We start from the raw sequence: 57,671 nt of genomic DNA, 5'->3' as shown, positions 1-57,671 counted from the left end.
TGTAAGGAAGATTGGTGAGATACCATTTGTGCCACCAACGATTGGTGCGATGTTTACGAAAGGTACATACGGGCTCGCTGGCTTACCTGTCCACAAGGCAACATTGTTCACGCCGGACATGCGCGAAGAACCAACACCCATTGTTCCTTTTTCTGCAACCAGCATCACGCGCGCATCAGGATGTTGCTTCTGCAGCTCCTGAATTTCAGCCTGCGCCGCCTCGGAGATCATGCATTTCCCGTGTAGTTCACGGTCAGACCTGGAATGCGCCTGATTGCCCGGAGACAGCAAATCAGTGGAAACATCGCCTTCAGCCGTAATGTAAGTTACGATCTTTATTTCTTCTTCAATGTCAGGAAGTTTTGTGAAGAACTCAGCCTTTGCATAACTTTCCAGAATGTCTTGTGCCACCGCATTCCCTGCTGCATGAGCAGCTTTAAGCCGGTCAGTATCTGCTTCATATAGGAAAACCTGTGTTTTAAGAACACCAGCTGCCTGTTCTGCAATAGACGCATCATCACCGAGCGCCAGATCAAGAAGAACCTCAACTGACGGGCCACCCTTCATATGAGACAAGAGCTCAAAGGCAAAGTCTGTCGAGATTTCCTCAACAGCAGCGCCGCCTATGATAATCTCTTTCAGGAATTTGGCCTTTGCACCAGCTGCGCTGGTTGTACCTGGCAAAGTATTATAAATGAAAAACTTAAGTGACTCGGTTCGGTGCCCGTTACCTGTATCTATGATCTGAGAAATGATCTCTTCTACAAGAGCTCCATCTTCAATGGGCTTAGGATTCAATCCCTGTGTTTTTCGAGTTTCGATCTCATTTAAGTAATTTGTGTATAAACTCATGACTGTCCTGACGAAAAGTGTTAGATGAAGCTTGAAACCTGGGCCGCATAGAAAGCTGGCAAACAAGGAAAAAGCTGGGCGGAGCGCATATTATTTCAACAAACTCTTGCTTGCAAGATAGTTCGGCTTGGATAACATCAGTTATTATAGCGCCTTTACGTGCAACGGCACGTGCTTGTATTTTTAAACCTTTGATATGGAGGCCTTAACCACATGGCAACTGTTGGACAAGATACGCTAAAAACACGCCGCACCATGACTGTTGGCGCTAAAGATTACGATTATTTTAGCCTTAAAGCGGCGGCAGAAAAAATTGGCGATGTGTCGCGCCTGCCATACACCCTGAAGGTGTTGCTGGAAAACTTGCTTCGTAATGAAGACGGTATTGCAGTGAAAACCGAAGACGTACAAGCCCTTGCTGACTGGCAAAAAGAACAACGCAGCAGCCACGAAATTGCCTATAGTCCAGCGCGTGTATTGATGCAGGATTTCACCGGTGTTCCAGCAGTTGTGGACCTTGCTGCCATGCGTGATGCAATGGCTAAAATGGGCGGTGACCCTGAGCTCATTAACCCGCTTGCACAGTGTGACCTCGTGATTGACCATTCAGTAATGGTCGACAAGTTTGGTACTAAGTTTGCCTTCAAACAAAACGTTGATCTTGAGATGCAACGTAACGCTGAACGTTACGAATTCTTGAAATGGGGCCAAAATAGCCTGAATAATTTCAATGCTGTGCCCCCAGGAACCGGTATCTGTCACCAGGTAAACCTCGAGTATATCGCCAAAACCGTTTGGACTGAAGAAATCAATGGCCGCACGTTAGCACTACCAGATACATGCGTTGGCACCGACAGCCATACCACAATGATCAACGGCCTTGCTGTTCTTGGTTGGGGTGTTGGGGGCATTGAAGCTGAAGCCGCCATGCTTGGTCAGCCTGTATCCATGCTAATTCCTGAAGTTGTCGGGTTCAAATTAACCGGTAAGCTTAACGAAGGCATTACAGCCACTGACCTTGTACTGCGCGTTGTTGAGATGCTGCGTGAACTAGGTGTTGTAGGTAAGTTTGTTGAATTCTTCGGCAACGGCCTTGATGAGCTGACGCTTGCTGATCAGGCAACCATTGCCAACATGGCCCCAGAGTACGGCGCTACATGCGGTTTCTTCCCCATTTCACAGCAAACGCTTGATTATCTCTCGTTCACAGGTCGCGATGAACAAGAAGTTGCACTCGTTGAATCCTATGCAAAAGAGCAAGGTATGTGGCGCGCGCCGAACAGCCCAGACCCTGTTTACACCAAAACACTAGAACTGGACATTTCAACGGTTAAAGCTGCACTTGCTGGCCCAAGTCGTCCACAGGACCGCGTTGACCTGGACAATGCAAAGAACGCATTCATTAATGACGTGCTCGAAAATGCCGGTAAAAAAGATGACTTGAAAGAGTATGCTGTCGAAGGTGGGAATTACACACTGACCCACGGTGACATCGGCATCGCTGCGATTACAAGCTGTACAAACACATCAAACCCCGGCGTTCTGATTGCCGCAGGTCTTATTGCCAAAAAAGCAAACGAACTTGGCCTGAAAACACAGCCATGGGTCAAAACCTCGCTGGCACCTGGTAGCCAAGTAGTAACCGACTATCTGGACCGCGCTGGCCTTACAGAGCATCTTGATGCCCTTGGTTTTAACTTGGTTGGGTATGGCTGTACGACATGTATCGGCAACTCAGGCCCGCTTGCACCGCCAATTTCCAAAACCATCAATGACAATGGCCTTGTTTGCGCCAGTGTTTTGTCTGGCAACCGCAACTTTGAAGGCCGCGTAAGCCAAGACCTTAAAGCATCTTATCTTGCATCGCCGCCACTGGTTGTTGCATACGCGCTGGCTGGCTCAATGAAAATTGACATCACAAGCGAGCCCTTGGGTCAGGATACAAACGGCAACGATATTTTCTTAAAAGACCTGTGGCCATCAAATCAGGAAATTCATGACGCAATCAATATCAGCCTTAGCCGTGAGATGTTTATTGAGCGCTATGCAAATGTGTTTGAAGGCACACCTGAATGGCAGGCCGTTCCTGTAACCGAAGGCAAAACATATGCATGGAGCGCAAACAGCACCTACATACAACACCCTCCTTACTTCGAAGGGATGAGTACAGAAATCGCTGACACTGAAAACGTCACGGGCGCACGCCCACTTGCGCTGTTGGGCGACAGTATCACAACAGATCACATCTCACCTGCTGGCAACATTAAAGCTGACAGCCCTGCAGGCGAATACCTGCAAAGTAAAGGGGTCGCTCGCGCTGACTTCAATTCATACGGTTCGCGCCGTGGCAACCATGAAGTCATGATGCGCGGTACATTCGCAAATGTGCGATTGCGCAATCTGATGGCGCCCGGCACAGAAGGTGGCTGGACAACACATCAACCATCCGGTGAAGTGATGAGTATCTATGACGCTTCAATGAAGTATCAGGAAGCCGGCATTCCACTCGTTGTTGTTGGCGGCAAAGAGTACGGCACTGGTTCTTCACGCGACTGGGCAGCAAAAGGTACAATTCTGCTAGGTGTCAAAGCTGTTTTGGTTGAAAGTTTTGAGCGTATTCATCGCTCCAACCTGGTTGGCATGGGTGTGTTACCACTACAGTTCAAGGAGGGTGACAGCCGTGAAAGCCTTGGGCTTGTAGGTACAGAGATGTTTGATATCACCGGTGTCGATGGAACGATCACACCGCGTCAAGACGTAAATGTCAAAGTGACTTACGCTGATGGTACAACCAAGGAAATTACTGTTCTTTGCCGTATCGACACTGAAAACGAAGTGGATTATTTCCGCAATGGCGGCATTCTGCACTATGTGCTGCGCCGCCTTGCATCATCAGCGACATAGTTTTCACGGAACAATAGTTAAACGGCGGTCAAGTGGCCGCCTTTTAACTAAAAACAAACACAGGCGCTTTGTCCCTGAACACTTGAAATCTTGTCTTATTAATGCAGCATGTCACTTCTTGTTTGATGAATGATACAACAGGCTCACACAGAGGTGATTGGCAAGTTACAACGGTTTTTTCTAAATTTGAAACATGATGAAAAAGTTATTTAGTATTATAGTTGTTTTGGTGACAGGCTCCCTTGGTGCACAAGCTCAAGGTGATAGCCGTCTGACTGTTGTTGAATTGTTCACAAGTCAAGGCTGCTCAAGTTGCCCGCCTGCTGACGCAGTGCTGAAATCACTACGTGATCGCCCTGGCATGCTTACCCTTTCATGGCCTGTTGACTACTGGGACCGCCTTGGCTGGGAAGATACATTCGCTCACCCACACAATTCAATGCGGCAGGCAGCATACAACAAACGCTTTGGTCGCGGTGGTGTCTTTACGCCGCAAATGGTATTTGACGGCAGGTTCCAAAGTGTTGGCTCTCGCAATGAACGCGTACGGCGTGGCATTGAACTAGCCTTGCATCAGGACCGCAATGACATCCGCCCGATTATGACCATCAATGATAAAAAACTGACCGTAACACTACCAAGATCAGACATTGACGAGACAGTAACTGTTCGGGCCGTCTGGTATCTTAGTGATGCGACAGTTGAGATTGGCGAAGGTGAAAACCGCGGACGCACCTTGCATTACACAAATGTAGTTCGCGATTCAGATATGCTGGAAGACTGGAACGGTGAAGCCATCAGTTATACTTTTGATATTTCAAAAGGTATTGAATTAGGTGCAGATAATTTCGCGCTGCTTCTGCAAGAAGGTTATTATCACGGCCCTATCGTTGGTGCTGGCTCTATCGCTCTTAGCAATGCAAGCGGACGCTAATAGGTAAGCCGACCTCCTGACGTCAACACCAGATTTCTTGACTTTACTCATATAAACACGCAAAAGGCCCGCTGCGTTAACGGTGTTTCTAATATTCACGCACCGTGATGTGGCCATAGATGCCACGCCAAATTTCCGCACGATGTCGTGCAACCATGAAATTATCCGCATGCATATAGTATGCAGGTATCCGAACGGTTAGGAAACATTTGGGACGCGCCGGAAAGTCCGGCAAGCAACCCGGGTGTCACTCAAAGTGCCAAGTCACACCTCAACCGATACGGAATTGATATGTCTGATTTCTCGCTCCTCGGCTTAAGTGCCCCGATGAAACGTGCGCTAGAGCACCAAAACTTTACAAAACCAACACCCATTCAAGAAGAAACAATTCCGACACTTCTAACTGGTCGCGACCTTATCGGTGTTGCACAAACAGGCAGTGGAAAAACAGCAGCGTTTGTTATCCCACTTCTGGAAAAACTAGCCATGTTTACCGAACGCGCGAAACCACACATGCCGCGCGCAGTTATTCTTGCACCAACGCGCGAACTGGCAATCCAGACCACGGATCGCATCAAAGAACTGTCAACAGGCATGAAAGCAAGTGTCTGCACAATATACGGCGGCGCGCCGTATCGCACCCAAACATTCATTCTGCGCCGCGGTGTAGATATCCTTGTGGCAACACCTGGCCGCCTGCTGGATCATCTAAAGCAAGGCAATGTATTTCTTGATGATGTGGATTACTTTGTTCTGGACGAAGCTGACCGTATGTTGGATTTGGGGTTTGTGGATGACGTTCGTAAAATCAATGCAAAGCTGATCAAAGAACATCAGTCAGTCATGTTTTCCGCAACACTAAGTGATGCGATTAAGTCTTTGATGGGAGCACTTCTTCAAGAACCCGCGCTTGTTGAAGTTGCTCGCGAAGCAACCGTCGCAGACAATTTAGCGCATGCTGTCCTGCATGTTCCCGGGCATTTGAAGAAAGAACTGCTGCAGCACTTAATCGAAACAGAAAGCCCGGAAAAGTCGATCGTATTTGTACGCACGCGGCGCGATGCAGACGAAATCGGATTATATTTATCCAAATGCGGCTACATGGCAGAAGCCATTCACGGAGACAAACCACAAAAAATCCGGCAGCGGATCATTAACGGCTTTCGAAGCGACAAGTTTGATTTTCTGGTTGCAACGGATGTTGCCGCACGTGGTATCGACGTAAAAGACATTACACATATCTTTAACTTTGATGTGCCGGTTGAAGCTGAAAGTTATGTCCACCGCATTGGCCGCACGGCTCGCGGCGGCGCAAGCGGACAAGCTTTTACTTTTTGCGGTAAAAACGAAGGCCGTTTGTTACGTGCCATCGAAGATTTGCTCGGTTACGAAATTGATGTGATGCATGATCACCCGTTCCGGTTAATCATGAAGAAAAAAGCATCGGTAAACCCAAAGAAACGCCCAGCCGTTGCTGCGCGCAAGGCTAAATCGACCAAACCCAAAAAGGCCAAAGGCAAACGTGCCGCAATGTTCGGAGATCAACCGAAAAAAGCAGGCCCGAAGAAGGTAAGCAAGAACAAAGGCAAACGTACAACAGATACAAAGGGACCAGACGCCAGGCCCACACGTGGAAAGTCTTCGTCAAGCCGCACCGGCAAACCAACAAAAGGTGGAGCTTCTTCACGGCCAAACAAGTCAGGCAAACCAATGCGCAAAACAGGCGGCAATCAACCCCTAAAGCGACGGTAATTCAGGTTTCGGTAACATTTTGGCTGTTCACAGTCTCAACTCATCGCACATGCATTGGCACCGAGCCATTCATGATTAAACGTTTGGTCTTATGAAACACTTTATTTTTTGTATAACCCTCATCCTCAGCGCGCCTACTGTGGCTGCACAAACTACTGTTCATGAGACAGACGCCGCTTTCCTCCGATCACAGGAAATGCGCGCCGAAGCCATTAAAGCCTTTAGAGCTGGTAACCTTGACACTGCGCTTGAAGCAATGCTTCAGGCACTCAAGGAAAGACCAACAAACACGGCACTGTTGAGCAATGCCATATTTTTAGCCGCTGAAACCAATGATATAGACACGGCTCACGCGCTAACGCTGCGTTTCACAAAACTCGGCGTAAACCCCGGCGGCGCTATACAGGAAAAGCTCAAAGAAAAACTGACCACACAAAACTGGGAAACTTTGAATAAAAAATTCATAGAAAATGCTGCACGAACAGGTGTCACAACTGAAGTAGTAAGCATACCAACCCATCATAAATTGGTTGAAGGTATCGCGGCAGATGGCAGTGGTAACATGTTCTTCAGTACAGTGGTTTCAGGCGAGCTGCTGAAAGCTGATACGACGGGCAACATTTCTGTTCTTTTTGATGGCACAAAGGATGATCTTGGCAGTTTTTTTGGTATTGCCTACGACAAAACGTCTCAAGCTTTATTCGCTACGTTCGCTTCAATTGCACAAACACCCGCCCAACACAGCGAGAACAAAGACACCGGTGTTGTAAAAATTGACCCTTTATCAGGTAAACTACTAAAAAAATGGACACTTCCCGGTGGTTCGGAAGGTCAACAGGTTGCGGATATAACAATAACCAATACAGGTAGCGTTTTTGTCGCTGATGCGGCTGGTAGCAAAATTTACAACATTGAAGGTGACACACTTCAAGCAATACCCACAACGGCGCAGTTTATGAATCCGCAAGGCATTATTGCACTTAACGACACAGAAATTTTGATGGCCGACTATGGCCGTGGCTTATGGAAAGTCAATGCTAACACGGGTGCGGCAACATTGTATGGTGTGCCGGACAACGCCACACTAATAGGTATTGACGGCCTGTTTTCACATGAGGGTAAAATCATTGCCATACAGAACGGTACATCACCTCAGCGCATGATCGAAATTCAATTGAATAATGACAGTGATACAGTCTCAAGCGTCACAACACTGGCACAAAGCTTACCGGTTTTTGATGAGCCTACGCTTGGTATGAGCACTCTAAACGGCATTATGTTTGTTGCATCCAGCCAGTGGCCAAAATTCGACAAAGGCGGTGTGCTTCGTGAAGGCGCCACATTAGCTGATACAATTATCCTCCGTTTGCAATAAGTGAACTTTCACTAACTTACCGACCAATATTTATTGCCTTGCCAGTTTTCCTTGGTGAGCTTTATGCTTTGCCGTATGGGCAATCGAAAATAGCGGGGCAATACTATGGCTGAAAACAATACATATGACCTAAAATATCCAGACTTGGCGGCTTTTCATGCTCACGCAAAAACATTAAGGCAGCACTTGCGCCTTACGCCTACCCAAACGTGGGAAAGTCCAACAAAAGATGCGCTGGTTGGTACTGAATGTCATCCTGTTCTCAAGCTTGAACTGTTTCAGAAAGCCGGTTCTTTTAAAGCGCGTGGTGCACTTACTGAAGTCTCATTTATGAGCGCAGAAGACAAAGCGCGCGGTATTGTTGCCGGTACAGGCGGCAATCACGGTGTTGCGGTTGCGCTCGCGGCCAAAACATACGGCGTAGACGCAAAAGTGATTGTTCCCAAAACAATCAACCCCATGCGCCTGCAGGCTATAAAAGACCTTGGTGGTGATGTTATGCAGGTAGAAAGCATAACAGATGTGCTGGACATGATGCTTGAGGTTGCGAAAAGCGAAGGCCGCACGATCGTTCACCCATTCGAGGGTGAAAACATTACTCTCGGTACAGGCACACTCGGCGCCGAATTTATGGAGCAAGTCCCGGATCTGGATGTTGTAATCGTTCCAATTGGTGGTGGCGGTTTAGCGTCCGGTGTTGCTTGCGCTGTAAAACAGGCAAATCCGAACTGCACCGTTTACGGTGTTGAACCGGTAGGCGCCAACTCAATGGCGATAGCCTTTAAAACCGGCAAAACCGGCATTTTGGAAGGTGGCCCTAAAAGTATCGCCGACTCGCTATCTGCGCCGTATTCAGCGCCGTATAGTTACGCCGTTTGCCGCAAGTTCATTGATGACATTGTACTGATAGAAGACGATGAAATGCGCCGTGCCATGAAGATACTGTTTGAAGACCTCAAACTGGCTGTTGAACCTGCTGGCGCAGCGACTACGGCTGCCTTAATTGGCCCATTGCGTGATAAATGCGCGAATAAAAAAGTAGGCCTGATTATATGCGGTGCCAATATCGGAACCGGCACATTTTTTGATCTGATAAAGGATATTTAACAGGCCTTCATTAATCTGGTGGTGATATAAAATCATATAAATCAGGGAACAATATGCGCTCATAAGCAGCAACATACGCTGCATATCCTGAACGATAGAAAAAGGGCACCAACGTCTCAATTGTACGCTCGCTACCATCCGGAAAAGCCACCGCGATATACCGCCAACCATTACCTTTGGGTGCATCATTAACAGATACAACCGTAACCTCGATTACAGCACTCGGTGTAGTTGGCATACGGTAGTCCAGCCATCCCAGAAGCACTGTTACTGACACAACAAAAATCAACACCTTTCTCACTGCAGCGCCTTCAACTCGCCTGCAGCCCAGTCAGCTGCCTCAGCCACAACAGGGTTGGGGTCCGTGCGCAAACCTTCAACCAAAGACCGCAAACTAGGGTCATCAGAATTCCCTGCTGCCGTTAAAACATTGCGGATAAACCGATCGCGTCCAATCCGTTTAATTGGGCTACCGGAAAAAACCTGCCTGAAAGCCGCATCGTCCAAACCAAGTAAATCAGACAAGGGCGGCGCATCAAGTTCCACGCGCGCATGAAAAGCAGCTTCGCTTGCTGCTTGAGCAAACTTGTTCCACGGACATGCTGCCAGGCAGTCATCACACCCATAAATGCGGTTGCCCATTGCCTTGCGGAACTCTTGCGGTATTGGACCTTTGTTTTCGATGGTCAGATAAGAAATACAGCGCCTTGCATCAATCTGATAGGGTGCTGGAAATGCATCCGTTGGGCACGCATCTATGCAGGCGTGGCAGCTACCACACTGGTCAGTATGGGGTTCATCTAGTGGTAATTCCATATCGGTATAGATGGCACCCAGAAACAGCCAGCTTCCGTATTCACGCGAGACCATGTTGGTATGTTTCCCCTGCCACCCAAGGCCTGCACGGGCTGCCAGCGGTTTTTCAGGTACCGGTGCCGTGTCGACAAACACCTTTAGTTCACAATCCCATTCAGCAACCATAAAGCGCGCCAATGCCTTAAGTCGCTTCTTGACTAAATCATGGTAATCCTTACCGCGCGCATAAACCGAGATGTTGCCACAACTTGTTGCGCCTAATAGTTTGCGCGGATCATCTTTGGGGCCGTAATTCATGCCAAGCATGACGACAGACTGCGCTTCAGGCCACAGGTTTTGTGGGTTTTCTCTGTGATGCAATCGCTCATTCAGCCACGCCATCGAACCATGATGACCTTTGGAAATAAAATGTCGCATACCATCAGCAATATCACTACTCAGTGCCGCGCTGGTAATGCCAAATTGGTCAAAGCCCAGCTCTTTCGCAGCAACTTCCAGTCGCATACGAATGTCAAGCTGATCAGGCATGTCAAAAATCCAGATCTTGGTAATGGGCAGGCGGCCGCAAACCAGTGATGCGGTCCTCCAGCAAGGCACGAATAGACCGGCGCGACTTCACGCGAACGTACCACTCCTTAACTTGCGGCCAATCCTCAAAGTGAATATCACCGAAATAATCAATCACCGATATATGCGCTGCTGCTGCTGCGTCAGCCATTGTAAACTGTGCACCTGCCAAATAGTGGCGGCGTTCAGTGAGATGGGAAATATATTTCAGGTGCGTTTTCAGGTTATGAGACGCACAGCGAATAGCTTCAGAATCAGGCTCACCGATACCAAGAAAGCGCTTGAATAATTTCTCGGACACAACATGCCGCGATACTTCACTACCCAGTTTGGTGTGAAACCAGCCAACAAGACGCCGCGCTTCATACCGGGCGTCAGCATCACCGATGAGCAAAGGCGGCTCAGGCACAATTTCCTCAATATATTCAGCAATCGCCATAACACCTGAATAGGTATTACCGTCATCCATCACCAGAACAGGAACCTCACCAGCAGGGTTAAGAGCCAAAAAAGCAGGTCGGCGCTCCCATTCTTTTTCCAAACGCAACGTAAAATCAATGCGCTTCTCGAGAAGAAGCACACGAACGAAACGCGCAGCCGGGCTAAGCCAATGGTGATACAAAATAGGCATACCTTCCTCATACCCCATGAAGGAAGAACCGCCAATCATCTATGTGCGTTGATTACATATTTTTCTATGCCGATAAGGCGGTTTCACCTTCAATCAGCGGCTCCTGAACAGGAAAGTCGAGCCGGTTAATCATTTCTTTTGGTACCACCTGCCAAAAGTCACCGCGTTTAGCATCCCAGTTAGCAAGTAAACTGCCAGCCCAGCGCGAATCGGTTTCAGCATAATGTTCTTCAATCAAGACTTTCAGCACTGTTTCCCAGTGCGCATTCTCCAAACGATTATAAAGAACGGTTTCTTCGTTAACGCTATTTTCAAAACTCTTTTCCTCATCAAAGACAAAAGCCATGCCGCCTGTCATACCAGCACCGAAATTATCGCCAACAGCACCGAGAATAACCGCTGTACCACCTGTCATATACTCGCATCCATTAGCACCGCAGCCTTCTACAACAACATTTGCACCAGAGTTTCTCACTGCAAATCTTTCTCCCGCTTGGCCCGCCGCGAACAGTTTGCCCGATGTTGCACCGTACAACACTGTGTTTCCGATAATGGTGTTATCGTGAGAGCTAAAAGAAGCACGATTAGACGGCCTGACCACAATGGTGCCACCAGACAATCCTTTGCCTACATAATCGTTAGCATCGCCAGACACTTCAAGCTTGAGGCCTTGAACAGCAAACGCACCGAGTGACTGACCGGCAGAACCACGCAGTCTTACTGTCACGTGATTAGGATTAAGCCCAGTCATGCCAAATTTATGCGTTATCTCGCTCGAAAAACGTGTCCCTATTGCACGCAGTGTGTTGCGAACAGAATATGTGAGCTGCATTTTTTCGCCGCGAGAAAAAACAGCGCGCGCATCGTTTAACATCTGCGCATCCAGCGTATCTGGCACAGGGTTACGCCCCTCAATGGTACATACTGATCTATAGTTGCGGCCCGCCACCTGCACCAGCAATGGATTTAGATCCAAATCATCCAGGTGTGCGGCACCTCTACTGACCTGATGCAACAAGTCGGTTCGGCCGATGATATCTTCCAGTTTTTCAACACCGAGCTCAGATAGGATTTCCCGCGTTTCTTCAGCAATAAAGCTAAATAAATTCACCACTTTTTCAGGTGAACCATCAAACTTGGCACGTAGCGCTTCATCTTGTGTGCACACACCAACAGGGCATGTGTTTGAGTGGCACTGTCGCACCATAATACAGCCCATAGCAACGAGTGCAGCTGTCCCAACACCGTATTCTTCAGCACCAAGCATCGCGGCGATAACAACATCACGGCCGGTTTTGATGCCGCCGTCTGTGCGCAGCACAACCCGGTGTCGTAGGTTGTTAAGCGTCAGCACCTGATTAACTTCAGCGAGGCCAATTTCCCACGGTGTACCAGCATATTTGATACTGGTTTGCGGGCTCGCACCTGTTCCCCCAGAATGCCCAGAAATCAGGATAACATCTGCATGCGCCTTTGCTACACCTGCGGCAATAGTGCCAATACCTGCACTTGAAACCAGCTTTACACATACTTTAGCGCGCGGGTTTATCTGCTTGAGGTCATATATGAGCTGCGCCAAATCCTCGATAGAATAAATATCATGATGCGGTGGCGGCGAAATGAGCGTAACGCCCGGTGTTGAATGGCGAAGCTTGGCAATCATATCCGTGACCTTAAAGCCCGGCAATTGTCCACCTTCCCCTGGTTTTGCACCTTGTGCGACCTTGATCTCTAGTTCATCACATGCATTCAAATATTCGGCGGTAACGCCGAAACGCCCTGACGCAATTTGTTTGATGGGACTATTGGCATTATCACCGTTTTCAAACGGTGTGTAGCGACGCTTGTCTTCACCGCCCTCACCCGAGACGGATTTGGCGCCGATACGGTTCATCGCAATTGCCAGTGTTTCATGTGCTTCTTTTGACAAAGCACCAAGAGACATGCCCGGTGTAATGAACCGCTTGCGGAGCTCAGTTATTGATTCGACAGTATCAAGCGGCACAGCTTCATCAGGTCGCTTGAAATCCAGTAAATCACGCAGATTCACAGGTGGCATGCTTGCAAGCCCACGTGAATAATTCAGGTATTTTGCATAGTTGTCACTGCCAACCGCACTTTGGAGCAGATGAATAAGCTGACCATCATGACTGTGCACCTCTCCGCCTATGCGGAAACGATACAGGCCACCAATCGGAAGGCTTGGGCTTGTTTGATTGTACGCTCGGTTATGTTGCTCAATAATTTTCTGCTGCACGCCGGATAAGCCAATACCCGATATTTTAGTGGGCATGCCGGGGAAAAATTCAGCAACTAATGCACGAGAAAGCCCCAGCGCTTCAAAATTGTTACCGCCGCGGTAACTAGACACAACGGATATACCCATCTTGGACATGATTTTTAACAAGCCTTGATCGATGGCTTCAATCGCGCGGTTAATACATGTGGTCAGATCATAGTTGCCAAACAGTCCTTTGGTATGACGTTCCGCAATTGTATCTTGCGCCAAATATGCATTTACCGTCGTTGCACCTGCACCAATTAGAACCGCAAAATAATGTGGGTCCAGACATTCAGCAGCACGTACATTAAGGCTGGTAAAAGTACGCAAGCCCTGATTTACCAGATGTGTATGCAACCCACCTGTCGCCAGAATCATTGGGATTGGCGCTCGTTTTTCGCTAATGTTTTCGTCTGACAAAAATATGTGGCCGCGCCCTTCGCGCACAGCGTCTTCCGCTTTACGGCGAATACGTTGCAGAGCAGCCCTCAATGCATTTTTTCCGCCATCAGCCTCAAATGTGCAGTCAATCACTTCAGCTTGGTCATCAAAATGCTGGATGAGCGTGGACCATTCCCGGTTCGAAATCACCGGGCTGTCGAGCACAATCGCACCTGATTGTGTATGCCCTTCATCAAGCACGTTAGCAAAATTGCCAAAACGCGTTTTCAGGCTCATTACGCGGTGTTCACGCAAGCTATCGATAGGCGGATTTGTTACCTGACTAAAGTTTTGCCGGAAATAGTGTGACAGATTGCGATACTGGGACGATAATACAGCAAGCGGGGTGTCATCACCCATCGAGCCAATCGCCTCTTTACCGGTCATGACTTGTGGCTGCAGAATAAGCTCAAGGTCTTCGTGCGTAAGGCCTGCCATTACCTGGCGTGTACGCAGTTCATCGCTTTTATAAGTAGAGCCTTCCGGACCCTTGTAACCCGGAAGTTCATCAATTGATTTGATGTCATCTACCCATTCTTCAAACGGCTGCGAGGACGACAGGCGATCCTTGATCTCGCGGTCATGATAAAAACGACCTTCTTTAAGGTCGAGAGCAATCATCTGCCCCGGTCCAAGCCGTCCTTTTTCTCGCACTGTATCTTCATCGACAACAACCATGCCTGTTTCAGAGCCAACAAGCAGGAAACCATCATTCGTGACTGTATAGCGCATGGGTCGCAGTCCGTTTCGGTCCAGACCAGCTACAACCCAGCGTCCATCGCATGCCGCAAGAGCGGCAGGACCGTCCCATGGTTCCATAACAGAATTGGTGTAAGCATACATGGCGCGGTGAGCCGCTGGCATTGTTGGTTTGTTGGACCATGCTTCAGGCACAAGCAGGGTCTTCACCATAGGCGCAGAGCGTCCGGCGCGCACCATCACTTCAAATACAGAGTCAAGTGCGGCAGAGTCAGAGGCACCCTTCGGTATTACGGGCTTTATGTCCTCGGAGTTTTCACCAAACGCAATAGACGCCATACGGATTTGGTGGCTTTTCATCCAGTTGGTATTGCCGCGAATAGTGTTGATCTCCCCGTTGTGGGCAATCATGCGGAAAGGCTGTGCCAGCCACCACTGCGGAAAAGTGTTCGTTGAATACCGTTGATGGTAAAGCGCAAAAGACGAGATAAATTTCTCATCCTGCAAATCAGGATAAAATGTTGCCAACTGCTCAGCCAGAAACAATCCCTTATATATTACAGATCGGCAGGAAAGTGAGCACACATAAAACCCCGGCACTTGCGCTTGAATGGCTGCACGTTCAATCCGGCGACGAATGATATATAGCTCGCGCTCGAACGTGTCTTCATCCACACCTTTCGAGTTTTCGATCATAATCTGTTCAATCTCGGGACGTGTAGCTTCTGCTTTTTCACCAATAACCGACACATCAACCGGCACTTGTCGCCAGCCATAAATTGTATAGCCAAAATTCAGAATTTCAGTTTCAACAATCGTGCGGCATGTTTCCTGTGCCGCCAAATCAACACGCGGTAAAAACGCCATACCAATGGCTAACCGGCCTTCGCTCAACTCGTGCCCTGTGGCGCTGACATGCTCCTTAAAAAATTCCTGCGGTATCTCAAGGTTGATCCCCGCGCCGTCACCGGTTTTGCCGTCAGCATCAACTGCGCCGCGGTGCCATATAGCCTTCAGTGCTTCAATGCCGCGCAATACAACGTCGCGACTTGGCCTGCCATCAATCGCGGCAACAAGACCAACGCCGCATGCATCGCGTTCTTCACTTGGGTCATACAGTCCTTGCGGGCCTGGAATATGATTGTTGAAACGGTTCATCAAAGTATCCTCGGCTTTCATACTTATGCTGCCACTTCTTGTTTTTTAGTTTGGCTTGCAGTGAGCCGCTTCATGATCGCATTCGCAGCATCCCGCCCGTCCCGTATCGCCCACACAACAAGCGATGCACCGCGTACGATATCACCAGCCGCAAAAACACCATCAAGGTTGGTCATCATGCTCTGGTGGTCAACGGTTACAGTACCCCAACGGCTAACACGCAGCTCAGGCGCTCCAAACAAAGCTGGCAGGTTTTCTGGCTCAAAACCAAGTGCTAAAATCGCCAGATCACATTCAAGGGTAAACGCACTGTCAGGCACAGGCTCCGGTGCTTGTCGCCCGGTTACATCTGCGGCCCCAAGCCTCATTTTGTAAGCCCTCACCGTTTTGACAGTGTTATCACCATCAAACGCTTCAGGGCCCGAAAGCCAAACAAATTCCACGCCTTCTTCTTCTGCGTTTTTCACCTCACGCGCAGAGCCGGGCATGTTATCCCTGTCCCGGCGATACAAGCATTTTACAGACTTCGCGCCTTGACGAACGGCAGTGCGCACACAGTCCATCGCCGTATCACCACCGCCAACAACAACCACATGCTTACCATTTGCGTCTAGGCTACCGTCATCAAACTCAGGGACTTTATCGCCAAAACCTTTTCGGTTGGACGCCACCAGATAATCCAGCGCCTCACGCACATTGCCAAGGCCTACACCTGGTATTTTAAGGCCGCGCGAACGATACACGCCTGTAGCAATTAGAATGGCGTCGTGCTTTTCCCGCAGGTCAGACAAGCTGGCATCACGGCCAACTTCAAAATCCATATGGAATGTAATACCGGATTGCTCAAGGCGACCAGTGCGCCGACCAACTACATCTTTTTCCAGCTTGAAACCTGGAATACCATAAACCAACAAGCCACCAGCACGGTCATAACGGTCATATATATGAACCTGAAACCCGGCAGTGCGCAGCTCTTCTGCCGCTGCCAGACCAGCAGGGCCAGCACCAATAATGCCGACACTCTCACTGCGTTCAGCACGTGGCTTGATAGGTTTTATCCAACCGTTATCCCACGCAGTGTCAGCGATGTATTTTTCAACGCTGCCTATTGTTACAGAACTGAAATCTTTCTCGATCACGCAGTTGCCTTCACATAGACGATCTTGCGGGCAGATGCGGCCGCAGATTTCAGGCATATTGTTCGTTGACGCCGCCATCTCGTAGGCGTCTTCAAGACGACCTTCTGCCGTTAAGCGCAACCAGTCAGGGATATTGTTACCGAGCGGACAATGAATGTGACAGAAAGGTACACCGCATTGACTACAACGACTGGACTGTTCCTTAGCGGCATCAGGTACATATTCCGCATATATCTCGGAAAAATCCAACCGGCGATCAGCAGCGACACGCTTACTTGGCATTTCCTGCTCAATAGATACAAACTTCAACAAATCATCGGCCATTTTTTGCCCTTTAATCAGTATCAAACGTCCAATCCAATCAAGTTGACAGAAAACCTGCCGCCCTAAATGCTATTTTATTTACAATTGAACGTAATATTAATGCGTATACTCAAATTTATGCGCATTATATGTTCAAAAAATAAAATAAACCAGCCTAAAATACTAAATAAGTCAATATATATGACCTATATTTTAATTGATATTGAAGAAATAGTAGTAATGAAGGTGATTTCAATATATTTTTAGTACCAAAATTGTACCATTTTGGATTTTCTATATTGAAAATGACCTGAAATACAAGATGCGTGGATGCGAATCGACAAAAATGTGTGGCGTTAGTGCGCACAGCCGCTACACATAATAAACATGTACTTTACGCAACCAAGGGGACACACCGTGGCGTTTATGCACCTTCTCGCGCTGGCACTCGTGCAAGGCATCACAGAATTTCTACCTATCAGCTCCTCTGGGCATCTGATTCTTGTGCCTGTACTAACCGGCTGGCCCGACCAAGGACTGTTGATGGATGTGGCGGTGCATGTTGGCACGCTGGCTGCTGTGCTATTATATTTTTGGCGAGATACACGCGGCATTGCGCTGGCAGCATTTGGCAGTGTCGGTATTGCACCTGCACGGCGAGCAATTGAAGGCACAAACTACACAACTATGTTCTGGTGTCTGGTGATCGCAACTATTCCAATGGTGATTGTTGGCGGTCTTATGGTCGCAACAGACGCCAACGATGCCCTGCGCACACCAGAGGTAATCGCAAGCACATCGATCATATTTGGCATACTGCTATATTGGGCCGATAAGCGCGGCGCGACTACCAAAACACTGGACAGCCTCGCCATAAAGCCTGCACTTATCATGGGCTTTGCACAAATACTTGCGCTTATCCCCGGTACCAGCCGATCAGGTGTGACTATGACGGCTGCGCGGGCACTTGGCTTTTCCCGCACGGAAGCAGCGCGCTTTTCCATGCTGATGTCCATCCCTGCCATTTTGGCATCAGGAACAGCCGTCACCATCAAAGCGATTGAGGAAGCAAACACTGCACTGGCAGGTGATGCCGCCATTGGCGCGCTGCTGTCATTTGTGTCAGCCTTGCTGGCAATTCATTTTCTGATGCGCTGGCTCACGCGCGCAAACATGACTGTTTTTGTGGTGTACCGCGTAGTGTTGGGTGTGGCCCTATTTGGCTTGATCGGCGCTGGCATTATTTAACTTTATACGCGAACGGGTCACTATCGTTACGACGCTTGACAGGCAAAGGGCGGCGCGCTAAATCCCGATACCCAATTCTAGTGTGCCCTGATGGCGGAATTGGTAGACGCGCTAGCTTCAGGTGCTAGTGTCCTTTATGGACGTGGAAGTTCGAGTCTTCTTCAGGGCACCACCATATCTCTGCACTTTAGTTTAAGTGCCCTTTATTTCTTATACCCACATTACCATATCTTTATATCAACTGAACGCTGTGTGCATGCAAGGCAACGCCAGAGCGTTAGCTGGTTGTGACAAAAAGGGGGAGTGAGCAATGCACATGAAAGCCATCGTTCTTTCAATCTTACTTGGGCTTTGGGGCGGTGAAATTGCTTATGCAAAAGAACCCAAAATCACTGACGCAGACCTAAAAGCCGCGCGCTTAGATGAAAACCCCGTAACATTAAAAAAACTCTTGGAAAGTGCTGATGATTATTCGGCTGAACATCTTCTTTCGCAGGCCTTCTTTAACAGCAGAACACAGTCGGGTGAAAACAGAGTATTCAAACTTGAGCAATGGATCGAAGATCACCCTACCGCACCGCTAAGTATGCGTATTTTTGCACATCAGCAACTTGGGCAAAGTTACTTTGCTCAAACCAAATATGCAAAAGCAGCATTGGCACTACAAACATCGATTGACCTGGCGCCAACTGAAGCAACACAGGAGATGAGAGACGCAACTGAATTGGCAAAGATAGCCGCCAGCACACCGCCCATTCAGCGCGTTGGTGAAATCGGCACTGTTGTTACGATACGAACAGACATAGCAAATCAAAAGCGAACAAATATTGAAATTGCCGGTAACGACATCCCTATGATTGTCGACACCGGCGCAGAGATATCTGTGATAGCAGAAAGTCAGGCACTTAAAGCAGAAATGAAATTCCTTGATGGCTCTGTGTCTGTTGGCACTGTTACTGAAGATGTATCTGGTAAACTTGCCTTGGCAAGCACCATAAACATTGGGACAATGCGTTTTAAGAATGTGCTGTTTCTTGTTCTACCGGATAAGCAACTTACGTTTGCTGATGGCGCTTATTTTGTCGATGGCATTATAGGCTTGCCTGTGTTTACGGCGGCTGGACGCATTGGCTGGAGGAACAGCGCTCAGGAACTTCTTCTCGGAACACAAGTTACATTACAAGAGGAACAAACGGGTAATACCTTGTGGCACAAAGGCGGCATGGCAATACAGGTGGCATACAACGACAAAGCATTTCCTGCATTTCTGGACTCTGGCGCGTCTAAAAGCTCACTCACCATGCTCTTTATGGAACATCTGAACAGCAGTGAACATGCAAACCTTGAATCGTTCGATCGCACGATAACAGGCGTTGGCGGGGCCATTCAGTCACAAGCAACAAGATTGCCCCAACTAACCCTGAAGGTTGCAAACAAGCCTGTCACATTTAAAGACATCGTGATTGCAAATGAAAAGCTGGATGAAGCAGCAGCGGATATTGCCATACTAGGCTCAGATATGCTGATGGCCACACAGTCTTTCACGATAGATTTTGGCAGCATGACATACCAGGTCACTCTGGAGCCGTAGGCAAATTCTTATAAATGTTGCCCTTACGCTGCTGATGTTTTTCGCGCCTGCGAGAAGGCAACACACGCCGAGACCAGCACCTGCAATGGCACCGTAAACATCTGCCGCATAAAAGGCGGCGAGCACACTAAGCGTATAGGCTCAGGTACATGCAATGCGATAGTGTTCTTTACTATTTTAAATTACACCCGATTAAATGCTGTTATGCGTACCATCACAAAACGGTACATTCCCGGTTTTCTTACACATACAAAGGTATGCGGTGCCTGTTTTCTCAGCAGTAAATTTATGAGGCATAAAATCGCTGCCTTTATGTGAACCATCACAAAAAGGTTGTGTTTTAGACTTGCCGCATGTGCAGAAAAAGTAGGTTTTACCTTCAACTAACTCTGTTGCTAGTGGCTTCGTGTCGGCAATCACTGGCTCTGGCATATCTTACCTCGTTATTTCTTTAAAACAGGGTATGCGTTTGTATAAATAAAATCGGTCTCACGTGCTGGCTCATGGCACGCTAGACAATCTGATTTATAGTCTGTTGATATTGTCTTATTGGGAGTTTTGCCCTCAAAGAAAGACCAGCCCCAGCCTTCACCCCACAATGGGTTATCCGGAAACCTGTTTTTATCATCCTTCACCATGACAAAGTAACCAACAAGGTCTTTTGCACGTGTTGCTTCGCCTGTTGTTAGAAACTCTGTCTCGCCTGTAAATAGCTCTTTAACAATCACTGTTTCGTCCGGGAACGCACCAGTTTCACGGTATGCGGTCACAGCGTTTTTTGGTGCATAAACAATGTGAAGACCAATTTCACCGCCCGTGTCGGCATCACCCGCAACCGACCAGGAGCCCATTAAAACATAATCTGTCCTGAAGTTTTCAGGTACGCGTATATGCCCTTCAGCAGACACAGCCTCACCAGCAAAGCTTTTGTTGCTTTCACTCAGCACTTTGTCACCGAAAGTGACAGTAAAAACAACTGCAGCGAGGATAAACATTAAACCATTCAAGGCTAGCTTTTGAAACGTTGTCATGTCTTCAGTTTTGTTCATACTTTTTGTTCGCAACTTAACTTGCAAACCCTCCAACTAGCGGTTTCAACTTATTATCCAGCGACCCGTGCACCTTTTATAAAACTCCAGGTAGAACACCGTTCCCAAACCCTAGAGGCGGCTTGATAAGTTGCTTCAATCTTTTGATTAATTTTTACGTGGCATTAATGCCTTGCATCCTACGAAAAGCGTGCACGATGACAATGATCAGCCGTCCGACTTTTTTGTCTATTCAGCCGATTAAGGGAACTAATGAAGGATTGGTTAGCTTTATGTTTTAGCTTGGCGCGCAAACTTGATTGACTGGATCAGCCCGTTTTTCACTTCATAGATAGCAATGATGTCCACCGCGCCACCAGGCAACCCGGTTACAGTTTCATAGTCAATAGCGAAATCGCCGAGGTCCATGCGGTTGTGCACCTCACAGTGCAAGTCCGGGTTATCGCCGAAGCGTGCACAGTAAAAATCGCGAATATTATTATGGCCTTTCACGCTCACTTCACCGGTTGAAAGGTCTGCAAGCACGGCACCTTCGGCGATCAATGCCATAAAAGCATCAATATCATGTGCGTTATACGCAACCAGTTGACGGTCAGCTATTTCACGCGGTGCTGGTGTGTTATTTTCGACCATTTGTGCTCACTAAATTTCATGATTGCATCGTGTATAAACACTGAATACTGTATTTATATGATTAAGAAATGCCCAAAGTGCAAAAATTCTACCGATGTTAAAATCAGCAAGCTTATTAACACCAACGCTACACTAACATGCCCGCACTGCTTCACTACGTTGCATATGAATACCAAAGCTGACCTGACTGAACTAGGTTTTGTGCTGTTGGGCTTTTATTTTATGGGTAAGTATCTTTTTAGCAGTATAGAAATAGGAATTGTTCTCTCTATTGGTGCCTCAATTCTATACAAATTTGCTGCTGTGCTTTTCTTCCAACCTAAAATCGAAACAAAAGAACCAACTATAACTATTGAGCCTGCGGTTGAACCTGAAGTAACGGCCAATAATTTAAAACCTAACTATGGTCGAAAAAAGAATTCTTCTTATTCAAAATAACGAAATGAATGTTTCTTGCCACTATTGCGATGCTTTTCGCGCCTGCGAGAAGGCAAACACAAGCATAACAAGCCAACACACGCCGAGACCAGCACCGGCAATGGCACCGTAAACATCTGCCGCATAAAAGGCGGCGAGCACACTAAGCGCGCCTATACTTGTGAGCGTACCCAGCACTTTCCAAAGCAGGCCTGTTTGGCTTTTGAACATGTAAAACCCGGCGGCTGCACCCACCACCATAAGCGACAAGAACTTTGTCCATACGGGGTATGCTAGCAAATGCAGGTTTTGAGCAGCTTCAAGGTTTGCTGTCAGCCCCAACAGGATGTTGTTTTCCACCACATCAGCGAGCGCGGACAGTACGGCAATGGCAACAAAAACAGACCACATTTTCTGGCCCGTTTGCGTGCGCACTGCCAAGAAGAAGGTAGCAAGAAAGGCGCCGTATGCTGCCATAAACGGGAAATCCCAATAATTCCCCGCGTCCATCGCTGCAATACGCGCAGGGCGCGCAGGGTCATCCAGTGTACCGAAAACAGCGATCAGGTCTTCAACAGACTGTGCCATCTCGAAGGCATAAACCGGCGCGCCGTATCCGGGCGCATAACCTGCACCTTCAGCAGGAAAAATGGGAAAAATAACGGCAGACAAAACAATGACCAAAAGGCCAAAGGCCACACATATTTTCCAGCTCATTTGCATTCCCCTGTTGCTTGTTTTTCTAGCTACTCGAAATACACCATACACTGACGGGAAACAGCAACAAGGGTACCGTCTTCGTCAAAGATGCTGCCTGTTTGCTGTGAGTACCCGCTTGCAGCAGCATCCAGCTCAAACTCAAGAAAGAACCATTCGCTCAAAACTTCTTCTGGTGGCACAAGAAATTCGAGCGACCAGGACAGTGAACTTGCCATGGCCGGTTTACTATAATGGCTGAGCACGATCGGCGGCGGCATATCCGCAATTGCAATAATTTTGGCGGCCGGAAATGCGCTCATGTCGCATTTGTGGCGCACCCACATAGATGTTGTGCGGTCCATACTGCCTGTCATCGGGATAGCGCCACCCGTCCAGTGGATATCAAAGTTACCCAGAAAGCTCGGCAATGGCCGCGTGTTATTACCGAGAGCAGGCACACTGTTACGCGGCTTCAATTCTTTTGGTGCATTGGGTTTTACCACCACACCTGGACGACTGCCGCCAAACGCTGCACTTGCAGCACAGTAAACCGCACCATCTTCGCTCACAACATCCGCGCGGGTTTGCACCACAGAACGACCTTCGCGCAGCACAGATGCATGTACATTCAGTGTGCCATCAGAAGCTGGCGCTACAAAATTCACCATCAGGGAGCGAAGAGGGCGTGGATTTTCTACAGCCAAGGCCATGGCGTCCGCCGCGAGTGCCGCCACAAGCCCCCCGTATAAAGCACGGCCCTGTGTCCATCCAGCCGGAACTTGTGCAGACTTGCCACCTGCATCATGTAGGCTTTGCATAATCTTTAGCATATCATTATTGCTTGCCGCGTTTTCAGCCATCGTTTGCCCTTCATTCGCCCATGTGATTTTTCCCACATTGTTACCTAGCGTATTTACAGCGCTTGCCAAGACTTCAAAATTGCATGGGCAGGATACATCGTTGTTTCAACGTCACCTTTATTCTGCCATAAGGCTTGTTATAATGGTGCAAATCGATAGTTGAGGCGAGACATATGGCAATATATTTTCATGAAGGCGACCTACCTGATAATCTGTCTTTTACTGGTAGTGTAGCGGTAGACAGCGAAACCATGGGTTTGAACCCGCACCGCGACCGCCTTTGTGTTGTCCAGCTTTCTGCCGGTGACGGCGACGCCCATCTGGTGCGCTTCAAAAAAGGGGCATACGACGCACCCAACTTGAAAGCCCTGATGACAAATCCTGATGTGGTAAAGATATTCCATTTTGCACGGTTCGATGTTGCCGTGATGAAACAATATCTAGGCGTGCAAACCGCACCGATTTACTGCACCAAAATTGCCTCCAAACTGGTACGCACATACACAGACAGGCACGGCCTGAAAGATCTGTGTGCGGAGCTGGCAGGTGTAACACTTGATAAACAACAGCAATCCAGTGATTGGGGTGCAGACGAAATTTCAGAAGCACAGATGTCATATGCTGCATCGGATGTATTGTATCTGCACAAACTGAAAAACAAGCTGGATATGATGCTTGAACGTGAAGGCCGTACCATGATCGCAGAAGCCGCATTTGCATTTCTTGCCACACGTGCCGATATGGATTTGGCTGGCTTTTACGAAATGGATATTTTCTCACACTAGAGAAAGCCGAGAAGAGAGACAGGCGACGTGAATAAAGCGGTTAAAGATCACTACACCAGCCCGGAGCAAGCCCGCGCACTTGCGCTTGCAAACCTGCGGCCGGAAAACACGTCTCAACATATTTCACAGTGGGATGCATTCATTCGCTTCATGCAGATTTTTTTGCCTGTTGGGGCTGTTATTCTCGGCCTTGTGACAGCAGGTTGGCCTTTGTTGAATGACACAGAAGTAAGCTTTACATTGTCTCAGGATGATGTGGCGCGTTCAGATGATATCATTCGCATGACAAATATGCGCTATGTCGGCACTGACACCAAGGACCGCCTGTTTCGTATTCACGCCACCGCAGGTGAACAAGACAACCCCAATGCACCACGTGTGCGTCTGTCCAACATTGACGCCGAAATGGAACTTGGACCAAACAATCCAGCAACCGTGACAGCCCGCACTGGTATATACCGCACAAAAGACAACAGCCTTTCGCTAGTTGGCGGTGTAAACCTTGCCACCGGAAACGGGTATTCCCTCGAAATGGCAGGCGCTGAGGTTGATCTGAAAACACGCACAGCAACAGGTCAGGGCGCTGTCAAAGGACAGTCTGAACTAGGTGAGTTGACAGCAGCGCGCATGGCATTAAATGTTGAAGCGAAAGAAGCCGTTTTTGACGGCGGCGTCAACGTACATATAGTACCTAAAAGACCATAGTATAAATTAACATTGCTCATGTACGGCAACTCAGAGGACAAGCGATGACACAGAAAGTGCAAAAAATACAGACGATAGGCGCGCAACCATTGAGGCGTATTTTTGCTGTCTTCTCTATCGCCTTGGCCTTTAATACAACCGCAGTGGCACAGTCTATTCTGAAAGACCATGATACGCGTCAACCGCTTGATATTTCCGCTGAACGGCTTGAGATGCAGCAAAAACAAGGGCGTGCTATTTTTAGTGGTGCTGTGCAAGTCACTCAGGGCAAGCTACTGCTAAGGTCAGACACCATTACAGTGTTCTACAAACTTGATTCCGGCGACACAAACCCCGCCATTTCCCGGTTGGACGCACAAGGAAAGTTCAGCGTAACCTCTGAAACTGAGACGCTTACTGGCGATTGGGGTATTTACGATGTTGATCGCCAACTAATCACTGTTGGCGGTGATGTAAGCTTTGACCAGGGCGGCTCTGAGCTGAAAGGCTCAAGACTGGAGTTTGATTTAGTAAGCGGCCTTGCAAAACTTGATGGTCAGGATGCTGGCGGTGCAAATGGGCGGGTCCGCGGCAGCTTCTCTGTTCCTGCCAAACCTGATGATGGCACAGACAAGTAAGCGAACCTCACTCTGAAGCTCACCAATCGGATAAAATAGTATAAACAATCATTTATCTGCTCACAATTGCCTTAAAATGTACCCTTTTCACTGGCACAGACGTGTTGTTCATGATTTATTGACATTTGGTATGCACAAATTAAGCCAATAACGAACCATGACGCCGAACCGGAATGAGACAAAGTACAGATGACATCCAAAATGGGTAAAGATAGCAGCATCAATGACGCAGCTAACACAGCTGACAGTGAAGGTTTGTGTGTTCAGGGTATCGGCAAATCCTATAATGGTCGACCAGTGCTACGCGACATATCGTTAAAAGTTAATCGCGGTGAAGTGGTTGGTTTGTTGGGACCGAACGGGGCTGGGAAAACTACATGCTTTTACAGCATCACTGGCCTTATTGCGCCAGACCATGGCCGTGTTGAGCTGGATGGCCGCGACATTACCCACATGCCGATGTACCGGCGTGCACGCCTTGGGATTGGATATCTGCCACAAGAAACATCCATTTTTCGCGGCATGACTGTTGAAGAAAACATACGCGCTGTGCTGGAGGTTATTCAACCAGACCGCGCTTTGCGCAACGCAATGGTGGACGAACTTCTTGAAGAGTTTTCAATCACTCACCTGCGCAACACACCAGCACTTGCGTTATCTGGCGGCGAACGCCGACGCTGCGAAATTGCGCGCGCACTTGCTGCAAGACCAAGCTTTGTGTTGCTTGATGAGCCATTTGCCGGCATTGACCCTATTGCAATAGCAGATATTCGCGACCTGACAGCACACCTGAAAGACCGCGGTATTGGCGTTCTAATCACCGACCATAATGTGCGCGAAACCTTGGACATAATTGATCGGGCTTTCATTATCTATGATGGTCATGTTCTGTTTGAAGGTAACGCTGAAGCCGTTCTTAAAAGCGAAGATGTCCGCCGTGTGTATCTGGGCGACAGCTTCAGTCTGTAGGGGGCAAGCATATGGCATTAACCCCCAGACTTGACCTCAGGCAAAGTCAACAACTGGTAATGACGCCGCAGTTGCAACAGGCAATCAAGCTGTTGCAATTATCAAACCTCGAGCTTGTCGACTATGTATCAGGTGAGGTTGAGCGCAACCCGTTTCTTGAAGTGGGTGAGGCAAGCGAAAGCGGCACCTCGGAAGGCGGCGAGCGCGGCGGCACACAAACCGATGAAGGCATCCGCGAAGGTGGTAACGAAACAAACGATTACGGCGACAGCCCCGGGAACGACGGCATTATTGCCGCAGACCGCAGCATGGATAGCGGACTAGACACCAACAGTTCTGCTGACAGCGCACTGGACGCAAACCTTGAAACAAACGTCTACAATAATGATGCCGTTTCTGACCGCGCTGATGGCAGCGGCGGCTTGTCATCTGGTTTGACATATGAGGGCGGCGGCACAATCAAGGGCGGCAGCGGTCGATTTGATGACCGCGGCCTGGATCAGACCCTGGAGGGTGAAGAAAACCTGCATGATTTCTTGTTGAGGCAAATGGCTGTTATGCTGCCTGAAGGCATTGAACGCTTTATTGCAACACACTTGATTGATGCAGTTAACGAGGCTGGTTATATACCAGCTGACATCACATCTGATGTTGCAGAGCGGCTTGGCGCACCAACCGAAACAGTTGATGCTACGTTAAACAAACTGCAAAAACTGGAACCATCCGGTGTGTTTTGCCGCAGCTTATCTGAATGTTTGGCGATACAATTGATCGAACAGGACCGATATGATCCAGCCATGCAAACACTCGTGGAAAATCTTGATCTGCTTGGCAAGCGTGAGCTGAGCACTTTAAAACGGATGTGCGGCGTTGATCAAGACGACATGGCGGACATGATCAAAGAGATACGGGTGCTAAACCCCAAACCAGGTCTTGCATATGGCAATCAGGATGTGCAGCCGGTTGTACCGGACATTTTTATCCAGAAAAGTCGCGCTGGCACATGGACTGTTGAATTAAACAGCGACACCTTACCTAAAGTGCTGGTGAACGAGCAGTATGTGAACGAACTGTCTGAAATAGGTGAGAACAAAGAGGCCAAGGCATTTGTTTCAGACTGCATGTCCAATGCAAACTGGCTCGTTAAAGCGCTTGATCAGCGTGCGCGTACAATTTTAAAAGTTTCCAGTGCATTGGTGAAATGCCAACAACCTTTCTTCGAACACGGGGTCAGGTTTTTAAAACCACTAACGCTGAAAGACATTGCCGAAGAAATTGATATGCACGAATCAACTGTTTCGCGCGTCACCAACAACAAATTTCTTTCCTGCCCTCGCGGGATGTTTGAATTAAAATACTTTTTTACTTCATCCATTTCTGCTGCTGACGGCGGTGACGCACACTCGGCAGAAGCTGTTAAATACCGCCTGAAAGAACTAATCGATGCAGAAGACCCGAAAAAAATTCTGTCTGATGATAAGCTCGTGGTTCTCATGAAAGCGGAAGGTATGGATATAGCACGGCGAACAGTAGCCAAATACCGCGAAGCCATGAAAATTCCATCATCCGTGCAGCGGCGGCGCCAAAAAAACATGGCAACATGAGTCGCGGTTAAATCATCGCGCACACAATATTGTTTCAATAAAAAAGTTTCTTTACTTCAATAAGTTGATTAAAATCAAGACGCGCTCCAATGTTTGCAGTAGACTTGAAGCGTGAGGAAGTACCAGCCGCAAAGGCTGGATTTATGAGCGCAATATACACTGCGTTTGTACAGAAATTGGGATACCTACCCGATTTATCCTCATTGCAGCAAACCTCTAGTTGGTTTGCTTTACATAGTCAGTCACCCAGACTGAAAGTAGAAAGGAAGACAGGTACTTATGGATATCAATGTTACCGGACGTAAAATGAATGTTGGTGAAGCTCTTACAACGCACGTACAAGACCGATTAGAGCTTGTTTCAGATAAATATTTTAACCGCACCATTGATGCATCAACAACCTTCGCTAAAGAAGGCCATAGTTACCGAACCGATATTTCCCTGCACCCCAATCAAGGCGTCAATCTGCACAGTCGGGCTGAGGCAGATGATCCGTATGCGGCTTTTGAACTGGCCGCAGAAAAAGTAGAGAAACAGCTGAGGCGTTACAAACGACGACTTAAAAACCATAATAACGCACCTGGCAGAGAAGCCGTTGCTGAAATCGCGCGTGATGTTGTGTTAGCGCCAGAACCAGAAAATGATGATGCATCTTCAGATCAAAGTACTGCAGAAGATCAGCCATTAATTATTGCTGAAGGAAACAGGGAAATTCCGCGCGTTTCCGTTGGTGATGCTGCTATGTTGATGGACCTGGCTGACGCAAATGCGTTTATGTTTCGCAACAGCAAGAATGATGCAATGGAGGTAGTATATCGCCGTGCCGACGGTAATATTGGCTGGATAAGCCCCGGAAAGTAACCGGTTTACGGCACTAAAACATTGCAGAAGCTATAATCACACACTATATAGCGCAAATTATCACGGGGTGTCATGCACAAGCACAGCACCCTGTGTGAGTAAAGAGTTTGTCGAGAGTAGTAATGAATATTGAAGACCTGTTAGCGGCTGAGCATGTTTTTGCTGACGTCAAAGCCTCCAGCAAAAAACAGATTCTACAGACCTTGTCACGCAAGTGGGCTCAACTCCACGGTGTTGACGAGCGGCTTGCTTTTGACAAATTGCTTGAACGCGAACGGCTTGGCAGTACAGGCGTTGGTCGCGGCATCGCCATTCCGCACGCGCGCATCGAAGGCTTGGAAAATATCACCGGTATTTTTGCACGACTTTCAACACCAACTGATTTTGGTTCTGTTGATGACTTGCCTGTTGACCTTGTATTTATGATGTTTGCGCCCGAAGATGCCGGAGCAGATCATTTGAAAGCGCTAGCGCGTGTTTCCAGGTTGCTGCGCGACCCAACTATTTGCGACAAACTAAGACAGTCAACTGACGCGGCGGCAGCATATGCTCTTCTGGTACACCAACCCGCTAGCTATGCAGCATAATGTGATTATGTGAGTTACCCTTCCGGGTAATCTACCTTTAGGAAATAAAGGCCGTCCGGCGGCGCATTAAAACCAAGCTCATTGCGGTCCTTGGCCTCAAGCGCTGCTTTCATATCATCTGTAGACCAGCTACCCGTTCCTACAAGATGCAAGGTTCCTGTTATCGAACGTATTTGATGGTGCAAAAACGACCGCGCACCAGCATAAACAAAAATGCTGTCCCCTTCGCGCTCCACACGCAAGTAATCCATTGTCTTTACCGGACTTTGGGCCTGACAATGTACATGACGGAAAGTTGTAAAATCATGGCAACCAACAAGATGCTGTGCCGCCGTATGCATAGAGGACACATCAAGTTCAGGTTTGATATGCCACGCCAGCCCAGCTTCAAACGTAAGCCGTGCGCGGCGATTGATGATCTTATAGACATAATGCCTGCGCACAGCAGAAAACCTAGCATTGAAATCTGTGTCTACTTCTTCAACAGCGACAACCGCAATAGGGTTTGGTTTTATATGATAGTTGATAGCGCCCTGCACTTCATCAGAAGATATATCGCGTGCCGTATCAAAATGCGCCACCTGCCCGTATGCATGAACACCTGCATCCGTACGACCAGAGCCTGTTAATGCCACCGTTTCTTCAGGCACAAATTTACTGATTGCGGTCTCTAATGCTTCTTGAACAGACGCACCGTTTTTCTGTCGTTGCCAGCCGACATACGGTCTGCCGTCATATTCGACTGTTAGCTTAAAGCGCTTCATCAACCTGCCCGCCAAGAACTGCGCCTTTGGATACCGGAAACCCTCTTAGAAAGGTATCTTTGTCCATAACAGATTTACCTGCGCGCTGTGCTTTCTCAATGTGATAAACACCTTTACCACATGCAACTGTAAGCGTGTCTGAAACAACTGCACCCGCAACCGCATCGTGGTTTGTAGACATATCTGCCCGACCTGCCAAAATTTTCACACGCTCACCTTCAACTATTGACCAAGCACCAGGAAACAGAAAAAGCCCGCGAACCATTCGATCAATTTCATCGGCTGATAGTGACCAGTTAATTTCTGCTTCAGCCTTGTCTATCTTGCGCGCATATGTAACGCCCGCATCTGGTTGCGGCTCAGCCACCACCAAATCACCATCCGCAATGAGGTCAATGGCACCGTTGATGAGGCCTGCCCCCATATCAGCGAGACGATCGTGTAGCGTAGCGGTTGTGTCATCAGCTGAAATATCGGTGGCCGCACTAACAATAACCGGGCCAGTGTCCAGACCAGCTTCCATTTGCATAATACAAACGCCTGTTTCAGCATCACCTGCCATTATCGCTCTGTGAATCGGCGCCGCGCCGCGCCACCGGGGCAAAAGCGAAGCATGAACATTGATGCAGCCAAATGTGGGCGCATCTAAAATCTGTTGTGGTAAAATTTGACCATAAGCAACCACTACGGCACAGGCTGCATCCAACGATGCAAACTGCTCATGAGCGTCAGGCGTTTTCATGGATAACGGTGTTTCAACATGCAAGCCAAGCTCTTCAGCCACTTTATGCACAGAACTTTTCTGTTCTCGTTTACCGCGACCAGCAGGGCGAGGCGGCTGGGTGTAAACGGCAACGATATCATGGCCCGCAGCATGTAATGCGCGCAAGGTTGGCACAGCAAAATCGGGGGTTCCCATAAAGATGAGCTTCACGTCACTTCTCCCGAATTACCGAACTACCACTATAGAACAACGGTGTCTTTCGTCGCTTTTTGTACTTTTTTGATGATCATGTTGCGCTTTAGTTTTGATAGATAATCAATAAAGACAATGCCGTCCAGGTGGTCAATTTCATGCTGGACACACGTGGCAGTTAAACCTTCCATCAGGTCTTCACGCAAGTCGCCTTTATAATCCAGATACTTGACCCGAACTGACGCAGGTCGTTCCACATCAGCATAATGCTCTGGAACAGAAAGACAGCCTTCACTATACACATTCAAGTCTTCTGATTCCCATGTAACCTCAGGGTTTACAAGGAAAAGCGGTTTGCGGTCTTCTTCACCTTCTGGCGCCGTGTCTAAAACAATAACACGCTTCGGCACAGCAACCTGAATTGCCGCCAAGCCAATCCCGGGTGCGGCATACATGGTTTCCAACATGTCGTCGAGTAGCTTGCGTACTTCATCGTCAACACGTTCAACCGGCGTTGACAGTGTTTTTAACAAAGGGTGGGGCACATTGATAATATCAAGTTTCGTCATCTCAAGACTCTTTACTTCACGCTTGCTGGTCAGAACATATCTGCGCTTTACCTATGGAGCCCACAGGCTGCCGTCAAGCTTTTCAGATGTTAACCGTCTAAAATAGCTGCATCCGGCTGGTAGGTTTGTCGCATATCTTCAATCTCTAAAACCCATAAATCAGGGTCAAAGTCGCGTTTTTTTGCTATTTTTTCACTAATTTCAGCAGTATTTGCACCAGAATAGAGGCATCGCCACACAGCATTGCCATCAAAATCCATTGTTTTTTCATACAATGTGATACCAGCATCAAATTGATCAACTTTTAACAAAACACCGCCACGGTCACTATCTCCGCGCGCAACAACAAAAGCGGGCATGTCGGCTGCAAAACAGATACGAATATGCGCTTCAATCCAAAGAGATGTTTTTATTCGGCTTTCCATAGCGTTGTATCAGCCATGAAATAATGAAAGCGTCAAGCTTCACGATCAAACCTTTAGGGCAAGTATCTAATAAACATGGTACTTTGTGTTATCAGCCGGAGAATACTAACCTTGCGTAACAACGCAAAAAACTAAGACTTCGGTCCATCAAAACGTTCAAACCCGAGGCTTTGAGCTCTATCAAGAAACAAAATTCTCACCTCATCTGCCGGGATCACAAATTCCAGGCCCGCTTCTCCGTCTTCACACCATGAAACACATGCAGGAATATCTCCCCGTCCAGCAATAACAAGCATTACAGACGCCCCGTCTCGAAGAGGCAGGTCCATCTTGATGCGCGCACCTCCCAAAGACATATTCCATATCTGGCAAACAAACGTGTGCTGCCCAACTTTTAGTGTTGCAGGCCACAATACAGAGCGCCGACGATAAGCTCTCGCGTCAGCCGACCCACCCTGAAATGTGTTTGCGTGCTGCTCAGGTTTCATCATTTCGGCTGTATTTTTTTCACGCATGAGATTACTCACTCTTACATTCAATATCTATTTGGGACCTTTGATTATAAAAGGAAGCGGTAAAACTTTCGTCACTGATTAAATACAATTTTTCTAAAGTTAGGGCTGATCAGGTTGCTGTTGCATTTTGCAACATAAAGACTGGCTGAGCGAGACTGACTAAGCTAAGATCACCATGAAACTCCTGGTGCAAAAGCGGAAATGTAACAATGGCGACAACAAAAGAGACTGTGCTGATTGTTGAAGATAGCCCTACTTTGGCGCTGACGTATCAAAGTTACCTCGCACCGCTTGGCCTTGAAATTACCCTTGCAGAAACAGGCGAACTAGCCCTGTCTCACATAATGGAGCAAGAACCATCCATTATTCTGCTAGACCTTAAACTGCCAGACATGGACGGTATTGATATCCTCAAACGCCTGTCTGCAGAACAGGTTAAATCACGCGTAATCGTGATAACGGCCCACGGTTCTGTAACCGTTGCCGTTGAGGCAATGCGCGAAGGCGCTTCCGACTTTCTCTTAAAACCATTCACCGCTGAGCGCCTAACAACAACCGTTAATAACGCACTTGAAATATCACGCTTGTCTTCCCTTGTTCAACGCATCGGCTCAGGAGCGCATAAATCCTTCTTTAAATTCATCGGCGACAGCTCTGTTATGCAAGCTGTTTACCGCATGATAAAAGACAGCGCACCATCCAAGGCAAGCGTATTCATTGTTGGTCCGTCGGGCACAGGTAAAGAACTAGCCGCAGAGGCAATCCATCAACTTAGCCCCAGAAAAAACAAACGTTTTGTCGCGTTAAACTGTGCAGCCATCCCCACCAACCTAATTGAAAGTGAAATATTTGGACATGTAAAGGGCGCCTTCACAGGTGCAACGTCCGACCGAAAAGGTGCCGCAATAATGGCTGATGGCGGCACTCTGTTTTTGGACGAAATATGCGAAATGCCCCTTGATCTGCAAAGCAAACTATTACGCTTCATTCAAACAAGCCAAATCGTACCTGTTGGTAGCAACACACCTGTTGATGTTAATGTTCGTTTCGTATGCGCAACGAATCGCATTCCTGCTGATGAAGTAACGGCCGGACGCTTTCGTGAAGACCTGTTTTACCGCCTACATGTTGTGCCTATTCACATGCCGGCACTGAGAGACCGGGGACAAGATGTGCTTGCCATTGCCCGTAGCATGCTTGCTACATTTTCAGCTGAAGAAAACAAGAAATTCCAAACACTCTCAAATGATGCTGAAAGCCGCCTTATGAGCCACAACTGGCCAGGCAATGTTCGAGAACTGGGCAATGTTATTCAAAGTACTGTTGTGCTCAACGATGGCCCCGAACTAACTGCGGACATGTTGCGCCCAACCCTTGGTACCCTTCCTGGTCAATCTCTCTCAAACAGTAACACGAGCAGTGCTTTTGTGACCAGCACGCACAACACCACGCCGCCGCCAACGCACGCACACATACCAGTAGATACGATCGAACCATTCGCTGTCGTTGAACGCCGTATAATGGAAACCGCAATAGCGCTAAGTGGTGGCAAAGTGCGCAAGGCTGCAAAGGCACTGAAAATTAACCCATCAACGCTTTATCGCAAACTGGAACGCTGGCAGGCTGGCAAAGAATAATCGCCAACCTGATTATTTCAAAAGATAAACTAGATATCCAGCTCTTCCTGTTGCGCGCGGGATTGCTCCAGTGCTGCCGCATTACTGGCTGCCAGTGCGGCCATATTCACCAAATCAGATGCGGTTGATGTTAGGCGCGCAACCTGAATTGAGTGACTCATCCCAAGCAACATCGGCCCGATAACGCGCCCACCGCCCAATTCACTCAATAATTTATAACTAATATTAGCCGAGTGAAGCGTTGGCATAATCAGCAAATTAGCTGGACCGGACAGACGCATAAACGGGTATTTTTCCATCAGGTCGCGGTTCAAAGCAACATCGGCCTGCATTTCGCCGTCAAACTCAAAATCAACTTTGCGTTCTTCAAGAAGTGAAACTGCTTCCTGTATATGGCGCGTCCGATCAGAAGGCGGGTTGCCAAAGTTAGAAAACGATAGGAACGCTGCGCGTGGATTATGTCCAAGCCGGCGTACAAACGATGCAGCAACCTCAGCAATGTCCGCCAATTCGTTAGCTGATGGCAACTCATTAACCGTTGTGTCAGCCAAGAACACTGTACGACCACGCATCACCATAATTGACAAACCAAAAGGGCGCTGATGCGGTAGAGGATCAATCACTCGTTTAATGTTTTTAAGGGCACGCCAATAATGGCGGGTTACGCCAGTTACCATTGCGTCCGCATCACCGTTTGCCACCATACAGGCAGAAAACACATTCCGGTCTCTTTTCACGAGACGACTAACATCACGGTGCAGAAAGCCACGTCGGTTAAGGCGTTCATAAAGTGCTTCAACATAATCATTACGGCGGGGGTTATTGCTGGCATTTGAAATTTCAAACTCAGTATCGTCCACACCCATTTCACGCAATTTTTCACGGATAGGTGCTTCATAACCAACAAGCACGGGCGTACCGTAACCCGCAGCCTTAAAGCCAACGGCTGCACGCAACACCTTGTCTTCCTCAGCTTCGGCAAACACCACACGCCGAGGCGGACGGCGCTTCAAATCTTCAAAGATTGTGGACAGCGTATCAACCGTTGGGTCCAACCGCGCAGACAGGGACACCTCATACGCCTCAAGATCATCAATAGGCTTGCGTGCCACGCCCGTATCCATAGCAGCCTTGGCCACCAATACCGGGATTTTGCGAATGAGACGCGGATCGAAGGGGGCTGGTATAATATAATCCGGTCCATAGTGAGGCTGCTCACCACCATAAGCAGCAGCCACTTCATCAGGCACATCTTCACGGGCCAGTTCAGCAAGTGCCGTTGCTGCAGCAATCTTCATTTCATCATTAATTGTGCGTGCGCGCACATCAAGTGCACCGCGGAAAATATACGGGAAACCAAGCACATTATTGACTTGATTAGGATAATCAGAGCGGCCTGTCGCAATAATGGCATCTGGGCGCACGGCGCGCGCATCTTCCGGCGTTATTTCCGGATCCGGGTTTGCCATAGCAAAAATAATTGGCTTATCTGCCATGCTGGCAACCATATCCTTGGAGATCGCGCCGGCAGCAGCCAAACCAATCACCACATCTGCGCCTTTCATGGCTTCTTCAAGAGTGCGTGCATCTGTCTTGATAGCATGCGCAGATTTCCACTGATTCATGCTTTCTTCGCGGCCAGCATAGATTACACCCGTCCGGTCAACCATAGTCACGTTCTCATGTGGCAGACCCATCGCTTTAATCAGTTCGATACATGCAATACATGCCGCTCCTGCACCAAGTGCAACAACTCTGGTTTTTTTGATATCGCGGTCAGTAAGATCAAGTGCATTGATAAACCCGGCAGCTGTAATAATTGCTGTGCCGTGCTGGTCATCATGAAAAACGGGGATGTCCATAAGTTCGCGCAAGCGCTGTTCGATAATAAAACACTCAGGTGCCGCAATATCTTCAAGGTTAATGCCGCCAAAGCTTGGGCCTAAATAGCGCACAGCATTAACGAACTCATCAATATCGGCTGTGTCTACTTCAAGGTCGATCGAATCAACATCAGCAAACCTTTTAAAGAGAACCGCCTTGCCTTCCATCACAGGCTTGGATGCTTGCGCACCTAAATTGCCCAGTCCTAAAATAGCTGTACCGTTCGAGATAACCGCGACGAGATTACCTTTTGAGGTATAATCGTATGCCAGATCAGGGTTTTCAGCGATGGCCTTAACCGGAACAGCAACGCCGGGGCTGTATGCCAGTGATAAGTCGCGCTGGGTCGCCATTGGCTTTGACGCAACAACCTCCAGCTTGCCTGGACGGCCAGATGAGTGAAAGCGCAGCGCTTCTTCGTCAGTAAATTTAGAAGTTTTACCTGACATATGTATCCCCTGATGTTCTACTTGGCAGCATGTGCCGGAATGCTCTAAAAGACTGTTATCTCTGCAACGAGCAATACGGCGTTTACTATGGCATAAAGCCAAAGACAATTTAAACTCAAATTAAACTGAATTTCTAAAGACGACTTTAATCTATTTAAACGGGGACCAACACCTTGGCGGCTGAGGCATTAGAAAAAGAAGCACCAACTGACACCAGTGATACTGTGCAACTAGCCAATGAAAACGGCAATGCGGAAAATGCGCAGCCTAACAAGTGGCTAAAAGCACTTAAAGAACCCGGCGTCACGCCCATGATGGCTCAATATCTGGAAATAAAGGCTGCTCATCCTGATAGTTTGCTGTTTTATCGTATGGGTGATTTTTACGAGCTGTTCTTTGAGGATGCCGAGCAAGCATCAAAAGCGCTTGATATAACACTGACAAAACGCGGCAAAATAAGCGGTGAAGACATCCCAATGGCCGGTGTTCCGGTACATGCATCGGAAAATTATTTATCACGACTAATAAAAAGCGGCTTCAAAGTTGCCGTTTGCGAGCAGACAGAAGACCCAGCTGCAGCAAAGAGCCGCGGCGCCAAATCTGTAGTTCGCCGCGAAGTTGTCCGTCTGGTAACGCCGGGCACACTAACGGAAGATAACCTGCTGAACCCGCGCAGTCATAATTATCTTGTGGCGCTGGGTCGTGCACAAAGAGATATTTCACTTGCTGTTGCCGATATTTCCACCGGTGAATTTTTCATCCTGCCAACCAAAATCGGGCGACTGGATGCAGACTTAGCGCGCCTACAACCCGGCGAACTGCTTGTCGCAGACACGGCGATGGACGACGAAACGATAACCGCCGCATTATTTGACTGGCGTTCAACCGTTAGCACAATGCCTGCACACCTATTTGATAGCAGCAGTGGTCGCAAACGACTTGAAGCGCTTTATGATGTGTCTACCCTTGATGGGTTTGGCAACATGAGCCGCGCAGACCTGGCGGCAGCAGGCGCTCTTGTTGATTATCTGGAAGACACCCAAAAAGGCAAACTGCCAAGGCTGTATCCGCCAAAACGCATGTCCGCTGATGGCACCATGATGATTGATGCCGCGACACGGCGCAGCCTTGAACTAACCAAAACACAAACCGGTGAAACAACAGGCAGCCTTCTGTCTACCATAGACCGCACAATCACAGGAGCGGGAGCGCGGTTGCTTGCAAAACAACTTTCTGCACCGCTTACTGACCCTGTGCGCATCAGTGAGCGACTTGATAGTGTTTCATACTTGCTTGATTTGCGCAGTCTACGCGATGATCTACGTAACACCCTAAAGGCAACGCCCGATATTGAACGCGCCATGATGCGCTTGTCGCTGGGCCGCGGCGGCCCGCGCGATATTGCAGCGGTGATGAACGGCCTGAAAGCCGCCAAGCGTGCCAAAGTGCAACTGTCGGCCAAAGCCGGCACGCTTGATGAAACACCCATGCGCATTGAAGATGCAATCGACGACCTGGGTGATCATACTGAATTAGTGGCAGAGCTTGAAAAGGCACTGGTGGACGAACCGCCGCTTTTGGCACGCGATGGTGGTTTTGTCAGAGAAGGCTATAATACCGCCCTCGACGAATTTAGAGTGCTCCGTGATCAAAGCAGACGGCTGATCGCGGGCCTTGAGGGAGACTATCAAAAGCTTACCGGCATTAATGCCCTAAAGATCAAGCATAATAACGTGCTTGGCTATCATGTGGATGTCAGCGCCAAGCATGCCGAAAAACTTATGTCCCCGCCGCTGAACGAAACATTCATTCACAGACAAACACTAGCAAACGCTGTTCGCTTTTCATCGTCAGAGCTATCACGCTTTGCCGGCAAAATATCTGAAGCCGGCGACCGTGCACTTGCGCTTGAACAAGAAATATTCAGCGCTCTAAACAATAAGGTTATGGCATCTGCTGGCACCATATCCGTTACAGCCGATGCGCTCGCTGTGCTCGATGTTACAGCCGCAGTTTCGCTTCTTGCAGAAGAATGTAACTTGGTCCGCCCTGACGTTGATGACAGCACAGCATTCGATATTGTTGGCGGGCGGCATTTGGTCGTTGAGCAGGCGCTTGCAAAAACAACGAGCGCCAATTTCATTGCAAATGATTGTAATCTGGATACTGACGAGCGCCTTTGGTTGATCACTGGCCCTAACATGGCAGGTAAAAGTACATTCTTGCGACAAAATGCTCTTATTGCTGTACTTGCTCAAATGGGTTGTTTTGTGCCAGCCAAGTCTGCAACCGTTGGCGTTGTAGACCGACTATTTAGCCGTGTTGGGGCCTCAGACGACCTTGCGCACGGTCGGTCCACCTTTATGGTTGAGATGGTTGAAACCGCGGCCATTCTTAATCAGGCAGGGCCAAAATCACTTGTGATTCTAGACGAAATTGGTCGCGGCACAGCAACATACGATGGCCTCTCGATTGCCTGGGCTGCTGTAGAGCATTTGCATGATATCAATCAGTCTCGGGCTCTTTTTGCCACCCACTATCATGAACTCACAGCCCTTAAAGAAACACTGGACGGTGTGTCGCTGCGATCAATGAAGGTGCGTGAATGGAAAGGCGAAGTTGTGTTCTTGCATGAGGTTGCTTCAGGTGCTGCAGATCGATCATACGGCATACAGGTTGCCAAACTTGCAGGGTTACCCGCAGCAGTTGTTGGACGCGCCAGACAAGTGCTTGATCACCTTGAAACCTCGGACAAAAGCAGTGGCCCAGAGCGCCTGGTTCATGACCTTCCCCTTTTTCAATCATCACCCACGGCATATAGCGCACCAGCGGCTGTGGAAGAAAGCGCTGTTGAGAGCAGACTGGCGGAGATTAACATCGATGAACTGTCGCCGCGGCAGGCGCTTGATCTACTTTACGAATTGAAAGACCTTGAAGCTGAATAACCTAACAGGCGAGAGAGCCTACTAACCATGCATACTGTACGCAAAAAACTTGCCGTCATTAATCGTAAAGCGCTTTCTATAACGCTTAACAATATTGCTATGCATGAAGCACACGATAAGTGGCAAGGGCTTCTTGTACAGGAATTGAAGCAAGCTCATCAAGCTGGTTGGGATGAGGTAAAACGGCGCTTTTTTGAGGATGGTGACAAAGGCATCGTATGTGCCCACACGCTATCTTACCTGATGGATCAGTTAATGCGCACACTCTATGACTTTGTCACAGAACATGTCTATCCACTTGCTAACCCCACTTCAGGCGAAAGGTTGTGCCTGGTAGCAACCGGCGGATACGGTCGCGGTGAACTGGCACCCTTCTCAGACATCGATCTGCTGTTTCTCATCCCATACAAAGCAAACCCATGGGCAGAAAATGTCGCTGAATATATGCTCTATACCTTATGGGATTTGGGCTTGAAAGTTGGTCATGCCACGCGCACACCCAACGAATGTGTCCATCTCGCCAAAGAAGACCTTACAATCCAAACGTCTTTGCTTGAATCGCGCTATATATGGGGTGATGCTACGTTGTTTAAAAAGGCAGCAGCTCGGTTCTATAAACGCGTTGTCTCTGGCAGCAGTCAAAAGTTTATCGAACAAAAGCTCGAAGAGCGTGACTTACGGCATACAAAGATGGGCAACACCCGTTATGTGGTGGAGCCTAACATTAAAGACGGCAAAGGCGGCTTGCGTGACCTGCAAACCCTGTGGTGGATTGCCCGGCACCTATACGGCATCAACCGCGCAAATACCAACCAACCCAATATATTAACACCAGCTGAAAACCGACAATTTCAGAAGTCTGAGTCGTTCCTGTGGACCGTTAGGGTCGCTATCCATTTCCTGTCCAACCGTGCAGATGAACGCTTAACCTTTGACATGCAACGGCGGCTATCAGAGGCACTTCAATACAAAGACCGGCCTTCTGCACGCGGCGTCGAACGATTCATGAAACACTATTTTCTTGTCGCCAAACAGGTTGGCGATTTGACAAGAATATTTTGTGCTGTGCTGGAAGCACGTGAGCAGAAATCCTTTTTCTCATTGCTACGACCAACAAAGAAGCTGCGTGGATTTGGCATAGAAAGCGGGCGCTTGGTCGCCCTAAATGAAAGCGACTTTGCTGAAAACCCCGGCTTGATGATGAAAATTTTTGCCGTTGCTGATCACAAAAATCTGGATATTCACCCAGCGACATTACGCCTTATAAAACAAAACCTTTCGAAGATAACACGCAGCGTACGCACAGACCCAGAAGCCAATCGTTACTTTCTTGAAGTATTAACATCAACGAAAGACGGCGAGATCAACTTGCGCCGTATGAACGAAGCTGGTGTTTTTGGTCGGTTTTTGCCAGATTTTGGGCGCGTCGTCGCCCAGATGCAGTACGATATGTACCATCACTACACCGTAGATGAACACACAATCCGCGCCATTGGTTTAATATCAAAAATTGAAGCGGGCACGCTGGCAGATGATCACCCTTTATCTACAGATGTCATTCAAAAAGTATTGTCCCGCAACGTGTTATATGTGGCGGTGCTCTTGCATGACATTGCCAAAGGTCGCGGCGGCGATCACTCGCTGCTTGGTGCAGAAGTAGCTGAGCGCATATGCCCGCGTTTGGGCCTTAAGGCGCCTGAAACAGAAACTGTAGCGTGGCTGGTACGTTGGCACCTGCTGATGAGCAACACGGCTTTCAAACGCGATCTGTCAGACCCCAAAACCATTCAGGATTTCTGCGATATTGTTAAAAGCCCGGAGCGGTTAAGGCTACTGTTACTGCTAACTGTCGTTGATATCCGCGCCGTTGGCCCTGGCGTCTGGAACGGATGGAAAGGACAACTGCTGCGCGAACTTTATTATGCAGCAGAGAGTGTATTAATGGCAGGGCACGCCACCATTGGCCGCAATGAACGTGTAAAATACAAGAAAGAAACGCTGGCAACGTCTCTGGGCGGCTGGTCCCATGCGACAATAAAAAAACATCAGGCGCGCATGGGCGATGCTTACTGGATCGCGGAAGATGATGACACACTACTGCAAAACGCACACTTGATGGCAGACACCGACAAGGCTGAACAGCCTATCGGCATAGCCGTTCGCGTTGAAGAACAACAATCAATGACCAACGTCGCGCTATATGTACAGGATCATCCGGGCTTAATCGCTCGCATTGTTGGTGCACTCGGTGTTGCAAGCGCCAGTGTCATGAGTGCTAAAATTCACACATCCCGCGATGGTATGGCGATGGATAACTTCATAGTTCAGGATATGAACGGCGAAACACTTGATGGCTCCCATCAAATTGCGGCCCTTGAACATTCTATTCTGGAAACCCTTAGAGGTAAAACACGACCAAAACAACGGCTTGGCAAAAAGCGCATTTTTGGCAACAAAGACAGTGCTTTCAAGGTTGCACCAGCCGTATTAATAGATAACAAGGCTTCCGGCAGGTCTACTGTTATTGAGATCAACGCCAAAGACAGGCCCGGCCTTTTATATGATCTCACATATGCCCTATACGGGCTAAAGATATCTATTATCTCGGCACATGTGGCAACATACGGTGAGCGCGCCGTTGATGTGTTTTACGTCCAGGATTTGCTTGGAGGAAAAATTACCAACAAAGTGCGCATGCGCAACGTTGAAGAAAAACTTCTTCGTGCCGTACGCGGTGAACCAATTTTTGGTGCGCCTAAGCCTAAGAAAAAAACAACTTCCCAGCAAACAGGAAGTGCCGCATGAGCCTGATCCGAAAGATACTCACTGTCAGTGGTTTCACACTTCTAAGCCGTATATTTGGACTTGTTCGCGATTTGATGATGGCCCGCTATCTGGGTGTTGGCATGGCCTCGGATGCTTTCGTCATTGCGTTCAAGCTACCTAATTTTTTCCGTCGCCTGTTCGCTGAAGGCGCTTTCTCTGTTGGTTTTGTGCCATTATTTTCAAAAGCATTGGGTAAAGAAATTACACCCGAAAGCCAAAAGGCTGCAGAGGCATTTGCCAGTAGGGTATTGGGCTGGCTACTACCTGTGTTGATCGTGATGCTGTTGATTATGGAAGTCGCAATGGTGCCTGTTATGTTTGGTCTGACGGGCGGCTTCACTGATGAAGGCGCCGCAGGCGCAGAAAAGTTTAACCTAGTTGTCGAGCTCGGGCGTTACACTTTTCCTTACTTATTGCTGATATCGTTGGTGTCATTCTTTGCTGGTATGCTTAATGCTGTGGAGCGGTTCGCGGCTGCCGCATTTGCACCCGTATTGTTAAATATTGTCATGATTTTATCGCTTTTGTTTTTCAATAGCAGCGACATTGAAACAGCCCGCTATCTGGCTGGAGCCGTATCTATTTCAGGCGCGCTGCAACTCCTGCTGCTGTTCGGCGCGGCCAAACGCGCCGGCCTCAAAGTAACCTTGCTCAAACCAAAGCTAAGCGAAGATGTCCGCCAATTATTGCGCGTCATGGCACCTGCTGCTGTTGGTGCCGGTATCATGCAAATCAACCTGCTTGCTGATATCATCATAGCAGCAAGGTTGCTGCCAGAAGGTTCAGTTACATGGTTGTTTTGGGCAGACCGATTAGCACAGCTTCCGCTCGGGGTAATCGGTATTGCTGTAGGTACTGTTTTGCTGCCAAGCATATCTCGGCTTTTGGCTGCAGGAGACAATGAAGGCGCAGTGGCACAACAAAATAGGTCGCTTGAATTTTCCCTGCTAATCACACTTCCTGCCGCAACAGCACTTGGTATGATTGCTTATCCACTAATCGCTACATTGTTTGAACGCGGCGCTTTCACAGCTACAGATACACAAGCGACCAGTTTTGCTTTAATTGCATATGCTATCGGTTTGCCAGCATATGTTATTCAGAAAACGCTCACACCAGCCTATTTTGCACGCGGTGACACTAAAACACCTGTGATTTATGCGACCATATCACTGAGCGTCAATTTAGTTTTAAACTTAGTCCTCATCCAGTTTATGGCTCATGCTGGCATAGCTGCAGCAACAGCAATCGCGGCATGGCTCAACATAATATTGCTATACGGTGGCTTACTGAAACGTGGCCATTTTCATGTTGAGACACAAACATGGATCAATTGCGGCAAATATATCGTTGCTTCTGCCGTGATGGCGACCGGGCTCTTTTATGCAGGTACAACACTGCACCACCTGTTCGAGACAGACAACTGGCAACGCATCGCAACACTTGCAGGGTTCGTTGCCTTTGGCAGCACACTTTATTTTGCAAGTGCGTTCGCATTGGGGGCACTGAACCTTAAGCAAATACGGTTAGCTGTTAGCCGCAAAAACTGATCCTCGCTTGACCAACACTAGAACGCTTGCCATAAGGCGCGAGTATTTCGTAACACAAGAGTTACTTTCTAGCCTGCGCAACCATTTCTATATGGAGACGACCTGTGACGACCCAACAACAAACTGCTGGCCGTGTTTTTTCCGGCGCACAGCCTTCCGGCAACATGCATCTTGGCAATTACTTGGGCGCATTTAAAAACTGGGTTCGCCTTCAAGACAACTATGAGTGCATATACTGCGTTGTTGATATGCATGCCATTACCGTATGGCAAGACCCGGCAGAACTGCAAAGCCAAACCCGCGAAGCAGCGGCAGCGTATATGGCAGCAGGCGTCAATCCGGAACAATCCATCTTGTTCAATCAAAGCAAAGTTGCCGGACATGCAGAACTCGCCTGGATTTTTAACTGTGTTTCCCGCCTTGGTTGGTTAAACCGCATGACGCAGTTCAAAGATAAAGCCGGTAAAAACAAAGAGAAATCTTCCGTCGGGCTTTATGTTTACCCAAACCTGATGGCGGCAGATATTCTGCTTTACAAAGCAACTCATGTACCTGTTGGCGATGACCAGAAACAGCATCTTGAGCTTACACGCGATATCGCTCAAAAATTCAATACAGACTTTGGCAAAGAGCTTTTCCCGCTTACCGAACCTATCATCATGGGCGAGGGTGCCCGGATCATGAGCTTGCGTGATGGTTCGAAGAAAATGTCCAAGTCTGACCCTTCCGAGTTTAGCCGTATCAATCTGAACGATGATGCTGACACAATTGCGCAAAAAATCCGCAAAGCCCGTACAGATGCAGAGCCTTTACCTGCAACAGCCGAAGGCCTGGACAGCAGACCTGAAGCTGCGAATTTGGTTGGTATTTATGCCGCGTTGATGGATCAATCCCGCGATGCTGTTTGCGCAGAGTTTGAAGGGCAGGGTTTTGCAGAGTTTAAAAAGGCACTAACAGATGTTGCCGCTGCCAAGCTTGCTCCTATTACTGAAGAAATGGCGCGCCTACAAAAAGACCCCGGATATATCGATAGTGTGCTTGCATCAGGCGGTGAAAGAGCAGCCGCAATTGCTGCGCCTATTCTAGCAGAGATAAAAAGCACAGTAGGCTTTCTCTGATAGTTATTTTCTATAGTGTCAGGACTGTTTGTTAAGTTGCGGTTCATATAGATATCGCTACAGTAATGCTTGATGGTGCCCTGATGAGTACGCGGCTGGGGCTGCTGCGCGCACATGTGTAAGCATAGGAAGTAGTATAATGAGTCAACAAATATTCAGAACCGCCACAATAGTTGTAGCGGCATTGGTTTTGAGCGCATGCGCAAGCAGCTTCAAAAGCAACGTAACAAGTTTTCACAGTGAAACGCCGCCTGCTGGCGCAAGAATAGCACTGACACCGCTGGATGAAAAACGCAGCGACAGCCTAGCGTTCAAGCAGTATGCAAATGACATTGTGCGCGCGGCGCAGCGTTCAGGCTTTGTTGGCGCAAACGGCGGAGAAGCAGATTATATTGTTAGCTTCGATGTTGCGGTTAACGATGGGCGTGAAAAAATTCGCAGTAATTTTGCTGGCGGCGGGTTTGGTGGCTTCGGCGGCGGGTTTGGTGGACCATTTTGGCACCCAGGCTTTGGCTGGGGCGGATACGGTGGTTTTGGTGGATTCGGGGGTGGCAACGTCTCATCCCGCACAATTTACCGCGCCGAGTTGCATATAGAAATTCGTAAACAGGACGGCACTATGGTGTTTGAATCAACAGCGGAAACAGACACACGCAAGCGCAGCTTGCCAGAATTGGTGCCATTACTGGCTGCAGCTATTTTTGAAGAGTTTCCCGGAGAACATGGCCGGACACGCCGAATTAAGCTGGACCTTTCAGCACAATAAGGTGAAAGCCAATAACCCATTTGCTTGATAAGCATAAACAAAAGCGGCTGAACATAATGTTTAGCCGCTTTTGTTTTGAGCCTCAGCGTCAAAAGTTGTTAGATACTCTTTAATCTGCTGTTTTGCATCAGGGTCTTCTGACGATATAATCGTACAATTAGGTGCCCAAGTAACAGCTGAAAAACCACCACCACCAGAAAAAGACCACCAAGGCTTTTCCGCTGCTATATAAATCGTTGGTTTGTTGGATGTAATTGCAAACATTTGCGTACTTGTACCTGGCCCAATCACGACATCCAGCACATCGATAAGCGCAAAGTTAGCTTCAATATCCTGCTTTAAATCAACATCATCAAACACATGCAGGTCAGGCATATTTGCGTCAATAAAACTGCGTTCTTCTTTGGTCATGCCATACTGAAGGGCGTAAAAGTCAACACCTTCCATTTGGATAAGCTGCTCAAAAAAAGCCACATCTACATATTCATTGCTTCTGCCTTGGCCAACTTTACCACTTCGCCATGAAACCCCGACCTTAAGCCGTGCTCCCTTTCGTTCTGTTTTCTTGAAAAAAGTGTCCCGCAACACCGGATCAGGCTCAAAGTAAGGCGCCGTGAGTTCAGGTATTGCCGCGCTTTCGGGCCATAGGTACCGCATGAGCGAGCCAGCTTGAACCGTGTAATCAATTACAGAGGCTTCAACAGCAGGGAAATTACGCACACGTGAGATACCGTCCACCGCATCTTGATAGGCGCCCACGCAGGCTTCTGGAAAGCTCCGCTCAAAGAGTGACACCAACCGCGGATCACAAGATATATATACCGTGTGTGCCCGCCTACACAGCTCTTTGAACAACAATGAAAAGAGTATCTCATCGCCTATTCCCTGCTCAGCTTGCACCAATATGCTCTTGTCGGACAGGTCTTCATTTTTCCAGGCCGGACTCATTGTCTGGACAGAGATTTTATCCTGCTGCAAGAGATGCCTATATTCATAGTGTTCGTAGCCCTCGCTTAGCTTCCCATCTCTAAACAGACAAAGTGCATACCCCAAATGAGGTTGAGGGTGTTCAGGGTCCAGTGCCATTGCTTTCTTGTACCAATGCTTCTGTTCTTCACCTTCAACAGAAAAACTTGCCAGATTACTGACAACCTGAAAGTCTTTAGGGTCCAGCTTGTGAGCTTCAGACCAGAATTGGCGTGCCAGATCATGGTTGCCCTGCATCATCATTATGGTGCCAAGTATATTCCAGAGGCGCACACTTTTGGGAAACTGGGGCAATATCGATTGCAGGAGAGCTGTTGCCTCGTCCAGTTCATCCAGCTGCATTAAGCTGGCGCAGTAATTGACATAGTAATTTTCATTATTTGAATTGTGCGATATTAAAATGGCACCAATTTTCTTTGATACACCATATTGTTCCATGCGCATCGACAGCATGAGCATGGATTCCAAAACATCAACATCCATCCCTCCTGCCGAGAAATAACCTGAGAGAATATCATAGGCTGCATTTAGTTGGTTATTATCAACGAGCAGCGTTGTTGCTGCTGTTACAAGCTTACTGTCCAGCGGCGCGGCTTTAACGACGCCGCGAATACTCTCAACAGCTTCATCTGGTCGGTCGTTTTGAAACTGGCCATGAGCGCGCTTAATGGCTCGTAATAAATTTGGTTCCATAATACGTCAAATTGCTTTTTGCTGGTGTCTGAAGGGTGCCCTCACTCATTCATAACTCATATCATGGATAACTACCATTAAGAGCCTTCCAGATTTGTAACCATTCTATTTTAAACAACACTTAACAATCACAATCGGCAGCAATATTACTTCGAACCTCATACCATTAAAAAAGGGGCCAAAAGGCCCCTTAATTTCCAGTGTTTGGCTTTTCTATAAGCTGTTAAACACAAACCCAATGTAGGCATTGGTCCAGTCAGCGCCGCCGCCTGTAATGGTTTCTTCATAGTCGGCAAGCGGTTTTGCTGCTCTTATTTCATCCAGCGTTTTACCGTCTGCTTTCAGCTTGGCCACACGGTCACGGCTATCTTCCAGCATTTTAAGATATGCGCGCAACCCTTCACGGTCTGTAACAGGGCCGTGGCCGGGGATTACCTGCGTATTATCATCCGCAATCGCAATTGCCGTTTTTGTCGAGCCAATCACACCATCAATGGTGCCACCACTGTCAACATCAATGAAAGGAAAGCGGCCGACAAAAAACGTATCACCCATATGCAAGACATTGTCTTTTTCAAATTCAACAATTGAATCACCGTCCGTATGAGCACGGCGCACATGATGCATGCGTGCTGTATCTCCGTTCAGGTGCAAGCTCGCCCGGTCATTAAATGTTACAACAGGCAATGCCGCTTTTGGCTTTGCCTCAGACCGCCGATTAAACGTCCGATTAAATGCACTTTGGCTCATCCGCACACGCACATTATCATGCGCAACGATCACGGTACCTTCTTTGCCCAGGTTTTCATTGCCGCCTGTGTGGTCACCGTGAAAATGGGTGTTGATCGCAAACCGTATTGGTTGGTCAGACAATTCCGCAATCGCTGCTTTAATACGCTCGGTAAGTGGTGCAAACTGATCATCGATGATAAAAACACCGTCTTCACCAACAGAAACACCAATATTGCCGCCTGCACCAAATAGAACATAAACTGTGTCTGTTAGTTTTTGTGTCGTAATTTTAACGTCATCAAAGTTGTTTTGTGCCAGCGCACTAACGGATAATGCCGTCATGCTAGCGGCCACGCCCATGCGTATAGCCCATGTCTTGAATGTCATGTGGTTCTCCTTGACCCTTTTATAACCCGCGCGTGCATTCTAGTGTTTGGATAGCAAGGGTCAATCCTGCTCACAGTGTATTGATATCCGGTGCAAACCCATGCCATCATAATGTCACGGTTGTGCTTTTTTATGTTTTCGCTTTGCGCTGCGCGCGCTTTTGGCTAAACCGGAACAGCTACACAACTAACCACTTTGAATATGCAGAAGAGATTCTTTTTATGGCGCCCAAAAAAGTTATCGCGGTTATTTTTGGTGGACGTAGTGTCGAACACGATGTCAGCATCCTGACAGGCCTTCAATTTCTGGAAGCGCTCGACCCAACACTGTATGAAGGGCTACCTATTTATGTGGATGGGCTTGGTGCATGGTGGACTGGCGATGCGCTGAAAAGTCGCAAAAACTACCCTGTGCGTGATCATGCGGCAAGTCTTGAGCCTGTCAGGCTTGACCTTGCAACACCTGCACACGGGCGGCCACGCTTAATTGGGCGCAAAAAGAACCTGATGGGCGAAAAGGCAATCTCTATTGAGTTTGACCTTATCGTGCCCGCTATCCATGGCTCCAACGGTGAAGATGGCACGCTGCAAGGCCTGCTTGAGTTCGCCGACATTCCATTTGCCGGATGCCGCACGCTTGGAGCGGCCGCAACCATGAACAAAGAATTTGCCAAAGCTGTAGCGCGTCAGCACATGCTTAATGTGCTACCTGAAGTAACTATTCAACGCCCGAAAAAAGGCATGTTTCTTGAGCCAGAAACACTAACAGTCGCGCTGTCAGAAAACCTGGGTAAAGATCCGTTTCCACTTATTGTAAAGCCAAGCAACCTGGGCTCCAGCGTCGGTGTATCAAAAGCAACAGACATGGACGCGCTCATCGCTTCTTTAATGACGGTATTTCGGCTAGACAAGTCAGCTATTGTTGAGCCGTTTGTCGACAACCTCGTAGAATATAATATTGCGGTGCGCCGTGCACCATCCGGCTCAGTTGAAACCTCTGCAATCGAGCGGCCGCTCAGTGAAAGCGATGTTCTTGATTTCAAAAACAAGTACCTTGCAGGCGGCACACCCGGAGGACCTAAACTGGACAGTGGGCCCAGTGAAGGCATGGCTTCATTAAACCGCGTGTTAAACCCTGAAGAGCTGACAGCCGCGCAGGAAACCGTTATCCGCGATACCGCGATTAAAGTTTTTGAGGTGCTTGATCTCGCCGGCTCTGTCCGTATCGACTTTTTATGCGACAGCAAAACAGGCGAACTATGGTTCAATGAAGCAAACACAATCCCTGGCTCATTTGCTTATTTTCTTTGGGAAGCCGCAACTAGCCCTGTTAGCTTTCTCGCGCTTGCAAGCGCTATGGTCGATGAAGGCTTTCGTCTATCCGCAGCACGTCTCGGCACAACAGATGCGGCCAGCAGCGGCGCCACTATTTTTAATCAAGGTTAACTTGTGACAAAAACCACAAAAGCAACAGCGTGGCACAGCACAACAAGCGGTGATGACTCACCGTCATATGTTTGGCTACATGGATGGGGTCAGGACAGCCGCGCTTTTGACAGGCTTCAACCCTTGCTAAATGGCAGTGGAAAACATCAACGCTTTGACCAGCCTGGCTTTGGCAAGACACCGCCAATGGAAAACAACCCAGGCACAGCAGAATATGCAGATACGCTTGCAGATATCCTGAAAGGAAGCGGTCCCCATATATTCATTGGTCACAGTTTTGGCGTGCGGGTCTCCATTCAAATGGCGGCCCGGCACCCTGAGCTTGTTCAAGGCATCATTGGTATTGCCGGTGCCGGATTAAAGCGCAAACGCTCAACTGCATTCAAACTACGCGCTTTTTATCTCCGGACGCTTGGTAAGCTAGCCCACCTTAGTGATCAAATTCTCGGCACCAAGATGCGAACACGTTTTCAGGAAAAGTTTGGTAGTGCAGATTATAAAAATGCAGGCATACTGCGCGGCACATTTGTTAAAGTTGTGAACGAAGACCTGACATCGCAGGCGCAAACATTGAAATGCCCTACATGTTTGATATATGGCAGCAATGATACAGAGACGCCGCCTGAATTTGGCCAGCGCTATGCTGAAATGATACAAAACGCCGAGTTTCACGAACTACCCGGTTTCGATCATTGGGATATCATGACGCGCGGCGCATACCAGTGTGAAGCTGTGATGAAGCGATTCCTAGAGAAGGTAGCAACACCATGATTGAAAGTGTTGGACTGGACAACACAACAGCCCTGCTTTTTGGCGTATTCGCTATTTTATGCCTTTGGTTCGCTTTCGTGCGCGGCAATGCTTTCCTGATGTTCTTCCAGCAAGAGGAATACGATAATCCGCGTTTTGTTGTGTGGCTGAAAGAAAAACGCGCTTACGATATTACTGCCACCATCGTGTTAATTGCTGCAATTATCGCGTCGGCAATGACACAGTCAGATACAGCATCGGAAAGCTTAAACACTGCAGCGCGCACATTGATACCTTTCGCTATTGCAACCACCGCAATGATAGCTGGTGTATTACGCTCATACAGCACCAGTAGAAACAACAAAAAACCGCTCGTGGTCACTGACCGTGTAAAACGCATTCGCTATATTTATTTGCTCCTATTGCTTGGCTTGTTAGTCGCTTTTCTATATGTCGCCACATTAGCGCCATTCGGTGCACATTATAGCCTGACAATAGAAGACGACCCATCAGGCTGGTTCGATACTTTCCGCTTTTTAAACGCCAGTTACGATTGGCGTTTAACAGCGTTGCTTGCGCTAACAATTGTGCTTGTCCAGCTACTACCTTTCCTGATTATTGCCGCAAACAAAATTCTTGAGCCCGCTGAAGAACGGGTCAAAGCAAAGTTTCGGGCAGAGGCCGCTGAAAAGTTTAACCGTCTGAAGCCCACCGTAATTGCCATCACGGGTTCATTTGGAAAAACCTCCACAAAACATATTCTTGCTCACATTATGGACGCTGCAGCACCAACAATCGCCACACCAGGCAGCGTCAACACCGAGATGGGTATAACGCGCATTATCCGTGAAAAACTAACTGAACAACACCAGTATTTCATTGTTGAAATGGGCGCATACGGGCCCGGCTCCATCGCTCGCCTATGCCGCTTAACGCCTCCTAATGTAGCACTTGTAACAGCCGTGGGTGCAGCCCACTATGAGCGCTTTAAGACACTGGAAACTGTTGCCAAAGCCAAATTTGAAATAGCAGAAGCGGCCTTTGCGCAAGGAGGGCAGGCTGTCATTAATGCTGACGGTATAGAGGAAAAACTGCGATTAGAGCGTATGCAAGCTGTGCCCGGTGACTATACCGTTGTCGGCAAGGAAGGCGATGTACGTTTGATCGATTATAATATGACCAAACAAGGCCTTGTTATTAGTGTAGCAGACAAAGACGGCGAGCATACGCTCAAGGCACCCATCTTCGGCCAGCATCAGGCAGAAAACATCTTGATGGCTGCCGTTACTGCGCGCGCAGTAGGCCTGCCATGGTCTGCAATTAAAGGAGCGCTTGCATCCTTGCCGCAAATCCGCTTTCGACTTGAAGTTTCACAGTCAGCAGGATCACCGACCATCATCAATGACGCTTACAATTCAAACCCTATTGGGTTCGCGGGTGCGCTTGAATGCCTTGACGTTTTGGTTGAACAAGAAGGGCGGCGCATTCTGGTTACACCGGGCATGGTAGAGCTCGGCGCATTGCATGATAGCGAACATGCTCGCCTCGGCGCTTTAGCTGCAAAACATGCAGACATTGTATGTGTTGTTACACCAGACCGTATTCCAACCTTTGTCAAAGGCCTGGAAGGTGCAAATAACGGGCAAACTACGGTTATGCAATTCGCGACGCAGGAAGACGCTGAAACGTGGGTTAAAAACAATTGGCGTGCTGGTGATGCTGTTCTTTTTGAAAACAACCTGCCTGACTTATACGAAGCAACCGTAAAGTTTTAAGCCGCTGAGCCTTTTCCACTCTAGCTTTGCTTATTTCGCTACATCAATACGTTCAAGATTAGCGCGCGCAGCATCAGCATCAGACCCTGTTTCGCTCAGTGCCAGTACTTTTAGCCATGCCTGCCGTGCCGCGGGCTTGTCGCCTTCGGCGTCCTTCAAGTTGCCTAACTCAAGAAACCCTGCCGGATCATCCGGATAGGTTGCCATATATGTTTTCAATGCTGAAGCGGCCCGCTCGTAATTTTCAATACCTCGTGCAGCAGACGCAAGCAGTATAAGAATATCAAGACGGTTACGGTCTACAGCCCACACAGCCTCAAGCTCGGACAGCGCAAGTGTGAAGTCCTCATCGGCAGCAGCTATACGTGCACGGTCGATACGCAGCTCCCGCTCCAGTGTACTATGTTCAGGAACGATAGACAGCGCTTGGATAATAGCTGATTCCGCTCGCACTAATTCGCCGCCCAAAAGCCATGCGTTCGCTGCTTGCCCGTATGTGTCCGCCAGCATGGCTGCGCTTGCTGTAGCGCGTTCATCACCACGCACAGGCATCCCGCGGCCAATACGCATATCTTCTGCTATACCTTCCAGGCGGGCTGCTGCTTCGCTATATTCCCTCGCAAAAAACAACCCTACTGCTTCGCAGTGTTTTGCTGGTACACCGCCGTTCACCAATTGCCATTCAAGCGCCATGTTGATACCCCTGTCAGGCGCGGCTTCAGCTAGCATGAGGCACTTTTCATATTTTGCCCCATCAATTGTAGCTCCACTATCTTGCGCAAAGGCTGACAGAGAATAAAAAGCATGTATGCTGACAAGCGCAACACTAGCAACGATACAGTGCCACTGTTGTTTTTGATGTTTTTTATAGTACATAGGTTTCATGCAGCGGACACTGCGCAAAAGGCATGGCAATTTCAAGGCGAAAAAGAAGATGGAGACGCAAACAGGCGAAGCACCACACTTATTGGTTTTGGGCCCCGGCTACAGTGCTGCTCCTCTTATGGACCGCACCCAGCGAGCTGGTTGGCGTGTCAGTGCCACATGGCGACGGCAAGAACGGGCCGCAGAACTAGAGGACAGTGGCATTAAGCCTGTTGCTCTCACCAAAGAAGCTTTTGCCAAAGACGGACCTCTCTCATCCGTAACCCATGTTCTTGTTTCTATTGCGCCGAACAAAGACGGTGACCCTGTACTTACAGCTTTATCAGACCAACTTGAAAAATTACCACTGATTAAATGGATTGGTTACCTGTCCAGCACAAATGTTTACGGCGATCATGGTGGGGCTTGGGTTGACGAAACATCAACAACGAAACCGAGTCTCGACCGCGGTAAGCGGCGATTAGAAGCAGAAGAAAACTGGACGGCGCTCGGTACGCGAATTAATGCAGTTGTTCATATTTTTAGATTGGCAGGTATATACGGGCCCGGCAAGAATGCCATTCGCTCAGTAATGGACGGCAAAGCGAAACGTACAATAAAACAAGGACAGGTTTTTGGGCGCATACATAGAGACGATATTGCCTCAGCGTTATGGCTTGCGGCCAATTCAGACATAATAAGCACTGTATTTAACTTAACCGATGACTTGCCTGCACCACCGCAAGACGTAATAACAGCTGCATCGCAGCTCCTCGGCGTTGCCCCGCCACCGATAGTTGCTTTTGAGGACGCAAACCTCAGCGCTATGGGGCGCAGTTTTTATGCAGAAAATAAACGCGTCAGAAATATAAAAGCCAAGCAAGCATTAGGTTGGCGACTTGAATATCCAGACTATCATCAAGCATTACCCAAGTTATTGGTGGACGAAATCTGTCGTATCTAGGTTTTTAAGCGATTGCATCCACTTGATCATACGTCATGCTACCTGGAACCAGCATAACCGGACATTTCATGTCATGAATTGCCGTACCTGTAAAATAGTCCACAAGTGGGCCGGGGCCACCATCACTGCCCGCACCCAGAACAAGACCAAACAAGTCATCGCGCGACTGCATATATTTGGTTAGCTCTTCTGGTGGCTCACCGTCCACTACAACTGTTTCTGGTGTAACACCGCAGTATTCATGTAATTGCATAGCAACATCAGCCAGCATTTGTTCAGCTTCTTCATATGCTTCTTCCCGCATACGGTCAGCCACCGCCATCCAGTGTTGGAATTCACCGGGTCGAATACAATGAAACAGAATAAGGCCGCCGCCAGTGATATGTACTGCGCGTGCCGCCGCGAACCGGATCGCCACGTTGCATTCCGGTGAACCATCCACCACCACAAGTAATTTGCGGTGTCTTTTTTGAACCGGCCTTATTGGCCCATGAATATCTTCAACCACCCTTTACCCCTTTGTGCCAATAGATTGGCAGCAGATCAGGTTGCATGCAAGGCCTGATCATACCTTATTTTAGCAGAATGTTGCTGACTTCTTTCAACTGGGTACGCGCGCGCAACAGATAAAAACCCTGCATAGACAAATGGTTGGCGATCACGCCATCAACAGCTCCGTTGGAAACAAGCAGCGGGTCAAGTGTGGCAGCTGCAGACATAGAGCGCAGCAGTTCATCATATAAAGCGGCGATTTCCCGGTTTTCAATTACCTTGGAAAAATCCTTACGAATCGCTGTCAGCAAAACTGTGTAAGCATATACCTGCCCTTTAATCTGATAGAACAGGTCATCCGCCCCAAAATCAGGTAATACACCGCCAGCATTGTCTGTAATGTAACGATCTAAAGCGGCTGACGAAGCACCGAGGTCAAGAGCAATACGCTCTAGCGTTGCCAATAAGTTGTCTGAGCGAACATCAAAAACAGACTGGCCAGCAGCTAGTTCTGCATTATAAGCATCAAGCTGTGTAAGTGCTTCACGAAAATAAGCATCAGATGGCCGGGTTGGCAGCCAACTTGTGCCAAAGTCCATTATCCAGCGCTCTGGCTCAATAGAGAGATTACTAGCAGCTTTCTCCAGATTGGTGTCTATTGAGCTGGAACCACGCCTACGCCCCAATTGATCACGCAATTCAAAAGAGAAACGTGACAAAGCGCCCATAATGCCCTTTTGGAAGTTAGGTGTATTATCGAGCCACCAGCCGGGCAGAAATACAGGATCGTTAGGAGTCCAGTTATGCTGATCAGCTTCGCGGCGCACAAGTTTTGACACCACAGCTACTGTCTCTGAACCACCGGCGGGTGCAGCGCTTGATACAAGGAGGTCATCATCAATACGATGAACAAGCATCATACCTATCAGTAAGTAGACGATGAACAACAACGGCAATGCAACAGTTACCCTGCGCCACGTTGAAGCTGAAACCGTTTGTAGCCAACCGCCAAACCAGCGCCAAACCACTCTTAAGCCAGTAGCTATACGAGTCATCAAGGCAAAAAATCGCTCCTTGATCCACAACCATATTTCGCGCGCCATACAGTATCTCCCTAGAGTGCATCATACTCTATAACGAATATTTAGTCCTTAATGTCGTGTCTCATACATTGTAAAACAAGGTTTGGGCCATGAATATGACGTTATTTTGGTGCAGTAGCACTATATCAAGTATGCTTCGCCCTTGCCTCCACAACAATCGACGCTTATTGATCACGCATGGAAAATTGGATTTTTAAAATTTTACGCCCTGCCGAATGGGCGGCGGCAAAGTCCAGCAAAACGTTTGCAGGCGCACCCATTGATGTAGTGGATGGATATATTCATTTTTCAACGATTGATCAGCTGCAGGAAACCGCTAACAGGCATTTTGCTGATGTCGAAAAAGTCTATATTCTGGCATTCAATACTAAAACCTGGCGTGCTACAGATTTAAAGTGGGAACCATCACGCGGTGGAGACTTGTTCCCCCATCTATATAGCACGCTTGACGCAAGCCTCCGTGATAAGGTTTGGGAATTGAACAAAACCCAGGCCGGTCACCTCGATATAAACATCATTCACGAATGGACAGCCGAACATGCTTGATTTCTACCCTCTGGCAAAACCTGTTTTTCATTCCCTTGATCCAGAAACAGCGCACAACCTGACAATTAAAATGTTGTCGCGTGGGCTCACTGGGAAAATTGGTCGTCCTCAACGTTTTGATCGTCTGAAAACAAATGTTTTTGGCTTAACTCTCAGCAACCCAGTCGGACTTGCTGCCGGGTTTGACAAAAATGCCGATACACTGTGTGGCTCTCTTGCTCTTGGTTTTGGATTTGTAGAAGCTGGCACCGTTACACCCAAGCCACAATCAGGTAATGACAAGCCCCGCCTGTTCAGGCTTACCAAAGACAAAGCGGTGATTAACCGTTTTGGATTCAACAATAACGGTCTTGAATATTTTGCAGGAAAACTTTCAGCACACAAATGCCCCAATGGTGGTATTGTCGGCGCAAATGTGGGGGCAAATAAAGACGCAACCGACCGCACCGCAGACTATGAAACCGGCGTGCGCCGTTTATATGGTTTAAGTGATTATTTCACGGTCAATATTTCAAGCCCAAACACACCAGGCCTCAGGGCACTACAGTCCAAAGCGGCACTGGAAGACTTAATCAACCGCGTATTGGATGTACGGTCAGAAAAAGTGGCTGAAGGGTTGGCTCGAATACCCATTTTAGTTAAAATTGCGCCAGACCTGACCGACGACGATATCCGCGATATTGCGGACATCACGCTATCAACAGAAATTGATGGACTGATAGTCAGCAACACGACAATCGAAAGACCGCAAAGCCTCAAATCCACCTCGAAAGAAGAAGGTGGCGGCTTGTCCGGTGCGCCGCTAATGGAACCATCAACAACTATGCTTCGGCGTGTTTATCAGGCAATCTCTGGCGCTAAACCTTTAATAGGTGTTGGCGGCATCGCAAGCGGGCTAGATGCATACTGTAAGATAAAAGCGGGTGCATCACTGGTTCAACTATATTCCGCACTTGTTTACGAAGGGCCGGGTTTGGTTGAAAAG

At 48.3% G+C, this 57,671-nt stretch carries 48 protein-coding genes, 1 tRNA gene and 1 pseudogene (2 of these 50 only partly in view); 28 read left to right on the top strand and 22 right to left on the bottom strand.

Features of this window, described 5'->3' with window-relative positions:
* Nucleotides 1-852: the 5' end (the start) of a bifunctional aconitate hydratase 2/2-methylisocitrate dehydratase gene (locus OEU88_RS02520; protein ID WP_262693524.1), read on the bottom strand. 1,935 nt of this gene lie to the left of the window's left edge; only the first 852 of its 2,787 coding nucleotides appear in the window; it begins with the start codon at nt 850-852; the stop codon falls past the left edge of the window.
* 213 nt (nt 853-1,065) lie between these two features.
* Here OEU88_RS02520 and acnA point away from each other — a divergent pair, with 213 nt between their 5' ends.
* The 5 genes from acnA to OEU88_RS02495 all read left to right on the top strand — a co-directional run bounded on the left by acnA (nt 1,066) and on the right by OEU88_RS02495 (nt 8,924).
* Nucleotides 1,066-3,756 (top strand): aconitate hydratase AcnA, encoded by a 2,691-nt coding sequence (acnA, locus tag OEU88_RS02515; protein WP_262693523.1) that lies wholly within the window; start codon nt 1,066-1,068, stop codon nt 3,754-3,756.
* 196 nt (nt 3,757-3,952) lie between these two features.
* Complete coding sequence (locus tag OEU88_RS02510) at nt 3,953-4,690, top strand: DUF1223 domain-containing protein (RefSeq protein WP_262693522.1); 738 nt, start codon at nt 3,953-3,955, stop codon at nt 4,688-4,690.
* A 180-nt stretch (nt 4,691-4,870) separates the two neighbouring features.
* Nucleotides 4,871-6,442: a DEAD/DEAH box helicase gene (locus tag OEU88_RS02505; RefSeq protein WP_262693521.1), complete on the top strand. Its 1,572-nt coding sequence runs from the start codon at nt 4,871-4,873 to the stop codon at nt 6,440-6,442.
* 139 nt (nt 6,443-6,581) lie between these two features.
* On the top strand, nt 6,582-7,817 hold the full coding sequence (locus tag OEU88_RS02500; protein WP_262693520.1) for an NHL repeat-containing protein: 1,236 nt from the start codon (nt 6,582-6,584) through the stop codon (nt 7,815-7,817).
* A gap of 105 nt (nt 7,818-7,922) precedes the next feature.
* Complete coding sequence (locus tag OEU88_RS02495) at nt 7,923-8,924, top strand: threonine ammonia-lyase (RefSeq protein ID WP_262693519.1); 1,002 nt, start codon at nt 7,923-7,925, stop codon at nt 8,922-8,924.
* Nucleotides 8,925-8,934: 10 nt separating this feature from the next.
* On the opposite strand, the gene OEU88_RS02490 is transcribed toward OEU88_RS02495, so the two are convergent.
* The 5 genes from OEU88_RS02490 to OEU88_RS02470 all read right to left on the bottom strand — a co-directional run bounded on the left by OEU88_RS02490 (nt 8,935) and on the right by OEU88_RS02470 (nt 16,980).
* The gene (locus tag OEU88_RS02490; protein WP_262693518.1) at nt 8,935-9,225 is read right to left on the bottom strand and encodes a hypothetical protein; all 291 of its coding nucleotides are present in this window, start codon (nt 9,223-9,225) and stop codon (nt 8,935-8,937) included.
* The gene (gene queG, locus OEU88_RS02485; protein WP_262693517.1) at nt 9,222-10,268 is read right to left on the bottom strand and encodes a tRNA epoxyqueuosine(34) reductase QueG; all 1,047 of its coding nucleotides are present in this window, start codon (nt 10,266-10,268) and stop codon (nt 9,222-9,224) included. Before queG ends, OEU88_RS02490 begins: the two co-directional genes overlap by 4 nt.
* Nucleotide 10,269: 1 nt before the next feature.
* Complete coding sequence (locus OEU88_RS02480; RefSeq protein ID WP_262693516.1) at nt 10,270-10,938, bottom strand: glutathione S-transferase family protein; 669 nt, start codon at nt 10,936-10,938, stop codon at nt 10,270-10,272.
* A gap of 64 nt (nt 10,939-11,002) precedes the next feature.
* Nucleotides 11,003-15,517: a glutamate synthase large subunit gene (gltB, locus tag OEU88_RS02475; protein WP_262693515.1), complete on the bottom strand. Its 4,515-nt coding sequence runs from the start codon at nt 15,515-15,517 to the stop codon at nt 11,003-11,005.
* 23 nt (nt 15,518-15,540) lie between these two features.
* A complete protein-coding gene (locus OEU88_RS02470) occupies nt 15,541-16,980 on the bottom strand; it encodes an NAD(P)-dependent oxidoreductase (protein ID WP_262693514.1) in 1,440 nt (479 codons plus the stop codon).
* Between the two features lie 405 nt (nt 16,981-17,385).
* Between OEU88_RS02470 and OEU88_RS02465 the strand changes: the two genes are divergently transcribed.
* From OEU88_RS02465 to OEU88_RS02455, 3 genes are all read left to right on the top strand, one after another.
* Nucleotides 17,386-18,207 carry an undecaprenyl-diphosphate phosphatase gene (locus tag OEU88_RS02465; RefSeq protein ID WP_262694177.1) on the top strand — a complete coding sequence of 274 codons (822 nt, stop codon included), beginning with the start codon at nt 17,386-17,388 and terminating at the stop codon, nt 18,205-18,207.
* 84 nt (nt 18,208-18,291) lie between these two features.
* Nucleotides 18,292-18,379 (top strand) — tRNA-Leu (locus tag OEU88_RS02460).
* 138 nt (nt 18,380-18,517) lie between these two features.
* Nucleotides 18,518-19,798 carry a retropepsin-like domain-containing protein gene (locus OEU88_RS02455; RefSeq protein ID WP_262693513.1) on the top strand — a complete coding sequence of 427 codons (1,281 nt, stop codon included), beginning with the start codon at nt 18,518-18,520 and terminating at the stop codon, nt 19,796-19,798.
* A gap of 204 nt (nt 19,799-20,002) precedes the next feature.
* On the opposite strand, the pseudogene OEU88_RS02450 reads toward OEU88_RS02455, so the two are convergent.
* The 3 genes and pseudogenes from OEU88_RS02450 to OEU88_RS02440 form a co-directional block, all read right to left on the bottom strand.
* Nucleotides 20,003-20,230, bottom strand: a pseudogene (locus OEU88_RS02450) (CDGSH iron-sulfur domain-containing protein); the annotation flags it as partial.
* 11 nt (nt 20,231-20,241) lie between these two features.
* Entirely contained in the window at nt 20,242-20,847 is a 606-nt protein-coding gene (locus OEU88_RS02445; protein ID WP_262693511.1) for a cytochrome P460 family protein, read from the bottom strand.
* A gap of 270 nt (nt 20,848-21,117) precedes the next feature.
* On the bottom strand, nt 21,118-21,480 hold the full coding sequence (locus tag OEU88_RS02440) for a nuclear transport factor 2 family protein (RefSeq protein ID WP_262693510.1): 363 nt from the start codon (nt 21,478-21,480) through the stop codon (nt 21,118-21,120).
* 165 nt (nt 21,481-21,645) lie between these two features.
* Here OEU88_RS02440 and OEU88_RS02435 point away from each other — a divergent pair, with 165 nt between their 5' ends.
* Nucleotides 21,646-21,918 (top strand): hypothetical protein, encoded by a 273-nt coding sequence (locus OEU88_RS02435; protein WP_262693509.1) that lies wholly within the window; start codon nt 21,646-21,648, stop codon nt 21,916-21,918.
* 21 nt (nt 21,919-21,939) lie between these two features.
* On the opposite strand, the gene OEU88_RS02430 is transcribed toward OEU88_RS02435, so the two are convergent.
* Nucleotides 21,940-22,614 carry a hypothetical protein gene (locus tag OEU88_RS02430; protein ID WP_262693508.1) on the bottom strand — a complete coding sequence of 225 codons (675 nt, stop codon included), beginning with the start codon at nt 22,612-22,614 and terminating at the stop codon, nt 21,940-21,942.
* 29 nt (nt 22,615-22,643) lie between these two features.
* Nucleotides 22,644-23,456 carry a thioesterase family protein gene (locus OEU88_RS02425; protein WP_262693507.1) on the bottom strand — a complete coding sequence of 271 codons (813 nt, stop codon included), beginning with the start codon at nt 23,454-23,456 and terminating at the stop codon, nt 22,644-22,646.
* Between the two features lie 173 nt (nt 23,457-23,629).
* On the opposite strand from OEU88_RS02425, the gene OEU88_RS02420 reads away from it, so the two are divergent.
* From OEU88_RS02420 to ptsN, 7 genes are all read left to right on the top strand, one after another.
* Nucleotides 23,630-24,241: a ribonuclease D gene (locus tag OEU88_RS02420; RefSeq protein ID WP_262693506.1), complete on the top strand. Its 612-nt coding sequence runs from the start codon at nt 23,630-23,632 to the stop codon at nt 24,239-24,241.
* Between the two features lie 27 nt (nt 24,242-24,268).
* The gene (gene lptC, locus OEU88_RS02415) at nt 24,269-24,946 is read left to right on the top strand and encodes an LPS export ABC transporter periplasmic protein LptC (protein ID WP_262693505.1); all 678 of its coding nucleotides are present in this window, start codon (nt 24,269-24,271) and stop codon (nt 24,944-24,946) included.
* Nucleotides 24,947-24,990: 44 nt separating this feature from the next.
* Nucleotides 24,991-25,563, top strand: coding sequence for an LptA/OstA family protein (locus tag OEU88_RS02410; protein ID WP_262693504.1), 573 nt, complete (start codon nt 24,991-24,993; stop codon nt 25,561-25,563).
* A gap of 189 nt (nt 25,564-25,752) precedes the next feature.
* Nucleotides 25,753-26,532 carry an LPS export ABC transporter ATP-binding protein gene (lptB, locus tag OEU88_RS02405; protein WP_262693503.1) on the top strand — a complete coding sequence of 260 codons (780 nt, stop codon included), beginning with the start codon at nt 25,753-25,755 and terminating at the stop codon, nt 26,530-26,532.
* Between the two features lie 11 nt (nt 26,533-26,543).
* Nucleotides 26,544-28,136: an RNA polymerase factor sigma-54 gene (gene rpoN, locus OEU88_RS02400; RefSeq protein ID WP_262693502.1), complete on the top strand. Its 1,593-nt coding sequence runs from the start codon at nt 26,544-26,546 to the stop codon at nt 28,134-28,136.
* 279 nt (nt 28,137-28,415) lie between these two features.
* Entirely contained in the window at nt 28,416-28,997 is a 582-nt protein-coding gene (gene hpf / locus OEU88_RS02395; RefSeq protein ID WP_262693501.1) for a ribosome hibernation-promoting factor, HPF/YfiA family, read from the top strand.
* Nucleotides 28,998-29,119: 122 nt separating this feature from the next.
* The gene (ptsN, locus tag OEU88_RS02390) at nt 29,120-29,584 is read left to right on the top strand and encodes a PTS IIA-like nitrogen regulatory protein PtsN (protein WP_262693500.1); all 465 of its coding nucleotides are present in this window, start codon (nt 29,120-29,122) and stop codon (nt 29,582-29,584) included.
* 14 nt (nt 29,585-29,598) lie between these two features.
* On the opposite strand, the gene truA is transcribed toward ptsN, so the two are convergent.
* From truA to OEU88_RS02365, 5 genes are all read right to left on the bottom strand, one after another.
* On the bottom strand, nt 29,599-30,348 hold the full coding sequence (gene truA, locus OEU88_RS02385; RefSeq protein ID WP_262693499.1) for a tRNA pseudouridine(38-40) synthase TruA: 750 nt from the start codon (nt 30,346-30,348) through the stop codon (nt 29,599-29,601).
* Nucleotides 30,335-31,282 (bottom strand): methionyl-tRNA formyltransferase, encoded by a 948-nt coding sequence (gene fmt, locus OEU88_RS02380; protein WP_262693498.1) that lies wholly within the window; start codon nt 31,280-31,282, stop codon nt 30,335-30,337. The genes truA and fmt overlap by 14 nt, the downstream gene beginning before the upstream one ends.
* A 29-nt stretch (nt 31,283-31,311) precedes the next feature.
* Nucleotides 31,312-31,833, bottom strand: coding sequence for a peptide deformylase (gene def / locus OEU88_RS02375; protein ID WP_262693497.1), 522 nt, complete (start codon nt 31,831-31,833; stop codon nt 31,312-31,314).
* Nucleotides 31,834-31,922: 89 nt separating this feature from the next.
* Complete coding sequence (locus tag OEU88_RS02370) at nt 31,923-32,258, bottom strand: DUF1491 family protein (RefSeq protein WP_262693496.1); 336 nt, start codon at nt 32,256-32,258, stop codon at nt 31,923-31,925.
* A 131-nt stretch (nt 32,259-32,389) separates the two neighbouring features.
* Nucleotides 32,390-32,773 (bottom strand): PilZ domain-containing protein, encoded by a 384-nt coding sequence (locus OEU88_RS02365; protein ID WP_262693495.1) that lies wholly within the window; start codon nt 32,771-32,773, stop codon nt 32,390-32,392.
* Between the two features lie 209 nt (nt 32,774-32,982).
* Here OEU88_RS02365 and OEU88_RS02360 point away from each other — a divergent pair, with 209 nt between their 5' ends.
* On the top strand, nt 32,983-34,410 hold the full coding sequence (locus OEU88_RS02360) for a sigma-54-dependent transcriptional regulator (RefSeq protein WP_262693494.1): 1,428 nt from the start codon (nt 32,983-32,985) through the stop codon (nt 34,408-34,410).
* A 29-nt stretch (nt 34,411-34,439) separates the two neighbouring features.
* On the opposite strand, the gene OEU88_RS17610 is transcribed toward OEU88_RS02360, so the two are convergent.
* Nucleotides 34,440-36,743, bottom strand: coding sequence for an NADP-dependent malic enzyme (locus OEU88_RS17610; protein ID WP_317279122.1), 2,304 nt, complete (start codon nt 36,741-36,743; stop codon nt 34,440-34,442).
* Nucleotides 36,744-37,054: 311 nt separating this feature from the next.
* Here OEU88_RS17610 and mutS point away from each other — a divergent pair, with 311 nt between their 5' ends.
* The 5 genes from mutS (at nt 37,055) to OEU88_RS02325 (ending at nt 45,948) form a co-directional block, all read left to right on the top strand.
* Nucleotides 37,055-39,688, top strand: coding sequence for a DNA mismatch repair protein MutS (mutS, locus tag OEU88_RS02345; RefSeq protein ID WP_394805222.1), 2,634 nt, complete (start codon nt 37,055-37,057; stop codon nt 39,686-39,688).
* Nucleotides 39,689-39,715: 27 nt separating this feature from the next.
* Nucleotides 39,716-42,493 carry a [protein-PII] uridylyltransferase gene (locus tag OEU88_RS02340; RefSeq protein WP_262693492.1) on the top strand — a complete coding sequence of 926 codons (2,778 nt, stop codon included), beginning with the start codon at nt 39,716-39,718 and terminating at the stop codon, nt 42,491-42,493.
* Nucleotides 42,490-44,064, top strand: a complete 1,575-nt coding sequence (murJ, locus tag OEU88_RS02335) for a murein biosynthesis integral membrane protein MurJ (RefSeq protein ID WP_262693491.1) — start codon at nt 42,490-42,492, stop codon at nt 44,062-44,064. Before OEU88_RS02340 ends, murJ begins: the two co-directional genes overlap by 4 nt.
* Before the next feature lie 104 nt (nt 44,065-44,168).
* Complete coding sequence (gene trpS, locus OEU88_RS02330) at nt 44,169-45,182, top strand: tryptophan--tRNA ligase (protein ID WP_262693490.1); 1,014 nt, start codon at nt 44,169-44,171, stop codon at nt 45,180-45,182.
* Nucleotides 45,183-45,321: 139 nt separating this feature from the next.
* On the top strand, nt 45,322-45,948 hold the full coding sequence (locus OEU88_RS02325) for a DUF4136 domain-containing protein (RefSeq protein ID WP_262693489.1): 627 nt from the start codon (nt 45,322-45,324) through the stop codon (nt 45,946-45,948).
* Between the two features lie 60 nt (nt 45,949-46,008).
* Here OEU88_RS02325 and OEU88_RS02320 read toward each other — a convergent pair whose 3' ends face one another.
* Both OEU88_RS02320 and OEU88_RS02315 read right to left on the bottom strand, forming a co-directional pair.
* Entirely contained in the window at nt 46,009-47,628 is a 1,620-nt protein-coding gene (locus tag OEU88_RS02320) for a tetratricopeptide repeat protein (RefSeq protein WP_262693488.1), read from the bottom strand.
* Between the two features lie 213 nt (nt 47,629-47,841).
* Entirely contained in the window at nt 47,842-48,747 is a 906-nt protein-coding gene (locus tag OEU88_RS02315; RefSeq protein WP_262693487.1) for an MBL fold metallo-hydrolase, read from the bottom strand.
* A 221-nt stretch (nt 48,748-48,968) separates the two neighbouring features.
* On the opposite strand from OEU88_RS02315, the gene OEU88_RS02310 reads away from it, so the two are divergent.
* The 3 genes from OEU88_RS02310 to OEU88_RS02300 are packed head-to-tail and all read left to right on the top strand — an operon-like array spanning nt 48,969 to nt 52,717.
* Nucleotides 48,969-50,192 carry a D-alanine--D-alanine ligase gene (locus tag OEU88_RS02310; RefSeq protein WP_262693486.1) on the top strand — a complete coding sequence of 408 codons (1,224 nt, stop codon included), beginning with the start codon at nt 48,969-48,971 and terminating at the stop codon, nt 50,190-50,192.
* Between the two features lie 3 nt (nt 50,193-50,195).
* Complete coding sequence (locus OEU88_RS02305) at nt 50,196-50,963, top strand: alpha/beta fold hydrolase (RefSeq protein ID WP_262693485.1); 768 nt, start codon at nt 50,196-50,198, stop codon at nt 50,961-50,963.
* Nucleotides 50,960-52,717 (top strand): Mur ligase family protein, encoded by a 1,758-nt coding sequence (locus tag OEU88_RS02300; RefSeq protein ID WP_262693484.1) that lies wholly within the window; start codon nt 50,960-50,962, stop codon nt 52,715-52,717. The genes OEU88_RS02305 and OEU88_RS02300 overlap by 4 nt, the downstream gene beginning before the upstream one ends.
* A 30-nt stretch (nt 52,718-52,747) precedes the next feature.
* Here the strand turns inward: OEU88_RS02300 and OEU88_RS02295 are convergent, their stop codons facing one another.
* Nucleotides 52,748-53,446, bottom strand: coding sequence for a tetratricopeptide repeat protein (locus tag OEU88_RS02295; RefSeq protein WP_262693483.1), 699 nt, complete (start codon nt 53,444-53,446; stop codon nt 52,748-52,750).
* A 205-nt stretch (nt 53,447-53,651) separates the two neighbouring features.
* Between OEU88_RS02295 and OEU88_RS02290 the strand changes: the two genes are divergently transcribed.
* Complete coding sequence (locus OEU88_RS02290) at nt 53,652-54,545, top strand: SDR family oxidoreductase (protein WP_262693482.1); 894 nt, start codon at nt 53,652-53,654, stop codon at nt 54,543-54,545.
* A 4-nt stretch (nt 54,546-54,549) separates the two neighbouring features.
* Here OEU88_RS02290 and OEU88_RS02285 read toward each other — a convergent pair whose 3' ends face one another.
* Together OEU88_RS02285 and OEU88_RS02280 are read right to left on the bottom strand one after the other, a co-directional pair.
* Nucleotides 54,550-55,053, bottom strand: coding sequence for a universal stress protein (locus OEU88_RS02285; RefSeq protein WP_262693481.1), 504 nt, complete (start codon nt 55,051-55,053; stop codon nt 54,550-54,552).
* Between the two features lie 64 nt (nt 55,054-55,117).
* On the bottom strand, nt 55,118-56,140 hold the full coding sequence (locus tag OEU88_RS02280) for a DUF2333 family protein (protein ID WP_262693480.1): 1,023 nt from the start codon (nt 56,138-56,140) through the stop codon (nt 55,118-55,120).
* A gap of 177 nt (nt 56,141-56,317) precedes the next feature.
* On the opposite strand from OEU88_RS02280, the gene OEU88_RS02275 reads away from it, so the two are divergent.
* Complete coding sequence (locus OEU88_RS02275; protein WP_262693479.1) at nt 56,318-56,686, top strand: DUF952 domain-containing protein; 369 nt, start codon at nt 56,318-56,320, stop codon at nt 56,684-56,686.
* Nucleotides 56,679-57,671, top strand: partial view of a quinone-dependent dihydroorotate dehydrogenase gene (locus OEU88_RS02270; RefSeq protein ID WP_262693478.1) — the 5' portion only. 78 nt of this gene lie beyond the right edge of the window; 993 of the gene's 1,071 nt are visible here — the first part of the coding sequence; its start codon is at nt 56,679-56,681; its stop codon lies off the right edge, out of view. Before OEU88_RS02275 ends, OEU88_RS02270 begins: the two co-directional genes overlap by 8 nt.

The sequence above is a fragment of the Kordiimonas aquimaris genome (assembly GCF_025574485.1).
GTDB classification, from domain to species: domain Bacteria; phylum Pseudomonadota; class Alphaproteobacteria; order Sphingomonadales; family Kordiimonadaceae; genus Kordiimonas; species Kordiimonas aquimaris.
Note: the sequence above shows the minus strand (reverse complement) of the source record. Positions and strands in the feature narration are given on the sequence as shown.

Excerpts from the sequence above, each read along its gene's own strand:
- mutS (WP_394805222.1), top strand. The coding sequence starts at position 37,055 with ATGATGGCTCAATATCTGGAAATAAAGGCTGCTCATCCTGATAGTTTG.
- OEU88_RS02505 (WP_262693521.1), top strand. The coding sequence starts at position 4,871 with ATGCAGGTATCCGAACGGTTAGGAAACATTTGGGACGCGCCGGAAAGT.
- OEU88_RS02430 (WP_262693508.1), bottom strand. The coding sequence starts at position 22,614 with ATGAGCTGGAAAATATGTGTGGCCTTTGGCCTTTTGGTCATTGTTTTG.
- OEU88_RS17610 (WP_317279122.1), bottom strand. The coding sequence starts at position 36,743 with ATGTCAGGTAAAACTTCTAAATTTACTGACGAAGAAGCGCTGCGCTTT.
- gltB (WP_262693515.1), bottom strand. The coding sequence starts at position 15,517 with ATGAACCGTTTCAACAATCATATTCCAGGCCCGCAAGGACTGTATGAC.
- OEU88_RS02365 (WP_262693495.1), bottom strand. The coding sequence starts at position 32,773 with ATGCGTGAAAAAAATACAGCCGAAATGATGAAACCTGAGCAGCACGCA.
- rpoN (WP_262693502.1), top strand. The coding sequence starts at position 26,544 with ATGGCATTAACCCCCAGACTTGACCTCAGGCAAAGTCAACAACTGGTA.
- OEU88_RS02360 (WP_262693494.1), top strand. The coding sequence starts at position 32,983 with ATGGCGACAACAAAAGAGACTGTGCTGATTGTTGAAGATAGCCCTACT.
- OEU88_RS02445 (WP_262693511.1), bottom strand. The coding sequence starts at position 20,847 with ATGAACAAAACTGAAGACATGACAACGTTTCAAAAGCTAGCCTTGAAT.
- OEU88_RS02290 (WP_262693482.1), top strand. The coding sequence starts at position 53,652 with ATGGAGACGCAAACAGGCGAAGCACCACACTTATTGGTTTTGGGCCCC.
- OEU88_RS02420 (WP_262693506.1), top strand. The coding sequence starts at position 23,630 with ATGGCAATATATTTTCATGAAGGCGACCTACCTGATAATCTGTCTTTT.
- OEU88_RS02370 (WP_262693496.1), bottom strand. The coding sequence starts at position 32,258 with ATGGAAAGCCGAATAAAAACATCTCTTTGGATTGAAGCGCATATTCGT.
- OEU88_RS02465 (WP_262694177.1), top strand. The coding sequence starts at position 17,386 with ATGCACCTTCTCGCGCTGGCACTCGTGCAAGGCATCACAGAATTTCTA.
- OEU88_RS02295 (WP_262693483.1), bottom strand. The coding sequence starts at position 53,446 with ATGCTAGCTGAAGCCGCGCCTGACAGGGGTATCAACATGGCGCTTGAA.
- OEU88_RS02410 (WP_262693504.1), top strand. The coding sequence starts at position 24,991 with ATGACACAGAAAGTGCAAAAAATACAGACGATAGGCGCGCAACCATTG.
- OEU88_RS02320 (WP_262693488.1), bottom strand. The coding sequence starts at position 47,628 with ATGGAACCAAATTTATTACGAGCCATTAAGCGCGCTCATGGCCAGTTT.
- OEU88_RS02275 (WP_262693479.1), top strand. The coding sequence starts at position 56,318 with ATGGAAAATTGGATTTTTAAAATTTTACGCCCTGCCGAATGGGCGGCG.
- ptsN (WP_262693500.1), top strand. The coding sequence starts at position 29,120 with ATGAATATTGAAGACCTGTTAGCGGCTGAGCATGTTTTTGCTGACGTC.
- def (WP_262693497.1), bottom strand. The coding sequence starts at position 31,833 with ATGACGAAACTTGATATTATCAATGTGCCCCACCCTTTGTTAAAAACA.
- OEU88_RS02440 (WP_262693510.1), bottom strand. The coding sequence starts at position 21,480 with ATGGTCGAAAATAACACACCAGCACCGCGTGAAATAGCTGACCGTCAA.
- murJ (WP_262693491.1), top strand. The coding sequence starts at position 42,490 with ATGAGCCTGATCCGAAAGATACTCACTGTCAGTGGTTTCACACTTCTA.
- OEU88_RS02455 (WP_262693513.1), top strand. The coding sequence starts at position 18,518 with ATGCACATGAAAGCCATCGTTCTTTCAATCTTACTTGGGCTTTGGGGC.
- OEU88_RS02310 (WP_262693486.1), top strand. The coding sequence starts at position 48,969 with ATGGCGCCCAAAAAAGTTATCGCGGTTATTTTTGGTGGACGTAGTGTC.
- OEU88_RS02510 (WP_262693522.1), top strand. The coding sequence starts at position 3,953 with ATGAAAAAGTTATTTAGTATTATAGTTGTTTTGGTGACAGGCTCCCTT.
- OEU88_RS02495 (WP_262693519.1), top strand. The coding sequence starts at position 7,923 with ATGGCTGAAAACAATACATATGACCTAAAATATCCAGACTTGGCGGCT.
- OEU88_RS02315 (WP_262693487.1), bottom strand. The coding sequence starts at position 48,747 with ATGACATTCAAGACATGGGCTATACGCATGGGCGTGGCCGCTAGCATG.
- acnA (WP_262693523.1), top strand. The coding sequence starts at position 1,066 with ATGGCAACTGTTGGACAAGATACGCTAAAAACACGCCGCACCATGACT.
- OEU88_RS02300 (WP_262693484.1), top strand. The coding sequence starts at position 50,960 with ATGATTGAAAGTGTTGGACTGGACAACACAACAGCCCTGCTTTTTGGC.
- OEU88_RS02425 (WP_262693507.1), bottom strand. The coding sequence starts at position 23,456 with ATGGCTGAAAACGCGGCAAGCAATAATGATATGCTAAAGATTATGCAA.
- OEU88_RS02340 (WP_262693492.1), top strand. The coding sequence starts at position 39,716 with ATGCATACTGTACGCAAAAAACTTGCCGTCATTAATCGTAAAGCGCTT.
- OEU88_RS02480 (WP_262693516.1), bottom strand. The coding sequence starts at position 10,938 with ATGCCTATTTTGTATCACCATTGGCTTAGCCCGGCTGCGCGTTTCGTT.
- OEU88_RS02435 (WP_262693509.1), top strand. The coding sequence starts at position 21,646 with ATGAATACCAAAGCTGACCTGACTGAACTAGGTTTTGTGCTGTTGGGC.
- lptB (WP_262693503.1), top strand. The coding sequence starts at position 25,753 with ATGACATCCAAAATGGGTAAAGATAGCAGCATCAATGACGCAGCTAAC.
- OEU88_RS02470 (WP_262693514.1), bottom strand. The coding sequence starts at position 16,980 with ATGGCCGATGATTTGTTGAAGTTTGTATCTATTGAGCAGGAAATGCCA.
- truA (WP_262693499.1), bottom strand. The coding sequence starts at position 30,348 with ATGAAGCGCTTTAAGCTAACAGTCGAATATGACGGCAGACCGTATGTC.
- OEU88_RS02280 (WP_262693480.1), bottom strand. The coding sequence starts at position 56,140 with ATGGCGCGCGAAATATGGTTGTGGATCAAGGAGCGATTTTTTGCCTTG.
- hpf (WP_262693501.1), top strand. The coding sequence starts at position 28,416 with ATGGATATCAATGTTACCGGACGTAAAATGAATGTTGGTGAAGCTCTT.
- OEU88_RS02325 (WP_262693489.1), top strand. The coding sequence starts at position 45,322 with ATGAGTCAACAAATATTCAGAACCGCCACAATAGTTGTAGCGGCATTG.
- queG (WP_262693517.1), bottom strand. The coding sequence starts at position 10,268 with ATGCCTGATCAGCTTGACATTCGTATGCGACTGGAAGTTGCTGCGAAA.